Below are 57,490 nucleotides of genomic sequence, written 5' to 3'. Positions count from 1 at the left end.
CTTCTGCACAGCCACTCCCACCGAGTTTTGCGCCAGCGAGCAGGCCGGCGCCAGCCACAGCCGTTCACCCAGACGCTCATGGGCATCGTGCAGCAGGTCAAGCGTTCTTCCCAGGTCGCAAGGCGCGGCATCGCCGCCACCGATCACGCCCAGCGACAGCACCTTGTAGGCCGGCAGGCGGTCGAGAATGGCCTGGTACTGCTCAGGCGCCTGGACCAGATCGATATGCAGGCCATCGACCGGCAAGTTGGCGGCCAGGCCGAGGTTGCCATCGAGGCCACCGGCGTAGGTGGCAATCAACTTCTTCAGCGGAGCACGTTGAAGGATGTTGTAGACGCGCTCGTAGGCGTTTTTCCAGTCCTGCGGCAGCCCGTGGGCGAGGATCGGTTCGTCGATCTGCACCCATTCAACGCCCAGCGCAGCCAAGCGATTGAGGACGTGGTCATACAGGGGCAACAGGCGGTCGAGCAGTTCCAGCTTGTCGACGTCGGCGTTACAGGCCTGGCCCTGCCACAGGTAGGTCAATGGGCCGATCAAGACTGGCTTGACTGCATGGCCCAGCGCGTTGGCTTGCTCTACTTCTTCGAACAGGGGTTCCCAGTTGAGGGCAAACGGCTGGTCATCGGTGCTCAGCGCGTACCCATGCCGGGCAAAGTCGCCAACTGGCAGGAGTTCGATACCGGCGTCTTTCTGCACTTGCCAGTGGCGGGCCCGCAGTTCGCGGTCGCCGCCAATGTGTGGAAAGCCCAGATTATGTGCCAGTGCCATGTCTCGTCCCTTCAGCGTGCTCAAATTGATGAAGGGATTTTCAGGTGGGTGGGGGTATTGAGACAAACTCATTATATTTGAGATGAACTCAAGATTTTTTCATGATCACGATGATGTCTCATTCAGAGCACCACTCTGCGCATCCGGACATGACCCCGCCCGCCTTCTGCCGCACAATGCCACCCTGACCACACCAGGTGCCCGGCCTCATGAGCCTGCTGAAATACGCGCTGCGCGAACAGAACTTCGTCTGCGTCATGGAGTTCGTCCCCAAGCCTTCTGCAGAACGCTTCGCCGCCATGGAGGCGATCATGGCCCGCGCGCACCTGTGCGGCTGGCCAATGACCGTGGCCATCGGCGACCGCGTCGGCAGCCCACTGGACATGTCGCCACTGGACGCGCTCGCTTCATTCAACAGCCCGGTACCTGCCCTGCCACATTTTTCCGGCAAGGATCGCGAACGTCACCACCTGCTCAGCCAGCTGCAGCGTATGGACGCCGCCGGCCTCGACCAGCTGTTGCTGCTGACCGGCGACCGCCTGCCCGGCCATGAACCTGGCCAGCGCCCGGTGCGCTACCTGGAGTCGGTCGCCGCCCTGCAGATCGCCCGCCAGGCCTGCCCGCACTGGCTGCTGGGCGCGGCGCTGAACCCGTTCAAGTACCACGAAGAAGAAGGCGGCGCGCAGTATTTCAAGGCCGAGAAAAAGCTAGCGGCAGGGGCCGACTTCCTCACCCTGCAACTGGGCTTCGATGCCGCCAAGCATCAGGAAACCATGCACTGGATGAGCCGCCAGCCCACGCCCAAGCCCATGCTGGCCTGCCTGATGAGCCTCACCCACGGGCGCGCGACAATGCTCGACCACGTGGCCGGCGTCACCGTCACCCCGTCGATGCGTGACATGCTCGAAGCGGAGACCACGCAGTCCAAGGCATTTGCCCAGGCGCGCAGTGTTGACCGCCTGGCCTTGCAGATCATCGGTGTGAAGTTGATGGGCTATGCCGGTGTGCACCTGTCGGGGGTTCACGAGCTCAAGCAGCTGCTGGCTCTGGAAGCCCGTATCGAGCACTGGCAAACCCTGATCCACACGTTGGAGCAGTGGGCACCCGCCTGGCAGGCCAGTTGGCAGATGCCCGGCCTGCCGGCAGTGATCTTCCACCCGCCACAGGCGGGCTGGCGCCAGGGCGAGTCACGGGTCGATGCCTCGCTCAAGGAAAAAGCCCGTTATCACCTGATGCATGGCATGCACTCACTGCTGTTCAGCCGCCGCAACAGCTTGAGCAAGGCCTTCGGTTGGGCGGTGCGCCAGCCACTCTGGGCGACGCGCATTGGCGCACAAGTGCTGCACACACTGGAACGCGGTGTGAAGCGCCCGCTGGTGGGTTGCGATACCTGTGGCCGTTGCCGACTGGAAGACACCCTGTATATCTGCCCTGAAACCTGCCCCAAGGGCCTGGCCAACGGCCCCTGCGGCGGCACCGCGCTGAACCGCTGCGAGTTCGGCGACCGCGAGTGCATTCACAGCGTCAAGTACCGCACCGCAAAGGCAGTGCGGCAAACCGCCGTGCTAACCGAGCGCCTGATCCCGTGCATCGAGGTCGAAACACGCCACCGCAGCTCATGGCCGCAATGGTTCCAGGCCGCTACACCGCGCCTGCTCAGCCCGCAGCCAGCGCCTCGAAGCCAGACCGAATCGTAGCCTCGGGGAGTTCATCGGCGATGAACACCATCACGCTCTCGCGGGTTTCACCTTCGGCCCACTCAGCGTCCCAGTCAAAGCCGTACAGCTTGAGCACGCCCTGAAACACCAGCTTGCGGTCTTCCCCGGCAATGCTCAGCACGCCCTTGTAGCGCAGCAGCTGTTTGCCGTGGGTTTCCAGCAAGTCGTTCATGAAGCCGCTGAGGCGGTCGATATCCAGCGCGGTTTCCGTGCGCAGCACCAGCGTGGAGATGCGATCCGGGGTAACGGGCTTGAGCACCGGGCGCAACGTCGGCTTCAAGTCCGCGCCCAAGTCGGGGTTGAGGTTGAAACCCCGCACATCCAGTAGCTCAGCCAAGTCGATGCGGCCGTGTTCGACCACACGGATGGCGGCCCGGCCATTAATGCGGGCCAAGCGTTCGCTCAGGGCCTCTACCGCAGCCGGCTCGATCAGGTCCGTCTTGCTCAGTAGCAGCCGATCGGCAAAGCCGACCTGGGCCTGGGCGATGGTCTGGGTCAGGTGCAGTTCGGCGTGAACAGCATCGACCAGGGTGATGATGCCGTCGAGGATATAGCGCTCACGCAGTTCTTCGTCGATGAAAAAGGTTTGCGCCACTGGCGCCGGGTCGGCCAGGCCGGTGCATTCGATGACCAGGCGCTCGAAGGCGATTTCGCCGGCGTCCAGGCGTTCTAGCAGCAGATACAAGGCGCGGGTGAGGTCGCCGTGGATGCTGCAGCACACGCAGCCATTGGCCAGGGTCATCACCTGCACCGGCTCGTCGCCCAGGAGCTGGCTGTCGATGCCCGCCTCGCTGAATTCGTTTTCGATCACGGCAATTTTCAGGCCGTGCTCGGCCTTGAGCATGTGCTTGAGCAAGGTGGTCTTGCCAGCACCGAGGAAGCCTGTAAGTACGGTTACGGGAATGGGCGTCTGCACGCAGAAATGCTCCTGAAGCTGAAAATGACTGTGGGAGCCGGTTACCCAGGCTCCCACAGGTTCACACGTGTCGCAGACTCAACAGCACTTGGGCCCGGACTTGCCACCGTATCGAGCTTCCTGGCGTTCCCGGAAGAACGCCTCGTAGCTCATCACCGGCTTGTCCGGGTGCGTCTTCTGCATGTGTTCGACATAGTTGTCGTAGTCGGGCATGCCGACCATCAGGCGGGCTGCCTGCCCCAGGTATTTTCCCAGTCGACCCAAGTCGTTGAACATAACTGCAGTCCTCTCGGTTACGCGTCAGGCAGCGCCTGGAACGGGGTTTCCTTGTCGGTGCGCTCCTTGCGACCCCAAGCGGCGTAGCCAACCTTGATGGCGAAGAACAAGATGCTGAACACCACCAGCAGGAACAGGATGGTCAGGCCGGCGTTGGTGTAGGCGTTGAAAATCACATGTTGCATCTGGCCGATGTCCTTGGCCGGGGCCAATACCTGCCCCGCATCCAGCGCAGTGCTGTATTTCTTGGCCAGGGCCAGGAAGCCCACTGCCGGGTTCGGGTCGAACAGCTTGATCAGGCCCGCAGCGGTGGTGCAGATCAGCAGCCACACCGCTGGCAACAAGGTGACCCAGATGTAGCGCTGGCGCTTCATCTTGATCAGCACCACGGTGCCGAGCATCAGGGCGATACCGGCCAGCATCTGGTTGGAGATGCCGAACAGCGGCCACAGGGTGTTGATGCCACCCAACGGGTCGATCACGCCTTGGTACAACAGGTAGCCCCACATCGCCACGCAGCCGGCAGTGGCGAGCAGGTTGGCGCCCCACGACTCGGTGCGTTTGAGCGCAGGCACGAAGCTGCCCAGCAGGTCTTGCAGCATGAAGCGCCCGGCACGGGTACCGGCGTCTACTGCGGTGAGGATGAACAGCGCCTCGAACAGGATCGCGAAGTGGTACCAGAAGGCCATGGTGTTTTCACCTGGCAACACCTGGTGCAGGATCTGCGCAATACCTACGGCGAGGGTTGGCGCACCGCCTGCACGGGCCAGGATGGTGTGCTCGCCGATATCGCGGGCAACGGCTTCCAGTTGCTCCGGCGTAATCAGGAAACCCCAGCTACTGACAGTCTGCGCTACCGACGCAACATCGGCGCCGACCACGGCGGCCGGGCTGTTCATCGCGAAGTACACACCCGGCTCGATCACCGAGGCGGCGACCATGGCCATGATGGCGACGAACGACTCCATCAGCATCCCGCCGTAACCGATGTAGCGGGCGTTGGTTTCGTTGTCCAGCAGCTTGGGCGTGGTGCCCGAAGAGATCAGCGCGTGGAAACCGGACACCGCACCACAGGCAATGGTGATGAACAGGAACGGGAACAGGGTGCCCTTCCACACCGGGCCGGTGCCGTCGGTGAACTGGGTCAGCGCCGGCATTTTCAGCTCGGGCGCAATGATCAGGATACCGATGGCCAGACCAACGATGGTGCCGATCTTGAGGAAGGTCGACAGGTAGTCACGCGGCGCCAGCACCAGCCACACCGGCAGCACGGCAGCGACGAAACCGTAGCCCACCAGCATCCAGGTGATCTGCACACCGGTGAAGGTGAACGCCGGGCCCCAGACCGGATCCGCAGCGATCACGCCGCCCAGCCAGATCGAGGCCAGCAGCAATACCACGCCAACCACCGAGATCTCACCAATGCGGCCCGGGCGGATGTAGCGCATGTAGATGCCCATGAACATCGCGATCGGAATCGTCGCCATGACCGTGAACATGCCCCACGGGCTCTCGGCCAGGGCCTTGACCACGATCAGTGCCAGCACCGCGAGGATGATGATCATGATCAGGAAGCAGCCGAACAGGGCAATGGTGCCCGGAATACGGCCCATCTCCTCGCGCACCATGTCGCCCAGCGAGCGGCCGTTGCGGCGGGTGGACAGGAACAGGACCATGAAGTCCTGTACCGCACCGGCCAGCACCACGCCGGCGATCAGCCACAGCGTGCCGGGCAAATAGCCCATTTGCGCGGCGAGCACCGGGCCGACCAGGGGACCTGCGCCGGCGATCGCCGCGAAGTGGTGGCCGAAGAGAATGTGTTTGTTGGTCGGGACGTAGTCCAGGCCGTCGTTGTTGAGCACCGCCGGCGTGGCACGGCGCGGGTCGAGTTGCATCACCTTGGTGGCGATGAACAGGCTGTAGTAGCGATAGGCAACCAGGTAGATGGCCACTGCCGCGACCACGATCCACAAGGCGTTGATCGCCTCACCGCGACGCAGGGCAACCACACCCAGCGCGCAGGCCCCTATGACTGCCAGCGCCAGCCACGGAATGTGGCGTAGCAGGCTATTATTGTTGTTCATGGTTTGCTTCCAGCTGGTGGATTGGAAAGACCGCCCACCGAGTCTAGGGCGAGTCAAGCGGCATTGCCACACTTGCTTTGGTCTAGAGCCTCTGCGGCCAGATTGCGGTACCTGATGTATATAACTTTCTAACTATAGTCAGGATGTCATCTTAGGACCTACCCGAGGATCTACCCATGAGCGATCACGACGAACGCCGCCGTTTCCAGCGTATCCCGTTCGACGCCCCGACCAGGTTGTGCCAGGGCGAACGTTGCTGGGAAGTGAAACTGCTCGACCTGTCACTCAAAGGTCTGCTGGTCGAATGCCCGAAACCTTGGGATGCAGACCTGACTCAGGACTTCGAAGCCTACATCGTGCTCAACGATGGAGAGACCGAGGTGCAGATGCAGGTGGAACTGCGACACGAAGAACCGGAGTGCCTGGGCTTCATCTGCCTGTACATCGACATCGACTCCATGAGCCATTTGCACCGTCTTGTGGAGTTGAACGTGGCCGACAGCACCGAAATGATGCGTGAGCTGCGCGAACTCATCGAATAATGAAATCTTTTAGCTAGCTAATAGCCTTCCCGCATTGTGTTTCCTGTCTACCCAGACAGCTTTAAGCCTGGGTAGCAACCTTTTGTACACACCCCTCTAATACAGCATTTGATGAGTTGGTACGCCTTCTGCATTGGGTTTTCGCACATCCTGCGATCGCCACTGCGCGCGCTCCGATCAAAATATTGTATACAATTCCACTGGCAATCATTTACAGGAACTGTCTACAGTAGCGACACAAAAATAAACAGAGAGCCTGCTCCATGACTACGTCCCCTAGCACGTCTCCCGCCAAGCGCCCCGAGGATGAAAACCTCGGCCTTGGTGCCAACCTGGCCTATGGTCTGCAGCATGTCTTGACCATGTACGGAGGGATCGTCGCGGTACCCCTGATTCTGGGGCAGGCCGCAGGCCTCAACGGTGCCGAAATCGGCATGCTGATCGCCGCCTCGCTGTTTGCCGGTGGCCTGGCCACCCTGCTGCAAACCCTCGGCCTGCCGTTCTTCGGCTGCCAGTTGCCGCTGGTGCAGGGCGTGTCGTTCGCCGGTGTGGCGACCATGGGTGCAATCCTCAGCAGCGAGGGCGGCGGTGGCCTGCCGGGCGTGTTCGGTGCGGTGATGGCGGCATCGCTTCTCGGTTTCCTGATCACCCCGGTGTTCTCGCGCATCACCAAGTATTTCCCGCCATTGGTGACCGGTATCGTCATCACGACCATCGGCCTGACCCTGATGCCCGTGGCTGCACGCTGGGTGATGGGCGGCAACAGCGCCTCGCCTGAGTTCGGCAGCATGGCCAACATCGGCCTGGCAGGGCTGACCTTTGCCATCGTGCTGCTGCTGAGCAAGCTGGGCAGCGCGACCATCTCGCGCCTGTCGATCCTGCTGGCCATGGTGATCGGTACGCTGATTGCCTGGGCGCTGGGCATGACCGACTTCAGCAAGGTCACCGAAGGCCCGATGTTCGCCTTCCCCACGCCGTTCCACTTCGGCATGCCGGAGTTCCACATCGCCGCAATCCTGTCGATGTGCATCGTGATCATGGTGACCCTGGTGGAAACCTCGGCCGACATCCTTGCAGTAGGTGAGATCATCGACACCAAGGTCGATTCCAAGCGCTTGGGCAACGGCCTGCGCGCCGACATGGCATCGAGTATCCTGGCGCCGATCTTCGGCTCGTTTACCCAAAGTGCATTCGCCCAGAACGTTGGCCTGGTAGCCGTGACCGGGGTCAAGAGCCGCTACGTGGTGGCCACCGGTGGCGTGATCCTGGTGGTGCTTGGCCTGCTGCCAGTCATGGGCCGGGTGATCGCCGCAGTACCGACCCCGGTACTGGGCGGCGCGGGCATCGTGCTGTTCGGCACGGTGGCGGCCAGCGGCATCCGCACCCTGTCCAAGGTCAGCTACAAGAACAACGTCAACCTGATCATCGTCGCCGCCTCGCTGGGCTTTGGCATGATCCCGATTGCCGCACCGACCTTCTACCACCACTTCCCGAACTGGTTCGAGACCATCTTCCACTCGGGCATCAGCTCGGCAGCGATCATGGCCATCCTGCTGAACCTGATCTTCAACCACTTCACCACCGGCAACTCGGAAAACCAGTCGGTGTTTGCCGCAGCGTATGAGCGCACCATCCAGTATTCGGATATTTCGGCGCTGCGTGATGGCGACTACTTCAAGGATGGCAAGCTGTTCGATTCAGAAGGCAACGAAGTGCCGATGCTGGAGCTGGACGAGCATGGCAATGAAACAGCCAGGCGCACGGCGGTTGCCGAGCATTGACCGCTGACTGAGCGGTGAGGTGGAGGGGCCGACGCGCATCGTCGGCCCCTTTTTCGTTTGCCTGTACTGGCTCTATCGCCGGCAAGCCAGCTCCCACAGGATCACCACAGTTTCCGAATCCTGTGCAGTGTACCTGTGGGAGCTGGCTTGCCGGCGATAGGGCCGGGCCTGGATACGAACTACTCGAACAATGCATCCAGGGCCTGCTCCAGGCGAGTGACGGCAATCACCTGTAACCCCGCCGGCGACTCTTTCGGCGCATTGCCCTTGGGCACAATGGCCCGCTTGAAGCCATGCTTGGCCGCCTCTTTCAACCGCTCCTGCCCACTGGGCACCGGCCGTACCTCGCCCGACAGGCCGATCTCGCCAAACACCAGCAGGCCATGAGCCAGTGGCCGGTTGCGCAAGCTGGACATCACCGCCGCCAGCAATGCCAGGTCCGAGGCCGTTTCCAGCACCTTCACCCCGCCCACCACGTTGAGGAACACGTCCTGGTCATGGGTGGGAATACCGCCGTGGCGGTGCAGCACCGCCAGCAACATGGCCAGGCGATTCTGGTCCAGGCCCAATGTTACGCGGCGCGGGTTGGCCAGGTGGCTGTCGTCGACCAGCGCCTGCACCTCGACCAACATCGGCCGGGTGCCTTCCCAGGTTGCCATCACCACACTGCCCGGAACTTCTTCCTGGGTACGGTTGAGGAAGATCGCCGAGGGGTTGGAGACCTCTTTGAGGCCCCGGTCGGTCATGCCGAACACGCCCAGCTCGTTGACTGCGCCAAAGCGGTTCTTCACCGCCCGCAACAGGCGCAGGCGGCCGTCGGACTCGCCTTCGAAATACAGCACAGTGTCGACCATGTGCTCCAGTACCCGCGGGCCGGCCAGCGAGCCTTCCTTGGTTACGTGGCCAACCAGGAAGATTGCCGTGCCGCTCTGCTTGGCGTAGCGCACCAGCAACGCCGCGCTCTCGCGCACCTGGGCCACGCCGCCGGGGGCCGATTGCAGTTGCTCGGTGAAAATGGTCTGGATCGAGTCGATCACCATCACCTTCGGTTTTTCGAGACGTGCCGTGGCAATGATGGTCTCGATGCAGGTCTCGGTCATCACCTTGAGCTGGTCCTGGGGCAAGCCCAGGCGCCGCGAGCGCATGGCCACCTGCTGCTGCGACTCCTCACCCGTGACATACAGCGCCGGCATGCCCACGGCGATATTGCACAAAGTCTGCAGCAGGATGGTCGACTTGCCGATGCCAGGGTCGCCGCCAATCAGCACCACCGAGCCATCCACCAGGCCGCCGCCCAACACGCGGTCAAGTTCGGTGCTGCTGGTGGTGAACCGCGGGATTTCCTCGATGCTGACTTCGGCCAGGGTCTTGATCTGGGCTTGCTGCCCGGTCCAACCGGCGCGGCCGCTACTGGGCGCAGCAGCACCACCGCTCTCGATCATGGTTTCGACCAGGGTGTTCCAGGCCCCGCATTCGCCGCACTGGCCGGCCCATTTGGGAAAGGTCGCGCCGCACTCGGTGCAGCCATACAAGCGCTTGGCCTTGGCCATGGGTGGGGTCTCCAGGAAAAAACCGCCATGATAGCCGAGCGGGACGTGTCTCGACCGCTTCGGGGTGCGACAAAACTATTCGTTCTAACCGCAGTCACTACCCCTGAACGCGACGCATGAAGCGTTTAAGTGGCTTACACTGCGTTAACCTTACCTTTTGTTACAAGGAACCAAACATGGGCATGATCAGTGAGTTCAAGGCCTTCGCGGTCAAAGGCAATGTCGTCGACATGGCGGTCGGTATCATCATCGGCGCGGCCTTCGGCAAGATCGTCTCGTCCTTCGTCGGAGACGTGGTCATGCCGCCACTGGGCCTGTTGATAGGTGGGGTGGACTTCAGCGACCTGGCGGTAACCTTGAAGGCTGCCGAAGGTGACGTTCCGGCGGTAGTGTTGGCCTACGGTAAGTTTATCCAGACCGTCATCGACTTCGTGATCGTCGCCTTTGCCATCTTCATGGGGGTGAAAGCAATCAACCGCCTGAAGCGTGAAGAAGCCGTGGCACCGACTGTACCGCCAGTGCCTTCTGCCGAAGAGACCTTGCTGACCGAGATCCGCGACTTGCTCAAGACGCAAAACCAGAACCGCTTGCCTTGAGATTGCCGGGGCTGCTTTGCAGCCCCAATGGTCTTACCAGTAGTTTTCCACAGCAACCTGCCCTGGTCGCTTGCTCAGGCTCAGCTGCAGATCGCGTGCTTTCAGCACCTTGCGCGTCTCGTCGATCATCTCCGGGTTGCCGCACAGCATCACCCGTGAATGCTCCGGCGACAGTTCCAGCCCGGCAGCTTTCTCCAGCTCGCCATTCTCGATCAGCGTGGTAATACGCTGGTTCAACGCACCCGGGTGCTGCTCGCGGGTCACCACCGGAATGAACTGCAATTTACCGGCGTACTCAGCCAGGTAATCGCGCTGCTCCAGCCCGGCGATTTCATCCATGTAGGCCAGCTCTTTCGCTTCACGCACCGAATACACCAGCTTGATACTTTCAAAACGCTCCCAAGCCTCGAAGTCCTGCAGGATCGACATGAACGGCGCAATACCGGTGCCGGTCGCCAGCAGCCACAGGTCGCGCCCACCTACGAAGCGGTCAAGGGTAAGGAAACCGAAGGCCTGGCGGTCGATCAGCAAGGTATCCCCCGCCCCCAGCCGGCTGAGCTCACTGGTGAACTCCCCCCCTGGCACCACGATGGAGAAGAAATCGAGGTGCTCGTCATGCGGTGCGCTGACCATGGAATAGGCGCGCCACACCACGCTGCCATCGGCCTTGCTCACGCCAAGGCGGGCGAACTGGCCGGAACGGAAGCGGAACCCTGCATCGCGCGTAACCCGCAGGCTGAAGAGGTTCGGCGTGAGCGGCTGAACATCGAGCAGGGTCTGGCGGGTGAACTTTTCGGCGCTAGCGGTCATATCGGGCTCCAGGTTTGACGTGCGCACAGTGTCGCGCAAAGTGGCCCGGATAAAAACCACTGCTTTGTAGGGCCTCATCAAGGGCGATCGTGCCGAAGTTGCAGAAAAACCTGATCGCTATAACAAAAAAATCCCAACGCCATGGTAGGTCTTTTCCTACAATGATCCCGGTACCCAAATGGATTGGATCCGTCGCCACCAGGAGTGTTTCAGATGCTTCACTGGAATCCCGAACATCTTCAGGCGTTCGTCGACGAGCGCAGCCCACGGAAGCTGTTCGACATCGCGGTACATCTGGCACAAGATCTGGGCATGGATTACCTAGGGCTGAAACTACGCATCCAGATCGCCACCCAGACACCCAGGGTGTACCTCTACAGCAACTACCCGGATGAGTGGATCGAGCGCTACCAGCGCGATGAGTTCTACAAGCAGGACCCGGCTGCCAACGTCAGCCACAGCTCGACCATGCCGGTGCTGTGGACCGACGAACTGTATCGTGAAGCCCCGCAGTTTCGTGAAGCGGCCTGCCAGCACGGCTTGCGTCATGGCTGGACGCAATCGCTGCACGACCTGCAGCACAACGAAAGCCAGATCAGCGTGGCCAGGCCAGCCGAGAAAATCGACATCGTCGAGCTTTATGACAAGGCCGGCAGCGTTCAGTGGTTGTGCCATACCCTGCATGCGGTTCTCGGCGAACACCACCTGAACGCACTGTGCCCGCCGCAACCTAAAATGAGCGAGCGTGAACTGGAAGTGCTGAAATGGTCGGCCGCCGGCAAGACCGCAGCCGACGTGGCTTGCATCCTGTCGCTGTCGCAGAGCACGGTGAACTTCCACATTCGCAGCGTAATCACCAAGACCAACGCCGCCAACAAGGCCGGCGCCATCGCCATCGCGGCCCTGCGTGGCTGGATCTGACCTTCAAACCTGCGACCTTGGGCAAAGCCCTGTAGAATTGCCCGGCAAAGCCCGGGGCGAACCGCAACGGGCTGTTTCATACCCGAGCCAGACGCCATGCCCCTGTTGACCACCTCCTTCGCCGAACTCGACCTGATCCGCCAGCCGGAACAGGCCAACGACCCGCTGCAGGCTTTCGATGCCGCCGACGAGTACCTGCTTGCGCAGCTACACGAACAGGCACCCGACGCCAACTGCCGGGTGCTGGTGCTCAATGACAGCTTCGGTGCCCTGGCCGCCAGCCTGGCAGGCCGGCTGCAGGTGGTCAGCAGCGGCGATTCGCACCTGGCGCATCTGGCCCTGGAAAAGAACCTTGCGCGCAACGGTTTGCCGTTCGACAGCGTGCCCTTCGTACCGGCGAGCGAACACTGGCAAGGCCCGTTCGACCGGGTGCTGGTGCGCGTGCCCAAGACCCTGGCCCTGCTTGAAGAGCAGCTGATCCGCCTGCAGGGTCACCTGGCGCCCGGTGCTCAGGTGATTGCCGGGGCGATGATCAAGCATTTGCCACACGCAGCCGGCGACCTGATGGAAAAATACATCGGCCCGGTGCAGGCCTCGCTGGCGCAGAAAAAGGCCCGCCTGCTGACGGCCACACTGGCCGAACGGCCGGTTGCCCGCTCGCCCTACCCTACCCGTTACCGCCTCGACGCCCCGGCACTGGAACTGGTCAACCACGCCAACGTGTTCTGCCGTGAAGCACTGGATATCGGCACCCGTGCATTCCTGCCGCATTTGCCACGCGGCCTGGGCAACGCCCGGGTCGCGGACCTGGGTTGTGGCAACGGCGTGCTTGCAGTTGCCAGCGCCCTGGCCAACCCGGATGCCCAGTACACGCTGGTCGACGAATCGTACATGGCGGTGCAATCGGCGCAGGAAAACTGGCAAGCCGCGCTGGGCGAGCGCCCGGCAACCTTCATCGCAGCCGATGGGCTGGCGGGGGTGGAGAAGCAGTCGCTGGACGTGGTGCTGTGCAACCCACCGTTCCACCAGCAGCAGGTGGTAGGTGATTTTCTCGCCTGGCGCATGTTCCAACAGGCGCGTGAGGCGCTGGTGGTGGGCGGGGCGCTGTATATCGTGGGCAACCGCCACCTGGGCTATCACAGCAAGCTGGCGCGGTTGTTCCGCGGGGTTGAGCAAGTGGCGGCTACGCCCAAGTTCGTTATCCTGAAAGCCCGCAAGTAAACCTGTACCGGCCCTATCGCCGGCAAGCCAGCTCCCACAGGTTAATCACAATCCTGAAGGCTGTGCTGTACTTGTGGGAGCTGGCTTGCCGGCGATAGGGCCAGAGCAGGCTTAGCTTAATGTGTGGTCAGGCCCGCAGCCCCCATGAACAGCCGCATCACCCAAGCCGCAACACCCAGGGCCGCAACACTCATCGCCCAGATCAGCAACAGCCAACCCAGTCGCTGCCACAGCGGTTTCTTCTCTTCAAAGCCATGTTTGCCGGTCATCATGCGGCCCTCCTAGTGATAGCCGTCTTCATGGGTCACCTTGCCGCGGAACACGTAGTAGCTCCAGAAGGTGTACATGAGGATGAACGGCAGGATGAACAGTGTGCCCACCAACATGAAGCCCTGACTTTGCGGTGGTGCTGCAGCATCCCAGATCGAAATCGACGGCGGGATGATGTTCGGCCACAGGCTGATGCCCAGGCCGCTGTAACCCAAAAAGATCAGCACCAGGGTGAGCAGGAACGGCGTGTAGTGCGCATTGCGCGCCACCGCCTTGAGCAACCCGTAGAACGTCACCAGTACCAGCAACGGCACCGGCATGAACCAGATCAGGTTAGGCATGCTGAACCAGCGGTCGGCAATCTGTGGATAAGCGATGGGTGTCCACAGGCTGACAATACCGATCACTACCAGCAGTACCAGCGCCAGTGGCCGGGCCATGTCGTGCATCTTCTTTTGCAGCGGCCCTTCGGTCTTCATGATCAGCCAGGTGCACCCCAGCAGGGTGTAGGCCACGATCAGCCCCAGACCACAGAACAGGCTGAACGGGGTCAGCCAGTCGAGGGTGCCACCGGCAAAATGCCGGTCGACCACCTTGAAGCCCTCCAGGAAAGCGCCCAGCGCCACGCCCTGGAAGAAGGTGGCGATCAGCGAGCCCCAGATGAACGCCTTGTTCCAGATATGCCGCTTTTCGGTGGTGGCCTTGAAGCGGAACTCGAAGGCCACACCGCGGAAGATCAGGCCGATCAGCATCAGCATCAGCGGCAGGTAGAGTGCCTCCAGCACCACCGCATAGGCCATCGGGAACGCCCCGAACAGCCCTGCACCGCCCAGCACCAGCCAGGTTTCGTTGCCGTCCCACACAGGGGCGACGGTGTTCATCATCACATCGCGGTCATGCTCGTCCTTGACGAACGGGAAGAGCATGCCGATCCCCAGGTCGAAACCGTCCATCACCACGTACATCATGACGCCGAAGATGATGATCACGGCCCAGATCAGCGGAAGGTCGATACCCATGGCTCAGTTCCCCTTGGTCAGGCTGACGGACTTGGCCTCATGGCCATCATCGGCGGCGGACAGCGGCCGCGCCGGCGTGCGTGTAGTGCCAGGGCCACCAGGGTTGGCCTCGTCGCCCTCACCGGTCTGCGGGCCTTTGCGCACCAGGCGCATCATGTAGCCAAGGCCAGTGCCGAACAGGGCAAAGTACACAACCACAAAGGCCACCAGGGTGAAACCGAGCTGGGCGTAGCTGTGGTTGGACACACCTTCCGCGGTGCGCATCAGGCCGTACACCACCCAAGGCTGGCGACCGATTTCGGTGGTGAACCAGCCCGCCAGCAGCGCGACCAGCCCGGATGGGCCCATCCACAGTGCCACGTACAGGAAGGGGCGTGAGGTGTAGAGGGTGCCGCGCTTACGCAGCCAAAGGCTCCATAGGCCGACGAAGATCATCAGCATGCCCAGCCCGACCATGACCCGGAACGACCAGAAGACGATGGTCGAATTTGGCCGGTCTTCAGGCGGGAACTCCTTCATCGCCGGCACCTGCTTGTCCAGGCTATGGGTCAGGATCAGGCTGCCGAGCGCCGGGATCTCCAGCTTGAAGTGGGTGGTTTCAGCCTTCATGTCGGGGATGCCGAACAGGATCAGCGGTGTCGGCTCGCCTGGCACGTTTTCCCAGTGGCCTTCGATCGCGGCAATTTTTACCGGTTGGTGCTTGAGCGTATTGATGCCATGGAAGTCGCCAATCACGGCCTGGATCGGGGCAACGATCAACGCCATCCACATGGCCATCGACAGCATCTTGCGTACCGCCGGGTTGTCACGCCCGCGCAGCAGGTGCCAGGCCGCCGAGGCACCGACGAAGAACGCCGTGGAGACGAACGCGGCGGTGGCCATGTGCATCAGCCGGTAGGGGAACGAGGGGTTGAAGATCACTGCTAGCCAATCCACCGGCACCACCCGGCCATCAATGATCTCGTGGCCTTGGGGGGTTTGCATCCAGCTGTTGGAGGCGAGGATCCAGAACGTGGAAACCAGCGTGCCGAGTGCCACCATACACGTGGAGAAAAAATGCAGGCCGCGGCCCACGCGGTTCCAGCCAAACAGCATGACGCCGAGGAAACCGGCCTCGAGGAAGAAGGCGGTCAGTACCTCGTAGGTGAGCAACGGCCCGGTCACGGCGCCAGCGAACTCGGAGAAGCGGCTCCAGTTGGTACCGAACTGGTAGGCCATGACCAGGCCGGAGACCACGCCCATGCCGAAGTTGACGGCAAAGATCTTTGACCAGAAGTGATAGAGGTCACGGTAGACCTGCTGGTGGGTCCGCAGCCAGAGGCCTTCGAGGACTGCCAGGTAGCTGGCCAGGCCAATGGTGATGGCCGGGAACAGGATGTGGAACGACACGGTAAAGGCAAACTGCATTCGGGCGAGCTCTAAGGCCTCTATTCCGAACATGGTGCTTCCTCTTCAGATAATCCGGCGTCCGGGCTCGTGACCCAGTCGCCCACTGCCCCCACTGGGTCGAGTACGGCGCGTTGGAATTGTTCTGTTCGATCGCAGGGATTCCGGCCCGGAGGGCCAATTCGTTGAATCTGGAACGATTGATCCAGATCAACGATTGCTAGGAAGCATAGTCCCGAATACACCGGCTGACCGTGTGGTTGATTGCCGCGTGACCGGTTGCCCCACCCTCTTTCATAACGCGTGAAAAAGTGCCGATTCGGGCAAACAGTAACCGTTTGTTACAAACAGATGATACGCTGCGCGCCCCCTCTACTGCGCCGAGGCCCCTGGTTTCCGATGTCCGATTCCGCACCGCAGTTGTTGCGTCACCACCGCCCCTTCCTGGCCTTCTGGCTGGCCCGTGTATTCACCGCCAGCGGCTTTCAGATGCTCACCGTGGCCATTGGCTGGCACCTCTATCAGTTGACCGGCAATGTGCTGGACCTGGGCCTGGTCGGCCTGGTCGAGTTCGCCCCGCGTGTGCTGTTCATGCTGCACACCGGGCATGTGGCCGACCGCTATGACCGGCGCAAGGTCGCGGCCCTGTGCCAGAGCCTGCAAGGGTTGATTGCCCTGGCGCTGGCAGTGGGCAGCGCCACCGACCACGTCACCCGCGAGCTGATTTTTGCCCTTGCCTTCCTGCTCGGGGCCACGCGTTCGTTCGAGATGCCTGCGACCCAGGCGTTGCTGCCCAACGTCGTGCCGCCTGGGCTGTTCCCCCGCGCAGTGGCAGCGTCGGCGTCGGCCACGCAGTCGGCGACCATTGTCGCGCCGGCAGTGGGCGGGTTCCTGTATGCCTTCGGCAGCACTTGGGTGTATGGCCCAACGGTGGCGCTGTATGCCATCGCCTGCGTGCTGACGTTGAGCCTCGATGCCCGCCAGCAAGTAGCGCAACGTGGGCGCGCCAGCATCGAATCGCTGCTGGCGGGCATCCGCTTCATCCGCAGCCGACCCGACATCCTCGGTGCAATCTCGCTGGACCTGTTCGCCGTGCTGTTGGGCGGAGCCACCGCCTTGCTGCCGGTGTTCGCCAAGGACATCCTGCTCACCGGCCCGATGGGCCTGGGCCTACTGCGTTCGGCACCTGCGGTGGGCGCGTTGCTGATGTCGCTGTGGCTGGCGCGCTTCCCGCTCGAACGCAAGGTGGGGCGAACCATGTTCACCGCAGTGGGGGTATTCGGCGTGGCAACCATCGCCTTCGGCCTGTCGACCTCGTTCTGGTTCTCGTTGGCGGTGCTGGTGGTGCTGGGCGCGGCGGACATGATCAGCATGGTCATGCGCAGTTCATTCGTGCAGTTGGAGACGCCAGACGAGATGCGCGGGCGGGTCAGTGCGGTGAATGGCTTGTTCATCGGTGCCTCGAACCAGCTCGGCGAGTTCGAATCGGGGGTGACTGCGCACTGGTTTGGCACAGTGCCGGCGGTGGTAATGGGCGGTGTGGGCACACTGGTGGTGACCGGAGTGTGGATAAAAATGTTCCCGACACTGGCCAAGCGGGACCGGTTGCACAATGGTTGAGGGATAGCCTGTACCGGCCCTTTCGCGGGCACGCCCGCTCCCACAGGGACCGCGCCACATCCAGACCCTGCGCTGTACCTGTGGGAGCGGGCGTGCCCGCGAAGAGGCCAGTACAGGCTGCAGAGAGAGCCCATTCCCCAACGGCCATAGGCCCCTGCCAAGCATGCTGGTATGATGCGCGGCTTTTTTCCTCCCCACACAAAACCACGGCAACCGGTACGGTCTGTGCTTTGCTGATGGGGTCGATACAATCATGGCGCCGGGGGCGCCTTGGGGAGCGGGCATGCTGGAAAGGCTGTTTCAACTAAGAGCACACAACACCAACGTGCGCACCGAGATTCTTGCGGGCGTCACCACCTTCCTGGCCATGGCCTATATCCTGTTCGTCAACCCGAGCATCCTCGGCGAGACCGGCATGGACAAGGGCGCGATCTTCGTCGCCACCTGCCTGGCAGCGGCCATCGGCTCCACCACCATGGGCCTGATCGCCAACTACCCGATCGCCCTGGCGCCGGGCATGGGCCTGAACGCATTCTTCACCTACACCGTAGTGCTGCACATGGGCCACACCTGGCAGGTGGCGCTGGGCGCGGTGTTCCTGTCGGCGGTGATGTTCTTCCTGCTGTCGATCTTCCGTATCCGCGAGTGGATCGTGAACAGCATCCCGCTGCCGCTGCGCTCGGCGATTGCCGCCGGTATCGGCCTGTTCCTGGCATTGATCGCCCTGCATAACGCCGGCATCGTCGTCGATAACCCGGCCACCCTGGTGGGTCTTGGCGACCTCAAGCAGCCGGCACCGATCCTCGCCACGCTGGGCTTCTTCCTGATCGTCGGCCTTGAGTCGCTGAAAGTGCGCGGCGCCGTGCTGATCGGTATTCTGGCGGTGACCATCGCCTCGATCGTGATGGGCGTGACGCCGTTCGCCGGCGTTGTCTCCATGCCGCCGTCGCTGGCACCGACCTTCCTGCAACTGGACATCGCCGGCGCGCTGGACGTGGGCCTGGTCAGCGTGATCTTCGCCTTCCTGTTCGTCGACCTGTTCGACAACTCCGGTACCCTGATCGGCGTGGCCAAACGCGCCGGCCTGATGGGCAAGGACGGCCACATGCCGAAGATGGGCCGCGCCCTGATCGCCGACAGCACCGCCGCCATGGCCGGTTCCCTGCTGGGTACTTCGACCACCACCAGCTACATCGAATCCGCTGCGGGCGTGAGCGCCGGTGGCCGCACCGGCCTGACCGCCATCGTGGTTGCCGTATTGTTCCTGCTGGCGTTGTTCTTCGCCCCGCTGGCCGGTAGCGTGCCGGCATTCGCCACCGCTCCGGCGCTGCTGTTCGTCGCTGTGCTGATGGCTTCGGGCCTGGCAGAAATAAACTGGGATGATGTCACCGAAGCCGCGCCGGTGGTGGTGACCGCCCTGGCCATGCCGCTGACCTACTCGATCGCCAACGGTATCGCCTTCGGCTTCATTTCCTGGACCGCCGTCAAGCTGATCTCTGGCCGCCACCGCGACCTGAATCCGGCCCTGGTGATCCTTTCCATCCTGTTCGTCATCAAGCTGGGCTGGTTCAACGCATGAGTGCTGCTTTCGACCCCTCCTCTTACGCCACCCAGCTGGACGCCAAGGTGGCCCGGCTGCGCGAGCTGCTGGCGCCATTCGGCGCGCCGGAACCGGCTGTTTTCGACTCGCCGCGTGAGCACTACCGCCTGCGCGCCGAGTTCCGCCTGTGGCGCGAAGACGGCCAACGCCACTACGCCATGTTCGCCCCGGGCGACAAGCACAAGGCGATCCTGATCGACGATTTCCCCATTGCCAGCCAGCGCATCAATGCGCTGATGCCGCGCCTGAAAGCGGCCTGGCAGGCCAGTGAGGAACTGGGCAACCGCCTGTTCCAGGTGGAGTTCCTCACCACCCTGGCCGGCGACGCGATGATCACGATGTGCTATCACCGGCCGCTGGACGAAGCCTGGGAAGTGGCCGCGCGGCAACTGGCCGAAGAACTGGGCGTGAGCGTTATTGGCCGCTCCAAAGGCAAACGCCTGGTGATCGGCCGCGACTACGCGGTGGAAAAACTCGACGTGGCTGGCCGTGTGTTCAGCTATCGCCAGCCGGAAGGCGCGTTCACCCAACCCAACGGCGCAGTGAACCAGAAGATGCTGAGCTGGGCCTTCGAGGCCATTGGCGAGCGTGAGGACGATTTGCTGGAGCTGTACTGCGGCAACGGCAACTTCACCCTGCCGCTGGCCACGCGCGTGCGCCAAGCGCTGGCTACCGAAATCAGCAAGACCTCGGTCAATGCCGCGCTGAGCAACCTCGACGAGAACGCTGTGGATAACGTGCGTCTGGTGCGGTTGTCGGCCGAAGAGCTGACCCAGGCGCTGAATGAGGTGCGGCCGTTCCGTCGCCTGGAAGGCATCGACCTGAAGAGCTACGACTTCGGCACGGTGTTTGTCGACCCGCCACGGGCAGGCATGGACCCGGACACCTGCGAGCTGACCCGGCGTTTCGAGCGGATTCTGTACATCTCTTGCAACCCCGAGACCCTGGCCCTGAACATCGCCCAACTGCAAGATACCCACCGTATCGAGCGTTGCGCGCTGTTCGACCAGTTCCCGTATACCCATCACATGGAAAGCGGCGTACTGCTGGTCCGGCGCTGATCTGCGTCGCGGCAGGGCCCCACGGGCTCTGCTGCACGCCACCAGGAGCGTTGTGCCGATGGACCAGTTGAACGCCATGCAAACCTTCCGCCGGGTCGTCGAACTTGGCAGCTTCAGCGCCGCCGCCAGCCAGGCAGGCCTGTCCCATACTGTGCTGTCACGCCAGGTCAAGCACCTTGAACGCCACCTCGGCACACAACTGCTCACCCGCACCACTCGCCGCCTGCACGTGACCGAAGCCGGGGCACTGTTCTACCGTCACTGCGTGCAGATCCTCGAACAGATGCAGGCAATGACCCTCGAGCTGTCAGAACATCAGCAGCAACCCACCGGCACCTTGCGCCTGGGCGTGTCCACGGCCTTCGGTGAGCTGGAACTGGGCCGCTGGTTGCCAGACTTCGTCGAGCGCCATGCGCAGCTACAGATCGAACTCAACTGCAGCGACCGCTTCGTCGACCTGCTGGAGGAACAGGTGGATGTCTGTCTGCGGGTCACCCGCCATCTGCCTGATTCAAGCCTGGTGGCACGGAGGCTGGCCAGCAGCGAAGTACTGCTGGTCGCCGCCCCGCGCTACCTTGAGCGCCACGGCACGCCCACCTCGCCCGCCGACCTGGCCCGACACCCTCTGCTCGGTTACAGCCAACTGCCGCACCCCCAGCGCCTGCAAATGGCCAACGACGCGGGCGAGCGACAGGAAATTCTCATGCCCCGGCGCTTGAGCGCCAACTCGCCCATGGCGTTGCGTGCAGCCGCGATCGGTGCGCTGGGCATCGCCAGCTTCGACCGCTTCATCGTGCAGGACGCCCTGCAGGACGGGCGCCTGTTACCCGTTCTGGGCGAATGGCGGCTGCCGGCGCGAACCCTGTACGCCGTTTACCCGCAGAGCCGCTACCTGGCACCCAAGGTCCGTGCGTTGCTGGATTACGTTCAGGCTTACTATGCGCAAGACAGATGGCCGGCGTGATTTGTGCTATTTCTGCACAAGTTATGCGTCAGACAGGCCGTATTTGTGTGTTGAGTGATTGATTAATCTGCGCTGCACCGTCATCCAGCGCAGGAGCTTCATCATGAAATCATTGCCCGCGGCCATTGCGGCCGTCGTCGCCACCACCCTTGCAGTCGGCGCCCATGCCACGGAAAAAACCATTTCGGTTGCCGATAGCGCTGCCCTGAAATGGCAGGACGTGCCCAACACCCATGGCGCCGTCAGCTATGCCAATGTCGAAGGCGATATCTTCGGCAACGGCCCGTACTCCGCGTATGTGAAATTCAGGAAAGGCACTGACAACGGCTTGCACCAGCACAGCCAGACGATGCCTACAGTGATTTTGAGCGGAACATTCTACGCGGTGATCAACGGCAAGCGTGTCGAATACCCGGCCGGTGGCTACTACAAGCTGCCAGCGGATCTGGTGCACGAAAGCGGTTGCACGGCCGCTGCCGATTGCCTGTTGTTCCAATACCAACCTGGCGCCTTTGACCTGAAACCGGTCAAAAGCTGAAAGACGGGGGCTGCCTGGCAGCCCCGGCCCATTCAGAAGTCGAAGAACACCGTCTCGCCTTCACCCTGAATACGGATATCAAAACGATACGCCGTCTTACCGTCCACTTCGCAACGCGTGGCAATCAAGGTTTCACGCCGCTGCGGCTGCTCGATCAGGTTGAGCACCGGGCACTTGGCGTTGGCTTGAGCCTCGTCATCGAAGTACAGGCGTGTGTGCAGGTGGATGTTGATGCCACGGGCAAACAGGCTGATGTTGATGTGCGGTGCCATTGGCACGCCGGCAGCGTTGTTCACCACACCCGGCTTGACCGTGTGCAGCGTCCACTCACCGGCATCGAAGGTGGTCGCAGTGCGGCCGAAGCTGTTGAAGGCGTTTTCCAGGTTGTAGGCATCCTGGTACTCGCCATTGGCGTCGGCCTGCCACACTTCCAGGAACGAGTCGCGCACCAGGTGGCCGTTACCGTCATACACCTGTCCAAGCAACAGAATATGCTCGCCTGGCGCGTCTGGCTTGGCCAGGCGGTTCCAGATTTCCTGATCACGGGTCGGGTTGCCGGCCGCTTCCAGGGCCAGGCCGATGTGCACGTAGGGGCCGGCAGTCTGCGAAGGGGTTTCCGGCAGCAGTTCGATTGGCATGGCGGGTTCCTCAGCAGTTTTCGAAGTGGGTCTTGCGCTGGCCGCGCAGCACGATGTCGAAGCGGTAGGCCAGGCAGTCCATCGGGTTGGCGTTGCTCATGTCGAGCTTGGCGATCAACTGCTGTACGGCTTCAGGGTTGGCGATCGACTTGACGATCGGGCACATCGGGATCAGCGGGTCACCCTCGAAATACAACTGGGTGATCAGCTTGGTGGCGATCGACGGGCCACTGATGCCGAAGTGGATGTGCGCGGGGCGCCAGTCGTTCGGGCCGTTGCGCCATGGGTACGGGCCCGGCTTGATGGTGCGGAAGCTGTAGTAGCCATCGCTGTCGGTCAGGCAGCGGCCGACACCACCAAAATTCGGGTCCAGCGGTGCCAGGTAACGGTCGTTCTTGTGCCGGTAGCGGCCACCGGCGTTGGCTTGCCACATCTCCACCAAGGTGTTCGGCACAGGCTTGCCGTACTGGTCTACGACGCGGCCGGCAACGATGATGCGCTCACCGATTGGCAGGCCACCGTTGTTGAAGTTCAGCAGCAGGTCATGGTCGTGGGCACCGAAGCCCAGATGGGAAAAGTTCGGACCAGTGGTTTCGCTGATCGACTGTGGAATGCTGACCAGTGCCTGGCGCGGCGAGCGAGCAATGGATGTTTTGTAGTCAGGCGTAAGGGCTTTGGGGTGCCAATTGCGATCACGGATCACGAAGCGGCTGTTGTCCTGGGCGGGCATGCCGGTTTCCTCTCTTGGAATTATGTGAACGCCTGGGCGTGGCAGGCGGACTTACAGTTTCCGGCAGGTCGCGCGCATTGAATATTGAAATAGACCACTAGATCCATAACCAAATGGTTATGGGTTAACACTTTGGCCTGACACCTGCCGCTGTCCTGAACTAATCTTTGTCTTCTTGTTTCACGCTCCGGAGAGCATTCATGGAATGGCGAAAAGGCCGACGCAGCGACAACGTGGTCGATGCCCGAGGCGAAGGTGGCAGCGGTGGCGGCGGCGGCATGCGTTTCGGCGGCGGCAAGGGGCTGGGGCTTGGGGCGATTCTGCTGATTGTGGGCATCGGCTGGCTCACCGGGCAGGACCCGTTGCAGATTCTTGGCCAGCTCACCGGCCAGATGGAACAGCAGCAACAGCAAACGGCACCCAGTGGTACGGGCGCCAAGGCGCCACCGGCCAACGACCAGCAGGCCGAGTTCGTTGCCTCGGTGCTGGGCGACACCGAGGATACCTGGAAAGCGCTGTTTGCCGAAGCCGGCAAGCAATACCGCGACCCCAAGCTGGTGCTGTTCAGTGGCCAGGTCAATTCGGCCTGTGGCTTCGCTTCAGCAGCTGTCGGGCCATTCTACTGCCCGGCGGACCAGCGGGTTTACCTCGACATGTCGTTTTTCCGCGAAATGGAAACCCGCTTCGCTGCGGCCGGCGACTTCGCCCAGGCCTACGTGATCGCCCACGAAATCGGCCACCATGTGCAGACCCTGCTGGGCGTTTCGGCCAAAGTCGATGCCGCACGCCGCAACGGCCAGCGCATGGAGGGCGACAACGGCCTGCTGGTGCGCCAGGAACTGCAAGCCGACTGCCTGGCCGGCGTGTGGGCCTACCAGGCACAGAAGCGCCTGAACTGGCTGGAGCCGGGTGACGTCGAGGAAGCGCTGAACGCGGCCAACGCCATTGGCGACGACCGCCTGCAACAGCAAGGCCGCGGGCGCGTGGTGCCAGACTCGTTCACCCATGGCACCTCTGCACAGCGGGTGCGCTGGTTCAAAGCCGGGTTTGCCGAAGGCGAAGTGAACAGCTGCGATACCTTCAGTGCACGTAACCTTTGATACTGATTGGGGCCGCTTTGCGGCCCTTCGCGGGCACGCCCGCTCCCACAGAGACTGCGCTAACTTCAAGGGCAACGATCAACCTGTGGGAGCGGGCAAGCCAGCGAAGGGCTGCAAAGCAGCCCCAATAATCCAGTTACAAATCTGCTGAAAAAGCGTTTCAGCTTCCCAAATCATTGCCGATAACCCCTGCACGAGTCAGCGGGCATCCAGAACAACAACGCCTTGCGATCGAAGATCAAGCGAGCGAAAACTACTTCTGGAGAGCGTGCATGAACAGCTGGTTCGCCAACATCAGCGTCAACCTGAAACTCGGCCTGGGCTTCGGCCTGGTGCTGGTCCTCACCGGCCTGCTGGCCTTGACCGGCTGGACCAGCCTGGGCAGCCTGATCGACCGCAGCAACTGGATGGGTGACATCGGCCAGCTCAACAAAGACCTGACCGACCTGCGCATCGCGCGCCTGCAATACATGATTGCCAACGGCGACGATGCCGCCGCCGCCAACACCCAGACCAAGCTGGATGCTTTCAGCAAGCAGCAGGCCTACCTGGCCAGCACCTTCAAAAGCCCGGACAACGTCAAACTGCTCAATGAACTGGGCGCAACCATCAGCGCCTACAAGGTGTCGCTGAACAAGATGCGCCAAGGCTACGACGCCACCCGTGCTGCGCGCGTTGCCATGGACGGTTCGGCCACCCGTGCCGACCAGGCCATGGACGTCCTCAGCCAGGAAGTCATGGCGCGTCCGGAGGCCGACAGCGTACGCCTGGCCCAGTACCTGCTGATCAGCAAGGCCCGCCAGCAATTACTGCAGGTGCGCATCGACGTGCGCGGCTACATTGCCGACAACAGTGCTGCCAACGAACAGGCCGCCCTGCGCCAGCTGGACGCTGCCCTGGTCGAAATCGACAACCTCAAACGCCAGCTGCCAAGCGAAGATACCCGCCTGCAACAGTTCGAGCGCTCGGTACTGGCCTACCGCGACGCTGTACGCCAATTCCGCGACGCGGTAGCCGACATCACCACCTCCCGCGCCGAAATGACCGTACAGGGCGCCGACATCGTCAAGCGCAGTGATGCGCTGTACCAGATACAACTGCAGCGCCGCGACATCGAAAGCACCCAGGCTCGCAGCCTGCAGGCCATCGCTACCCTGCTGGCACTGCTGGTTGGCGTACTGGCAGCCGTGCTGATCACCCGCCAGATCACCGGCCCGCTGCGTGAAACCCTGGTAGCGGTGGAAAAGATCGCCAGCGGCGACCTCACCCAGCACGTGCGGGTCACCCGCCGCGACGAACTGGGTGTGCTGCAGCAGGGCATTGCACGCATGGGTACGACCCTGCGCGAGCTGATCAGCGGCATCCGCGATGGCGTCACCCAGATCGCCAGCGCCGCCGAAGAGTTGTCGGCAGTGACCGAGCAGACCAGTGCCGGCGCCAACAGCCAGAAGGTCGAGACCGACCAGGTGGCCACTGCCATGCACGAAATGGCCGCCACCGTTCAGGAAGTGGCGCGCAATGCCGAGCAGGCCTCGCATGCCGCCACTGGTGCCGACGAAGAAGCCCGCGCCGGCGACCGGGTAGTAGGCGAGGCGATTGGCCAGATCGAGCGCCTGGCGGAGGACATGCACCGCTCTACCGAGGCGATGAACCTGTTGCAGCAGGAAAGCAAGAAGATCGGTAGCGTGATGGATGTGATCAAATCGGTAGCCGAACAGACCAACCTGTTGGCGCTAAACGCGGCGATCGAGGCGGCGCGTGCCGGCGAGGCCGGGCGTGGTTTTGCCGTGGTCGCCGACGAAGTGCGCGGCCTGGCCCAGCGCACGCAGAAGTCCACCGAAGAAATCGAAGCGCTGATTGCCAGCCTGCAGGATGGTACCCAGCAAGTGGCGAACGCCATGCAGGGCAGCCGTAGCTTGACCGACAGCAGCGTCGATCTGGCGCGCAAGGCTGGGGCCTCGCTGGAGAGCATCACCACTACGGTGTCGAGCATCCAGTCGATGAACCAGCAGATTGCGGCGGCGGCAGAACAGCAGAGTGCCGTGGCCGAAGAGATCAGCCGCAGTATCCTGAATGTGCGTGATGTGTCGGAACAGACGGCGGCGGCCAGTGACGAGACGGCGTCTGCAAGCGTTGAGCTGGCACGCCTTGGCGGGCAGTTGCAGACCTTGGTCAGCCAGTTCCGCGTCTGACCGGAACATTCCTGGGGCCGCTTTGCGGCCCATCGCCGGCAAGCCAGGCTCCCACAGAAACAGCACAAGCCTCGAAGGAAGCGCCGAACCTGTGGGAGCTGGCTTGCCGGCGATGAGGCCGGCACAGGCGGCCGCTTACTTGACGATCATCCCCACCCCACGCCCACGCGGATCGGAAGCAGTCTCAAGCTTCGCCCCATCCACCCGGATCGCCTGAATATCGCCCATCTCCCAGCCCTGGTCCTCCAGCACATAGCCCATCTTCTTCAAATCATCAGCCACCGGCCCGGTCAACGGCGCATAGGCGTCAAAGTAGATGGTGTCCTTGGGCAGCAACTGATGGTGCACCCGCTGCGCCGCCACCGCCTTGGCCAGCGGCATATCGTAGTCGTACAGGTTGTTCATCACCTGGAAGATCGAGGTGAAAATCCGCGAGCCACCCGGGGTACCAATGACCAACTCGACCTTGCCATCACGGGTCATCAGGCTGGGGCTCATCGATGACAGCATGCGCTTGCCCGGTTCGATCGCGTTGGCATCCCCGCCCACGACACCAAAGGCATTCGCCGCCCCTGGCTTGGCGCTGAAGTCGTCCATCTCGTCGTTGAGCAGGAAGCCTGCGCCCTTCACCACTACGCCACTGCCGTAGTCGAGGTTGAGGGTGTAGGTGTTGCTGACCGCGTTGCCTTGCTTGTCCACGATCGAGAAGTGCGTGGTCTGGTGCGGCTCAAGGCCCGGCTTGACCTTGTCGGTGTCGGAGATGGCCTTAGGGTTGACCTGCGCGGCGCGCTTGGCCAGGTAGTCCTTGGCCACCAGCTTATCCACAGGCACCTTGGTGAAGGCCGGGTCGCCGAGGTAATCGGCGCGGTCGGCGAACACCCGCTTCTCGATCTCGGCCAACAGGTGGATGTACTGCGCAGAGTTGTGCGCCACCCCCTTGAAGTCCGCCGCGCGGTCTTCCTTGATGCCCAACAGCTGGGCCAGGGCAACACCGCCAGAGCTCGGTGGTGGCGCGGTGTAGACCACGTTGCCGCGCCAGCTTACGGCCATCGGCTCACGCCATACGGCTTTGTAATCCTTCAAGTCTTCTTTGGTGATCAGGCCCTTGTCTGCCTGCATCTGCGCCACCAGCAAGTCGGCGGTCTTGCCCTGGTAGAACTCGCTCACGCCCTTGTCGGCGATGCGCTCCAGGGTCTGGGCCATTTCTGGCTGTTTGAACAGCTCGCCGACCTTCATATTGCCGAAGTAGTCGTTGAAGTTGGTCGCCGTCTTGAACATGCCTTGGGCATCGTTGCGGTACTGGTACTGTTTTTCAGCCACCTTGAAGCCGTTTTTCGCATAGCCGATGGCCGGGGTCAGCAGCTCGCTCCAGGGCAGCTTGCCGAACTTCTGGTGCGCCTCCCACAGGCCCATCACCGTACCGGGCACACCCGCGGCGCGTACCCCGACCAGGCTGAGGTTTTCAATGACTTCGCCCTTGTCGTCCAGGTACATGTTGCGTGTAGCGGCCTTCGGCGCGACTTCGCGGTAGTCGAGGAAGTAGGGCTTGCCGTCGACGAACAGGGTCATGAACCCGCCACCGCCGATGTTGCCGGCCTCCGGGTAGGTCACCGCCAGGGTGAAGGCAGTCGCCACTGCGGCGTCAACCGCGTTGCCGCCCTTTTTCAGAATGTCGGCGGCTACCTGTGCACCATATTGATCGGGTGCAGCCACCGCGCCGCCCTCCAGCGTGGCGGCATAAACCGAGGAACAGCTCAGGATCGCGGCGGCGAGAGCAAGGTACTGGAACGGGACAATACGCATGACACTTCCTTGGTGTTGTTTTTGTTGAGCAGTCAGTAAGGCCGAAGCGTTTCGACTGTGCAATCAACCGTAGGAAATTTCGCCGCCTGTGGACAGGATCTGTCGCGTTCAGGCAACTCAGCAGGCGTACATCGCCAGCTTGCGCTGGATGAAATCGAGGAAGCACTGAATACGCAGGGCCAACTGGGTGTTGCGGTAGTACACCGCGTGGATCGGCTGGCGATAGCCGTTGTTCGCCTCTGCCAGCAGCACCTGCAAACGCCCGGTGCGAATATCCTCGTGGGTCATGAAGTGCGACAGGCTGACGATGCCCTCGCCGGCCAATGCCAGCTGACGCAGGGTTTCACCGCTGGAAGCGATCAGCGCCGGGCGGATGTTGAAGCGGTCACCCTGGGCGTGGCGCAGTGGCCAATGGTTGAGCGATTCGGGCTGACTGAAACCGAGCAGACAGTGGTTGGCCAGGTCTTCGACCCGCTGCGGCGTGCCATGCTGCTCAAGGTAGGCCGGGCTGGCCAGCACCTGCACCGGGCTGCAACCCAGGTTGCGGGCGTGCAGGCTGGAATCGGCCAGTTCGCCAATGCGGATCGCCACATCGGTGCTTTGCTCCAGCAGGTCGATGATCAGATCATCGGTGTTCAGTTCCAGCTCGATGCCCGGGTACTCGCGACGGAACTCACCGATCCACGGCAGGATGGCATGCAGCATGAACGGCGCAGCGGCGTTGATGCGCAAGCGCCCGGTGGGCGTCTGTTGGTTTATCGACAGACGCTCTTCCATCTCCTCCATCTGTTGCAGAACCTGCCGCGAGCGCTCAAGGAAATAGCGGCCTTCTTCCGTGAGGTCCATGCGCCGGGTGGTGCGGTTGACCAGGGTGGTACCCAGCTTGCCCTCCAGGCGCGACAAGGTGCGGCTGACGGCGGACGGGGTCTGGCCCATCTGCTCGGCGGCGGCAGAGATCGAGCCGCAGTCGATGACGGCGACGAATACCTGAAGTTCTTCGGATCGGGTTTTCACATTCGGGCCTGTGATGAGTATCTGCCAGAATTAGATCGCCTTGCCGAACACCTTGTCCAGATGTGCTTCATAAGCTGCCAACGCCGCCGGCACATCCGGGCGCTTCATCACATCCGTTGCCAGGAAAGTCGGCAGACCGGTCATGCCAAGGAACTGGTTGGCCTTGTGGAACGGGAAGTACACCGCATCCACGCCCTTGCCTTCGAAGAAGTCGCTCGGGTCATCGAACGCCTGCTGCGGCGCATTCCAGGTCAGCGACAGCATGTACTGCTTACCGTGGACCAAGCCACCGCTGCCGTACTTCTGCGAGGCATCCGAACGGGTACGACCGTCGCTGGCATACAGGCTGCCATGACCCGCAGTGAACACGTCGTCGACGTACTTCTTCACGGTCCACGGCGCGCCCATCCACCAGCCCGGCATCTGATAAATGATCACATCGGCCCATAGGAATTTCTGCACTTCTTCCTCAGCATCGTAGCCGCCATCAATAAAGGTCTGGCGCACATCGAAACCGGCGCGGTCCAGGTGAGCGATGGCCGCTTCGTGCAAGGTCGCGTTGAGACGGCCTTCGGAGTGAGCGAACTGTTTACCACCATTAAGCAGAAGGATCTTTTTCATGCTGGCCTCCCCGGCCGAGTCAAAATTTGATGTCGGCAGGTTAGAGGCTCGCAGGGGCGGGATACAGCAGTGACCGGGCAAAATACAATTGACCAGAAGTCACGAATCAGCATCACATTATTGCCGTAGAATCGGTTCACCACCCATCACCGAGTAGCGCCCCATGAGTGAGCAGTTCGCCTTCATCCTCAAAGCCAAGACCCGCCCGGAAATGGCTGATGCGTTCGAAAACCTGTTCCGCCCTTACGTCGAACCAAGCCGCCAGGAGCCAGGTTGCATCGAGTACCACATGCTGCGCGACCAGCAGGACCCGAGCCTGTTCGTGTTCTTCGAAGTGTGGGCCGACCAGGCCGCGCTGGATGTGCACTCGGCCCTGCCGCACATGGCCGCCTTCTTTGAGAAGCGCATGGACTACCTGGAGCGCGATTTCGATATCCAGCGGGTCGACATGCTCAGCGCATCAAGCGCTAGCCGTTGATCAGCAAGTGGCCGCCGAGTGCGGCCAGGCCGATGAAGAAGCAACGCTTGAACAGCAGCGCGCTGATGCGCTGACGCAACCACTGCCCGGCCAGCATGCCGATCAAGGCGGGCGCCAGCATCAGCAGCGAAGCACCCAACGCCTGGCCACCCAGGGCATCCTGCCCGGCCAGGCCAACGGCCAGCGCCAGGGTCGAAACCGTGAACGACAGGCCCAGGGCCTGGATCATCTGTTCACGGCTCAGGCCCAGGCTCTGCAGGTAGGGCACCGCAGGTATCACGAATACCCCGGTTGCCGCCGTGACCACACCCGTCACCAGCCCGCAGACCGGCCCCAGCCAACGCTCGTGCGCCGGTGCCAGGTGCAAGCCCGGGCCGACCAGCCCGTACAACGCATACACCAGCAAGGCCGCACCCAGCGCGTGCACGGCCCATGGGCCACTGTTGATGCCCAGCCAGGCACTGCCCAGCAAGGTGCCAATGAAGATCAGCGCCAGCATCGGCCCCAGCCGCGTCAGCAACGCCCGCAGGTGCCCGCCGCTGGCCAGCTGCCAGAGGTTGGTGAGGGTTGAAGGCACGATCAATAGCGCAGCAGCCTGCGCCGGTGACATAGCCAGCCCCAACAGGCCCATGGCGATGGTCGGCATACCGAGGCCGATCACCCCCTTCACCGCGCCCGCCAGCAGGAAGGTCAGCACCACCAGCAGCGACAGGGCCGGGCCAATGTTCTGGTAAAAAGCGAGCAAGGTAGTCATGGGCTGTTGGCACTAAACCTGTGGGGGCGGGTTTACCTGCGAAGCATGCTGACACACAATGGCGCCTTGTCGCTCCCCGAAAAAGGATTTTTCAGTGGCATCGATCTACCAGCTCAAACCGCGCTTCCAGGCCCTGCTGCGCCCGGCAGTCGAGCGCCTTTACGACCGCGGTGTCACCGCCAACCAGGTCACCGTCGCCGCCGCAGCGGTGTCGATATTGCTAGGCCTGCTGCTTGCCACCCTGCCCCACGTTACCTGGCTGTTCATCCTGATACCGGTGTGGATGCTGCTGCGCATGGCGCTGAACGCCGTCGACGGCATGCTGGCCCGGGAATTCGGCCAGCAATCCACCCTCGGCGCCTACCTCAACGAACTTTGCGACGTGATCGCCGACGCCGCGCTCTACCTGCCCTTTGCCCTGCTGGCCGGGGTTTCGCCAACGCTTGTGGTGCTGGTAGTGCTGTGTGCCACCTTCAGTGAATACGCCGGTGTCATGGGCCCGCTGGCTGGCGCCTCGCGGCGTTATGACGGCCCCATGGGCAAAAGCGACCGGGCCTTTGCCTTTGGCGTGCTGGGTACCGGGGTCGCCTTTGGCCTGCTGAACGGCAGCTGGATCAATGGTTTGCTGCTGGTCATCCTCGCGCTCTCGCTCTATACCCTCTACAACCGGGTTCGCCAAGGGCTGGCTGAAACCCGCTGAGCCCAAAGTCGTCGCATAAAGGACGTTGATCATGCGCCAAGCGCAAGCACTGCACTTCTCCACCCATGACGGTGTCGAGTTGCACTACCGTCATTGGCCTGCCACCCGCAACGAACACCAGCCGCGCCGGGCCGTGGTGATGTTCCACCGTGGGCATGAACACGGCGGGCGCATGGCCCACCTGGCCGAAGAACTGGACATGCCGGGCTACGACTTCTTCGCCTGGGATGCCCGCGGCCACGGCCAGTCACCAGGCGCACGCGGGGACAGCCCGGGGTTCGCCACCAGTGTGCGTGACGTGCAAACCTTTATCGAACATATCCAGGCGCTTCACGGTATCGCCGAGCACGACCTGGTGGTGCTGGCACAAAGCGTCGGTGCGGTGCTGATTGCCACTTGGGCCCACGACTACGCGCCCAAGGTACGCTGCCTGGTGCTGGCCTCCCCGGCGTTCAAGGTGAAGCTGTACGTGCCCTTCGCCCGCCCTGGCCTGAAGCTGCTCAAGGCGTTGCGCGGTAACTTCTTCGTCAACAGCTACGTCAAGCCCCGCTTGCTGACTCACGACCCCGAGCGGGTGATGTCGTACGTGGCCGACCCGCTGATCAGCCGGCCTATTTCGGTGACCATGCTGCTGGGCCTGTACGAAGCCGCCGACCGAGTGGTGGCAGATGCCCAGGCCATTCACGTACCGACCCAGTTACTGGTGTCAGGGGCCGACTTCGTGGTCGAGCGCCAGCCGCAGGAGCGCTTTTTCGAGCGGCTGGGCAGCACCCGCAAGGAAATGCACATCCTGCCGGGCTTCTTCCACGACACCCTCGGCGAGCGTGACCGGGCCCATGCCCTGAAGCGCATCGAGCGGTTTGTGGAGCATTGCTTCGCCAGCCCCGCCGCCCCGCCCTCACTGCTCGATGCCGACAAGACTGGCGCCAGCTGCGCGGAAGCCGAAAGCCTGGCCGCACCGTTGCCACGCCACTCGCCGCGGGACCTTTACTGGCGCGCCACCCGCGCCGGGCTAAGCCTGGGCAAGGGGCTGTCTGCGGGAGTGAAACTGGGCTTTGACACCGGCTTCGATTCAGGCAGCACCCTCGACTACGTTTACCGCAACCAACCGACCGGCAAGGGCAAGCTGGGGCGCCTGGTCGACCAGAACTACCTCGACTCCATCGGCTGGCGTGGCATTCGCCAGCGCAAGCTGCATGTCGAAGAACTGCTGCGCCTGGCCATCGCCCGCCTGCGCGAACAACAACGGCCGGTGCACATCGTCGATATCGCCGCCGGCCATGGCCGCTACATCCTCGAAGCCCTGCAAGACCTTGAGCAGTTGCCGGATTCGATCCTGCTGCGCGACTACAGCGAGCTGAACGTGCAGCAAGGCAGCGCACTGATCACCGAAAAGGGCCTGGCCGACGTCGCCCGCTTCGTGCAAGGCGATGCCTTCGACCGGCAGAGCCTGGCCACACTGGAGCAGCCGCCCACACTGGCCGTGGTCTCGGGCCTCTACGAACTGTTCCCCGGCAACCAACTGGTAGGCAATTCGCTCGCTGGCCTGGCCGATGCCGTGGAGGATGGCGGTTATCTGGTCTACACCGGCCAGCCGTGGCACCCGCAACTGGAGATGATCGCCCGCGCCCTCACCAGCCACCGTGGTGGCGAGGCCTGGGTGATGCGGCGCCGCAGCCAGGCGGAAATGGACCAGTTGGTCGAGGCGGCCGGTTTCCGCAAGCTGGCCCAGCGCATCGATGAATGGGGCATTTTCAGCGTCAGCCTGGCACAGCGGGTGCGCTGAATGAGCCCACCACGCGAGCCAGGGCTGATCCGCCGGGGCGTGTTCTGGCTTCTGCTGCTGGGGCCGTTTTTTTTCCTCAGCTACGGGCTGGTGAACAACCATACCGCCGGGCGCAGTGACGTCGGCAGCCTGGTGTTCGGCTGGGAGCGCGGCATGCCGCTGTGGCCCTGGACGATCATCCCGTACTGGTCGATCGATTTGCTCTACGGGCTGTCCTTCCTGCTGCCGCGTACGCGGCAGGAAATAGACCGGCACGCGCTGGCACTGCTCAGCGCACAAGTGATCAGCGTCACGTGCTTCCTGCTGTGGCCGCTGCGCTTCACCTTCGAGCGGCCAGAACTGGGTGGGTTGTTCGGCTGGCTGTTCGATGTGCTGATGGGCTTCGACAAGCCGTTCAACCAGGCGCCTTCGCTGCACATTGCGCTGCTGGTGATCATCTGGACGATGTTTGCCCGGCATGTGCAGCGCCAGCCCTGGCGATGGCTGATGCATGGCTGGATGGCATTGATCGGGGTGTCGGTGCTGACCACCTGGCAGCATCATTTTATCGATGTACCCACGGGGGCACTGGCGGGGTTTGCCTGCCTCTGGCTCTGGCCGTATCAGGGGCAGCTGCCCTGGCAACAGGCGCGCCTTGCACGCGATGCCAAGCGTTGGAAGGTAGCATTGTGTTATGCCGTGGGCGCCTTGTTGTGCGCAGTGCCCGCTGTTGTGACGGGCGGTGGCTGGTTGTGGTTGGCCTGGCCGGCCGTGTCGCTGGCGCTGGTTGCGCTCAACTACGGAGTGTTCGGTGCGGGCGGGTTCCAGAAAGGTGCCGATGGGCGCTTGTCGAATGCAACCTGGTGGCTGCTGGCGCCCTATCTGGCTGGCGGATGGCTCAACTCGCGGCTGTGGACGAGACACCATCCGCAAGCGGATGAAGTCTGCGACGGCGTGTACCTTGGGCGGATTCCAGGGCGCGGCGAAGGGGAGAAATTTGCTGCGATTGTCGATTTGTGTGCGGAGCTGCCAAACGCTGGCGCTCCCACAGAGGTCGTGTCAGTTCTCGGCTATCAGTGTTTCCCTACACTGGACTTGATAGCGCCAGACGTTGCCCTGCTACGCCAAGCTGCCAACGCCATAGAACGTATGCGCGTCCAAGGCCCCGTACTGGTCTGCTGCGCCCTGGGCTATTCACGCAGCGCCAGCGCCGTGGCCGCCTGGCTGCTGCTCTCCGGCCGCAGCAGCGATGCCCAGCAGGCAGAAGCACTGATCCGCAAAGCCCGCCCCGGCATCGTCCTGCATCCGGCACATCGCCGGGCCCTGCAACAGCTTGGGGCACAGCCATGAACCTGCGCGTGGTGGCCAGCCTGCTGGGGCGTGGCAAACAGCTGGAACGCATGTCCGACGGCCTCACCCTGCTGGCCCTGGCCTACGGCCTTGCACCGTTGCTGGGTGCGCCACTTCAGCCACGGGCCAGCCTATTGTGTGGCGTGCTGGTGGCGCTTGGCCTGCTGCACAAGTACTGGGCTATCCGCGTGGCGATAGATGCCGAACTGTTCACCCACCTCGCCATCAGCAACGACCTGGCGTCAGACACCCAGGCCCTGGACCGCGCCCTGTTCAAGCTGAAACTGAAACCGCAGGCCAAAGACGCCCGCACCTGGCCTGAACGCAGCCAGGCCGCGTTGAGCCTGCTGCGGCGCCAGGCAGTGTGCCTTGGCCTGCAGCTGTCGCTGGCCTTGGCTACCCTGCTGATACTGCCTTTGAAGGGATGATCACCGATCCATGCTCGCCAACCTGACCGCCTACCTCATCACCTCTGCTGCCCGCCTGATCACGGGCGCCCGCGCCCTGTGGCTGGGCTGCACACCGCTGCCGGTGCAGCGCCTGTACTTCGCCAACCACAGCAGCCACGGCGACTTCGTGCTGCTATGGGCTTCACTGCCGCAGCCGCTGCGCAAGCGTACCCGCCCGGTGGCCGGCGCGGACTACTGGGCCAAACCGGGGGTCCGCGATTTCCTCATTCGCAAGGTGTTCAACGGCGTATTGATCGACCGCCAACGCAGCGAAGGCCAAGGCAGCCCGCTACAGCCGATCCTTGAAGCCGTGGCCCAAGGCGACTCGCTGATCTTCTTCCCGGAAGGCACGCGCAACCTGGGCGACGAGCCGCTGATGCCGTTCAGGAGCGGGCTGTACCACCTGGCTACGGCCAACCCCGACGTCGAGCTGGTACCCGTATGGATTGCCAACCTCAACAGGGTGATGCCCAAGGGCCGCGCCCTGCCCCTGCCGTTGCTGTGCACACTGAGCTTTGGCGAACCCCTGCACCTGCACGCTGATGAAAGCAAACAGGCCTTTCTCGAGCGGGCCAACCAGGCCTTGCTGAACCTGGCCCCGAAGGATGCCTGACATGGACGACAACACCTTTTCCCTGTTCGCCGGCATTGGCGCCCTGCTGCTGCTCGCCAGCATGACAGGCCGCCTGCTCAAGTGGCGTGCCGGCCCCGCGCCGCACGCGGTGATCGACAACCTCAACGCCCGCATCAATGCCTGGTGGGTAATGGTGCTGGTGATCGGCATCGCCTTCCTGTTCGGCAAATACGGCGTGATCGTGCTGTTCTATGGCGTGTCGTTCTACGCCCTGCGCGAGTTCATGACCCTTACCCCGACCCGGCGCAGCGACTACCCGGCGCTGGTGGCAGCGTTCTATGTGGCGCTGCCGGTGCAGTACGTGCTGATCGCCATGGACTGGTACGGCCTGTTCAGCATCTTCATCCCGGTGTACCTGTTCCTGCTGCTGCCAATCCTGGCCAGCCTCGGCGGCGATACCACGCGCTTTCTCGAACGTGCGTCAAAAGTGCAGTGGGGATTGATGATCGCGGTGTACTGCGTGTCGTCGGTGCCAGCCTTGATGACCCTGGACATCCCCGGCTACGAGGGGCGCAACCTGCTGCTGATCGCCTGGCTGATCCTGGTGGTGCAGATCAGCGACGTGCTGCAGTACGTGTGTGGCAAGTTGTTTGGCAAGCACAAGGTCGCCCCCAACCTGTCACCGTCCAAGACCGTCGAAGGGCTGGCCGGCGGCGTGGCACTGGCCACCCTGATCGGCGCCCTGCTGTGCTGGATCACCCCGTTCACCTTCTGGCAGGCCGCGCTGATGGCGCTGGCGGTCAACGCCATGGGCTTCTTCGGCGGCCTGGTGATGTCGGCGATCAAGCGCGACCGTGGGGTGAAAGACTGGGGGCACATGATCGAAGGGCATGGCGGCATGCTCGACCGCATGGATTCGGTGTGCTTTGCAGCGCCGGTGTTCTTCCACTTCGTGCGGTATTGGTGGGCGTAAGAAGAACGTAGCATCGTTGATCAGTGTGTAAGCGCCAGCTCTCGCAGTGCAGCAGAAGCAAGAAACCCGGAGCGGGAAGCGTACCGATGATCACGCTTCACCTTCTCATCGATCCGCTGCAGCAGGTTTTCGGGCAGGGTCGCATTGAAGCGAACCGCCTTGCCCAGATACGGCGTGACATCAAAATCCACCACGGCCCAGACCCCGCCGTCATAGTCGGGGTTGGCCACATGGACATCTACTTCCTGTGGCTGCGGCAGTGCCTCTTTATCTGCGACCAATCCTTCAAAATGAAGCGCCAGCGCCTCATGGACATTGTCCAGAGCTTGAGCAACGGTAGCCCCGGCGGAGAAACAGCCGGGGACATCGGGAACGGTCACGCCGTAATCCGAACCGGGATCCTTGTGCAATACGACCGGAAACTTCATTGGCTGCCTCCTTTAACGCCCATTCTGGTAACGCCACCGGCCGGTGCTAAACCGGCCTGTTTCAAGATGCTGTGCACTGTGCCTTTGGGGAGATCACTCTTGGGATGAGGAACCGTTACTCTCCCCTTTTTGCTCGGGTGCCTGAACTGGTGATGACTCCCTTTCACCTCCACCTCATACCAACCGTCAGCCTCTATAAGCTGGATGACTTCACGACTGCGCATACGCCTCTTCCTTGGGCAGTCGATGTGTATCATACACACCGAATTGACCGAAACAAAGCGTACTACACACTATGCACACATGTGGCGACTAGCGGAAAGATCTGATGGTCAAGTAAGAAGCTACCTGCCACGACATCGGCGCCCAAGCCGGACTGCCGCACATTGCCGTCGGAGTAAACCGCCGGGCATAGCGCGACCAGACAGCTGGACGTCGAGCCCAGGCAACTGCGGCTCGGCCGATGGCCCTATGGTGACGAGTCATCCAACCAGTCACCAGGAGTTGCCCCATGTCCGATTTCATTACCGTCCTGCGCGAAACCTGCCCGACGCCGGTCGTGGACGCCACCAAGTGGAAGCGCATCGGCGGCGATCCGCACACCGTCAACCTCAATGCCTACCTGTCGGCCGACGGCAGCAAGATCATGGGCACCTGGATCTGCACCCCGGGCAAGTTCGAGGTCAACTACGACAAGTGGGAGTTCTGCCACTTTCTTGATGGTTACTGCATCATCACCCCGGAAGGCGAAGAGCCGAAGCACCTGAAAGCCGGCGATGTGTTCGTGATCGAACCGGGGATGAAAGGCACCTGGGAAGTGGTCGAGACCGTGCGCAAGTATTTCGTCTTCGCCTGACAAAAAAATCGCGGAGCAGGTGCCCTCCCCTCTGGTGCGCAGTTACAGAGGAAAGGCCACCTGGCCCGCGATGAAGCCCACCTCTCGCATCAATCTTTCTTGCGATACCCCTCGACGATGGCCGAGAAGTCTTTGCCACCTTCGCCACGCAGGCTCATGGCCTGATACAGCTGCTGTGCCACGGCGCCCAGGATCACCGGTTGGTGTGCCTGGCGTGCCGCTTCAGTGGCCAGCCCCAAGTCCTTGAGCATCAGCTCGGCGCCAAAGCCGCCGGTATAGCCACGCGACGCCGGCGCCGTTTCAATAATGCCTGGCCACGGATTGTAGGTGTCCGAACTCCAGCAACGCCCGGTCGAGCTGTTGATGATGCCGGCCAGCACTTGGGTGTCGATGCCCAGTGCGTTACCCAGGGCCATGGCCTCGGACACACCGATCATCGAGATGCCCAACAGCAGGTTGTTGCAGATTTTTGCGATCTGCCCCGTGCCCACTTCACCGCAATGCACGATGTTGCGACCCATCTGCTCCAGTACCGGCTTGAGGGTAGCGAACAGCTCGGCGCTGGCGCCAACCATGAAGGTCAGTGTGCCCGCCGCCGCGCCACCGGTGCCACCGGACACCGGTGCATCGCCCAGGTCCACGCCCTTGGCCGCTGCGGCCTTGGACACGTCGCGGGCGGTCTGCGGGTCGATGGTGCTGCAGTCCACGGTCGGCGTACCGGCACGAATACCCGCCAGCACGCCATCTTCGTTCAGGTAAACGCTGCGCACATGGGCAGCGGCAGGCAGCATGGTGATCACCAGCTCGCTGTTGGCCGCCGCGTCCTTGGGCGACGGGCTGATCTGCCCACCCAGTTCTGCCAGCTCGGCCAGCACAGCCTTGTTGAGGTCGAACAGGTTCAGCTGGTGCCCGGCCTTGATCAGGTTGCGGGCCATGGGTGCGCCCATGTTGCCCAGACCGATGAATGCAATACGCATGACGTGCTCCTTTAGCGCAGGCTGATGGTGGTGTTCACACCGTCATTGACGCTGTCGTCATCGAACCAGCGGGCGGTGACGGTCTTGGTCTGCGTGTAGAACTGCACCACTTGCTTGCCGTAGGGGCCGAGGTCGCCGAGCTTGGAACCACGGGAACCGGTGAAGCTGAAGTACGGGACCGGAACCGGGATCGGGATGTTGATGCCGACCTGGCCGATATCGATTTCGCTCTGGAACTTGCGCGCTGCCGCGCCGCTCTGGGTGAACAGGCCGGTGCCGTTGCCGAACGGGTTGGCGTTGACCAGGGCGATGGCCTCGTCGAGGGTATCGACCTCCAGGGTCACCAGCACCGGGCCGAAGATTTCCTGGGTATACACCTGCATGTCGGTCTTCACGCCAGAGAACAGGGTTGGGCCGACGAAGTTACCTTGCTCGTAACCCGGCACCGTCACCACGCGGCCGTCGAGTTCCAGCTTGGCGCCTTCCTTGATACCGCTTTCGATCAGCCCCAGCACACGCTCCTTGGCGCGCCTGGAAACCACCGGGCCGACATCGGTGCCAGGTTCGCAGCCGGCATTGACCTTGAGCTTGCTCGCCGCCTCCTTGATGTCAGGCAGCCATTCGCGAGCCTTGCCCACCAGCACCGCCACCGAGGTGGCCATGCAGCGCTGGCCCGCCGCACCGAAGGCGGCACCGACCAGGGCGTTGACGGTTTGCGTGCGGTTGGCATCGGGCAGCACCACCGCGTGGTTCTTGGCGCCCATCATCGACTGCACGCGCTTGCCGTGCTGGCTACCGAGGTTGTACACGTGGGTGCCAACTTCGGTGGAGCCGACGAAGGAAATCGCCTTGATGTCCTGGTGCGTACAGATCGCATCCACCACTTGCTTGCCACCGTGCACCACGTTCAACACGCCCGCCGGTACGCCGGCTTCCAACGCCAGTTCGACCAGTAGCAGGGTCGACAGCGGATCCTGCTCGGACGGTTTGAGCACGAAGGTGTTGCCGCAAACGATGGCCATGGGGAACATCCACAGCGGGATCATGGCCGGGAAGTTGAACGGGGTGATACCGGCGCATACGCCGATCGGCTGGCGCAGGGTGTAGGTATCGACACCGCCAGCGACGTTCTCGGCGAACTCGCCCATCTGCAGGGTGCCAATGGACGCCGCGTGCTCGACCACTTCCAGGCCGCGGAAGATATCGCCTTCAGCGTCGGCCAGGGTTTTACCCTGTTCGGCGCTAAGCACCTGGGCGATACGCTTGGTGTGTTCGCGGATCAGCGCCTGCAGCTTGAGCATGATGCGCATGCGCGCGCCAATCGGGGTGTCGCGCCAGGTCTTAAAGGCGCGGTGGGCAGCGGCCACGGCAGCGTCGACTTCCTCGACGGTGGCGAACGGTACGCGTGCCAGCACCTCTTGGGTAGCCGGGTTGACAATGTCGCGCCACTCGGTAGTTTTCGACTCGACCCATTGGCCGTCGATCAGCAGCTTCACCTGCTCGACCTTGGTGCTGTTCGGGGACTGCGGTGCGTTCATCTGCGTTCTCCTTGGAATTATTGTCGGGACGAGATCGCCAGCGCCAAGCAAACGCGAGGTGGCGTCCTGAGGCTTGTTTCGAGTATAGATGTGCAAACATCCAACAAGAACGCACAAAAAAACCGGATCATCATGCAAAAAGACCTCACATCCCTGAGCGCGCTCAACTGGGACGACCTGAAGTTTTTCCTTGAAGTGGCCCGCACCCGCAAGGCCAGCAGCGCCGCCAAACGCCTGAGCGTGGACTACACCACGGTGTCGCGGCGCATCAGTTCGCTGGAAGGGGCGCTGGGCACATTGCTGTTCGAAAAATCGCGGACCAACGGCTTTGTCCTCACCGCTGAGGGCCAGCGCTTGCTCGGTTATGCCGAGTCGATCGAAAGCACGCTGCACATGGCGTGCGAGCAGGTGTCCGGGTCGGGCGTGGCGTTGTCGGGGCATGTGCGCATGGGCTGCACCGAGGGCTTCGGCAGCTTTTTCATTACCCCGCAGCTAAGCCACTTCGTCGATGCCTATCCGGCGATCTCGGTGGATATCCTGCCGCTGCCGCACTTCATCAGCCTGTCCAAGCGTGAAGCAGACATCGTGATTGCCCTGGAGCGGCCGGAGCATGGGCCTTATGTGTGCTGCAAGCTGTGCGATTACCGTTTGCGGCTGTACACGACCCAGGATTACCTGAACAACCACGCGCCGATACGCCAAGTCGCGGATCTGGCCAGACACCCGTTCATCAGTTACGTGGATGATCTGGCGTTCAGTTCGGAGCTCTTGTACCTGGCCAATCTGATTCCCGGTGCCAGCGCGCACTTACGCAGTACCAGTGTGATTGCTCAGTACACCGCCGCGTTGCAAGGGCGTGGGTTGGCGATACTGCCGTGCTTCCTGGCGGCGCAGGACCCGCGTCTGGTGACAGTGCTGCCGGAAGAGATCGAGGTGACGCGGCAGTTCTGGATGTATTGCCGGGAGGATTTGAGGAAGTTGAAGCGGATTACCCTGTTGTGGGATTACATCCGCGGGGTAACCGAGGCGAATGCGCCGTTGTTGATGGGGGAAACGCGGGAAATGCGATTTGCTCAGGAATGATGGGGCTACTGTGCAGCCCCAAAAATCCACTCAGTAAGACGCCACCACGATAGAAACGCGCCGGTTCTCGGTGCGCCCCGCACTGGTGCGGTTGTCTGCAACCGGCTGGGTACTGCCCAGGCCACGGCTCTGGATATTTTGCGCCTGCATGCCAACCCCGACCAGCGCCTGGGTCACGCTCTGCGCACGGCGTTCGGACAGCTGCTGGTTATATGCCGCCTTGCCCGACGCATCGGCATGCCCGTCCACCCGCACGCCCTGGATGCCAACGCCAAGCAGCGCCTTGCCAATGCGCTCGACAATGGCCTGGCTTTGGCCGTTGAGGCTATCCAGGTCGCTGCCGAACAGCACTTTGCCGGAAAGGTCGTAGGCCCAGCCTTCATCGGTCGGGGTAAAGCCTTCGCGCTTGAGCACGGCAATCTGTTCGGGGGTCAGGCCTTTGGGGGGGGCCGTCTGGCAACCGGTCAGCGCCAGCACGGCGAGCAACAAGGTCCAAAGGGGGAAACGTAAAGCGTGCATCACGGGTTCAACTCCTGTTCTTGATTTCACTGGCGGACCGTTCCGTCTGCGCCACTTGCCAATGGCCAGGGCGTTTGCGCTTGGCCTGGTACATCGCCGCATCGGCGGCATTGAGAAGACTGGCGGGGTCAGCGCCGTCATCAGGGTAATAGGCAATACCGACGCTCAGAGAAGTGGCGATACTGCGGCCACTGTCCAGTTGCACCGGCAGTTTCATGCTGGCGACAATCTTTTCGGCAATGTGCTCGGCGTCTTCGCGCGACTGCAAAGGTGTCAGCAGCACTGCGAACTCATCACCGCCCAAGCGTGCAACCAGGTCGTGCTCACGCAGCTGGGCGCGCACGCGCTCAGCCACGCTGATCAGGACTTCGTCGCCCACGGCATGGCCGAGGGTGTCGTTGATCTGCTTGAAGTGGTCGCTGTCGAGGAACAACAGCGCCAGGTTGTCCTGCTGCCGCGCAGCATTGCGCACACTGCGGTTCAGGCGCCCCTCGAAGAATGCGCGGTTGGGCAGGCCGGTCAGGCTGTCGTGGCTGGCCTGGTGGGCCAGGGTCTGGTTTTCGTTCTGCAGGTGGCTGTGCCATACCTCCAGTTCGTCGAGCAGGGCATTGAAGTCGTTGCCCAGCTCGTTGAGTTCGGCAATCGGCGCTTCCGGCACGCGCCGGTCGAAACTGCGCTCGCGGCGGGCGGCGTGGGCCACGCTGGCCAGGCCACGCAGCGGGCGGACAATATCGCTGAGCAGGCGCCGCGACAGGTATTGCGCAGCCAAGGCACTGAGTAGCGTGCAGAACAGGATTCCTGCCAGCCCGCTGAGCAGGAACAGCAACAGGCTACGGCCCTGGCCGACCAGTTCAATGTGCCCCACCTGCTGTTGCTGGTGCAGTATGGGCAAGTTGATCGGCTCATCCAGCAAGGCGGTGGCAACCTGCACTTCAAGTTTGGCGAGCACGCCGGTATCGCCACGCTGCCAATGCGCCAGCAACTCGCCTTCGTCGTTGAACACCTTTGCCTCGGCCACCTCCTCGTTACTGGCGATCAGCGCCAGCGATTCATTGGCCGCGGCACTGTCATCGAATACCACCGCCGCTTCCACGGTGTAGTTGATCGACCGGGCGATCAGGTGCAGGTTGTGATTGGCGTAGACACGCAGGGCGAGCACGCCCAGCAGGGTGAGGGAAATACCGGCCAGGCCCACGGCGAGCAAAGCCACACTGAGGTGCCCACGGCCCAGCACCGAGCGCAATGTCGGGCGCACGCCATGCTTGCGGGTCGGCTTCATGGCTGCACCGCCCGGCGCCGCGACAATTGCAGCACACTGGGGTGGATGCGCACGCCGGACCGCGCCACCGAGTCGAGGTTGACTTCAAAGGCCACCTGCTGGTCACTTACCCGCAGGCAGAACAGGCTGCCAACCGTGCACGGGTCGTTCGCTTCGCTGATGCTCAGTACCGGGTGGCCGCTGACGCGCTCGAACAGCCGATCGCGCTGACCCTGGTCGAGTTTGCCGATGTAGATGGCATCGCAGGCCTGGGCGATCTGGGTATCCTCTGCCAGCAGCCGCCGCACTTGCAGCGGGCGCCCGGACTCCTGCACATGGCCTTTGATCAGGTCATCGGCGTATTCGGTCGGGCCGACCAGGCACAAACGTAAGGGTGAGGGTTCGGCGGGCCAGCGGGCATAACTGAAGATGCCCAGTACCACCTGGGTGACAGTCTTGGCGCGTTGCTGCGCCTGGGCGGCAGTTGTGCCGGAGTCTGCCCGGGCGAGGCCTGTGGAGATGAACAGGGCGGCCAGCAATAGCGAAAGTGCACAGCTTGGCGCTCGCCTTGCGGCCACGTTCATGTGGGAAATCTCTTAAAGTCCCTTCCAATATCGGCGCAACGATAGCACATGGCCGCATCAATGTAGGAAAGACACTGATCTCGGAGGCACATGCGCTCCCACAGGGGATCTCCAATTGATTTTCGGCAGGGTCAGACCTGCTCCAGCATCAACCCGGAAATACGCCGTACCTTTCGCGCCACCGCTTCTTCGAAAATGCCCTGCCGTGGCTCGACCAGGCTGAAGCAGTGCTTGGCACGGGTAATGCCGGTGTACACCAGTTCCTTGGTCAGCACCGGGTTGAGCGCATCCGGCAGTACCAGCGCGGTGTGGCTGAACTCCGAGCCCTGGGACTTGTGCACGGTCATGGCGAACACCGTTTCCACCTCGTTGAGCCGGCTGGGCAAGACGAAACGCACACCACCGCTGCCGTCGTTACGCGGGAAGGCCACCCGCAGCAGCGGCTCACCGCGTTCATCCGGCAGGCGCAGGGCGATGCCGATGTCACCGTTCATCAGGCCCAGGCCGTAGTCGTTGCGGGTCACCAGCACCGGGCGCCCTTCGTACCAGGGCTGCTGGCTGTCGATCAGCCCGGCATTGTGCAGCACCCGTGCCACCCGTTCGTTGAGGCCTTCGACACCCCAGGCGCCACGACGTACCGCACACAGCAACTGGAAGTCCTCGAAACTGTGCAGCACCTTGGCCGCCCATTGCTCCCACACGGGGTCGTCAAATACGGTTTCAAGTGCCGGCCGGTGGCGGCCAAGTGTGCGCAGGTAGCTGCGATAGCCCTGCGGGCCCTCGACACCGCGGTTCAGGCCATCGAGTAGAAGGCGGTCGAAAGCACGGTCCTGCTCGTGTTTGAGGCCAAGGCTGTGCACGTCGGCCGGCGGCGCGGCCAGCAGGTTACGCGCTGCATGGGAGTCCTGGCGGTTGACCAGCCGCGCCAGCTGACCGATGCCGCTGCCTTCCCCGAAGCGCCGAGAGAAGCGCAGCATCACCAATTGCTGGGCCAAAGGGTTGCGCTGCTCGTCACCAGGCTTGAGGCCGCTGGCGGCCAGCGACTCGCCACTGATCTGTTCCAGCCACGCGGCGGTCGCAGGCGAGTAATAGCCCTCTTCGGCATCCCGGCACAGGTCGCCCAGCACCGCACCGGCCTCCACCGAGGCCAGCTGGTCCTTGTCGCCCAGCAGCACCAGTCGCGCGCGGGGTGGCAGGGCGTCGAGCAGGTTGGCCATCATTTCCAGGTCGATCATCGACGCTTCGTCGACCACCAGCACATCCAACGGCAGCGGGTTGCCGGCATGGTGGCGGAAATGCCGCGAGCCGGGCCGGCTGCCTAGCAGGCGGTGCACGGTACTCACTTCAGTGGGGATTTGCCCGCGTACTTCGGCGCTGACCTGCAAGCGCTCGACTTGCTGGCCAATGGATTCGGTGAGGCGCGCTGCAGCCTTGCCGGTCGGCGCGGCCAGGCGAATGCGCAGCGGCCTGCCCTGCTCCACCGCCGGCCCCTGCAGCAAGGCCAGCAGGCGCACCACGGTCGTGGTTTTACCCGTGCCGGGGCCACCCGTGATGATGCTGAAACCTGCACGGGTGGCCAGTGCACAGGCGAGCTTCTGCCAGTCCAGCTGGCCAACCGGCGCACCGCCCTCGAACAGTTGTGCCAGACGACCTGACAGGTCGGGCAGCGGCGCTTCGGCCTGGGTCAGGCGCTGGCGCAGGGTATGGTCGATGCGCCGCTCGTAACTCCAGTAACGGCGCAGGTACAGGCGCTCACCGCTGAGTACCAGTGGCCGCGCTTGGTGGCCTGGGGTATCACCGGCGGCTACCAGCGCACTGGCTGCAATGCGCTGGCGCCAGGCATTCAGGTCGAGATTGGCCAGCAATTGCGATGGCAATAGCAAGGGGCCGGTCAGGGCATCGCCTTCCGGCGGCAGCGACAAGGCGAAATCGGGCTCGGCCAGGGTTTGTTGCAGGTCCAGGCAGACATGCCCGTGGCCCAGTTGGTGGCTGGCCAGCGCCGCCGCCAGCAGTAGCAAGGGGTCGCTGCCGGGCGCGCGCTCTTCGAGGAACGAGACGAACGCGCGGTCCAGGGCCCGCAGCCATCCCCGCTCTACCCAGCGGTCGAGCAATTGCAGCAGGTCACCGCTGTCATGCTGCGGCGCCAGCGCCAGCAGGTGTTCGGCGTGCAACGGGGTGGGTAACAGGTCGACGAGGCTTCGGCTCATGTCACGGCTCCGGCAAACAGGTCCTGTTGTGACGGCGGGCGCTCACCACGGAACAGCGCATCCAGGCTTTCGATCAGCTCGCGCGGTGGCCTGGTGTGGTACACGCCGTGGCCGCTGCTGCTGGCGCCACGCAGGAAGATGAACAGGGCACCGCCAACATGGCGGTCGTAATCGTAGTCCGGCAGGCGAGCGCGCAACTGGCGGTGCAGGGCCAGCAGGTACAGCACGTACTGCAGGTCGTAACGGTGCTCGATAATGGCCTTTTCCATGGCCATGGCGTCGTAGGCCTGGATATCCGGGCCCAGCCAGTTGGATTTGTAGTCGGTCACGTAATAACGCCCGTCCAGCTCGAACGCCAGGTCGATGAAGCCTTTGAACATGCCATTGAGTACGGTCGGCTGCGCCGCCGGGCGCGCCAGGCCGGGGTGGGTGTAGCGTGCAACAAGGCGGTCGAGTTGTTCGGCGTCGACCCGGTGGCTGGCAAACCAGAACTCCATTTCGATCTGGTAATGACGCAACTGCCCCAACATCACGCCCTGGTCGCTGCCCGGCAACGGCAATACCTCGCCCAGCAGGCGTTGCATCCAGTGGCTCAAGGTGGGGATCCAGCCAGTCCAGTCGCGGCGGCTGCAGCGCTGGCCAACGGTGCGCTCAATCAGTTGTGGGTTGCCGCTGACCTGGCTGAAGCCCTCGCGGCCCGCCCATTCCAGCAAGCCATGCAGGAAGGTGCCGGGGTTCGGCCCCCGCGGGAAGCGGTGGATATCGCCGCTGTCGGCCGGGACCTCGCGCAGCAGCTGGGCATCGACTCCTTCGTCATCCAGTAGCTGCTGAGCCTGCGAACTGTCAGCAACCAGCGCCTGATCGCCGATACGCAGGGCGCTGTACGAAGCGATCCACCAATGCTCGGCCGCTGCGCGACGCGGCTTGCGTGCGGGCAGCAGCTCACGGTCGGCATGGGGCATGCGATACACCTGCTCATCTGCCAGCGGCAGGCCCGGGCAAGCAATATGCGGGCATGTGGCCGCCAACGCCTGCAGCCACTGTGTAAGCTGCTGCGAACCTGCCAGGGCAAGGCCGCCACCCAGCAGATAGCCAAATGCCGAGCAGTGCAGCTGTGAACTCTTCTGGTTGCCGCGCTTGAGGTCGGCGACACCCAGCCAGCAAGCATGCTGGGCGCGGGTCAGGGCCACGTAGAGCAGGCGCAGGTCTTCTGCCAGGCGCTCATCGTCGGCGCGCTCGATCTGCGCCTGGTCCGGGGTAAGGGTGAGGTGGGCATTGCCGTGGCTGTCATGCCAGGCCAACGGCAAGCGGCTACCGTCCACCGGTTTGCTGGTGCAGATGAACGGCAAGTAAACGAGGGGGTACTCCAGGCCCTTGGACTTGTGGATCGTCACCACCTTGACCAGCTGTTCGTCGCTCTCCAGGCGCAGGATCTGCTCTTCACCGGCCTGCCCGGAACTGGCCAGATGCTCGGTCAGATGGCGGATCAGCGCCTGTTCACCGTCCAGCTCCCCCGCTGCCTGCTGCAACAGTTCGGCAAGGTGCAGCAGGTTGGTCAGCACGCGTTCGCCGTCACTGCGGCGGATCAGCGTGCGCGGCAGCTGGAAGTCGTGCAGCAGGTGCCGCAGCATGGGCAGCACGCCTTGGCGTTGCCAGGTATTGCGATAATCGCGAAAACGCATGACCCAGCCTTCCCAGACCCGTTCATCCTGGTTCAGCCGGTCCAGCGCAGCCAGTGACAGCCCCAGTGTAAGGCTGGCCAGTGCGGCCTTTAACAGGCGCTCCGAGTCCGGCTCGGCGCAGGCCTTGAGCCAGGCCAGCAGGTCGTGGGCCTCTTGAGCGGCGAACACCGAGTCCTTGTCGGACAGGTAAACGCTGCGCACATCGCGTGCGGCCAACTCGGTGCGGACCATCTGCGCTTCATGGCCGTCACGCACCAGGATGGCGATGTCCGAGGGCAGGCATGGGCGCAGTTCGCCTTCGCCATTCTGGAAGCCCGCCGTGCCCTGCTGACCGCCATTGAGCAACGCAACGATATGGCTGGCGCAACTGGCCGCCAGCTGCTGGCGATAGACACTGCTGGAGACTGGTTCCTCGCTTTCCAACTGCCAGCATTGCAGGGCTGCACTGGCTTGCCCGTCAATCAGCAGCTGCTCGCCACGGCCTTTGGCGCGGACCTCGATGAATGGCAGCGGGTTGTCATCGGCCTCGCGGAACAGGAATGCACCCCGCCCCGTTTCACGCGCCTCGGCCTGCAGGAATACCTGGTTGACCGCCGCGACCATGGCTTGGCTGGACCGGTAGTTGGTGTCCAGGCTGTGCAGGCGGCCGCTGGTGGCGCGCCGTGCAGCGAGGTAGGTGTAGATGTCGGCACCCCGGAAGGCGTAGATCGCCTGCTTGGGGTCACCGATCATGAACAGGCCGGTTTCCGCACGGTTTTCGCTGATCTGGTAGATGCGCTCGAAAATGCCGTACTGAACCGGGTCGGTATCCTGGAACTCGTCGATCAGCGCTACCGGGAACTGCTCACGGATCAGGCCGGCCAGGCGCTCGCCGGCCTCGCTGGCCAAGGCGTGTTGCAGGCGCACGAGCATGTCGTCGAAGCCCATTTCCGCACGCCGGCGCTTCTCAACTTCGAACCGTGCCGATACCCAGTTGGCCGCATGCTCGAGCAAGGGCGCATCCGGGCTGTGCAGGGCCTGGAGTTGTTGCTGCAGTGCCTGCATCGCGTTGAGGGCCGGGTGCTCGGGGGGCTCGCCTTTCCAGGCTTCGGCCATGCCCTCTGGTGTCAGGCGGGTGAAGCCGGTACCCAGGTCGAGCTCCACGAGTTGCTCGTCGCCGGCCCAGACACTGAGCTTGTCGAACCAAGGTTCGAAATAACGGGCTTGCATCTTGCGGCCATCGACCTGCTTGGCGGCCAGCGCATCGCGACAGATTTGCCGCAGCTCCTCGGCCCACTGCACCCACGGCGCCTTGAGCCGGGCCAACTGTTCGCCTCGTTGCTGCAGCGATGCCTGGATCAGTGCTGCAGGCTCTGGGCCGTCCTGCTGGGCGCGCACGCGGCCGAACAGCGGGCGGATCCGTGGCAGCAAGGCATCAGGGCTGCCCCAGTGACTGCGCACCCAGACCAGTGCGTCACCTTGCATGCCATAGCAGAAGCGCCGCCAGTAATCGCGCATGACCTGGCCAAGCAGCTCGCTGTGGTCAGTTTCAAGGGTCTGGGTGAACAGGCTGCCGCTGTCGAAGGCATGCTCGCGCAGCATGCGCTGGCACCAACCGTGGATGGTCGACACCGCCGCCTCGTCCATCCACTGCACGGCGACTTCCAGCCGGCCGGCACAACGCGGCCAGGCCTCTTGTGGATAATCGCCACGTAGCTGGTGCAGCAGCGGGTCGGCGCCCTCCAGTTCACCTCGGAAGAACCGTGCAGCTTCTGCCAGGCGGGCGCGGATACGTTCACGCAGCTCCTTGGTGGCGGCGTCGGTGAAGGTCACCACAAGGATCTGCGGTGGCAGCAACTCGCGGTCGAAGCCCTGTTCGCCGCCATGACCGAGGATCAGGCGCAGGTACAGCGCGGAAATGGTAAAGGTCTTGCCCGTGCCGGCACTGGCCTCGATGAGCTGGCTGCCATGCAGGGGAAAACTCAGTGCCAGGGGACGGTCCTGGGTCATGCGCCTTTCTCCGGGTTGCCCAGGGTTTGCCAAGGGGCGTTGAACAATGGGCGGTACAGGGACTCGCACCAGCCTTCAAAGGTTTCGTCTGCAGTGAGCGCGGCGAAGTCGCGGAACTGGCGGGCCAGGGCGATGCTTTCACTGCGCTCGCCGAAGCTGGTGCGCTCGTCGCCTTCATAGGCACGGGCAGCCGCTGCCAGTGCTTTGTCTTCATCGTCCTGGGCCAGCCAGGCGAACGCGGTTTTCGCTGCAACCGGCAGCGGCGCGTTCATCGCCGCCTGGCGGGCCACCAGCAAATCGCCCAACAGTTGTGCAGCCTGGTCTTGCGGCAACGGTGCAAGCAGCAGCGTCAGGTCACTGGCGACCAACGCACTGTTGTAGCGGTAGCCTGCCGCGCAGGCCGCCAGGTGCGTGACCCAAGGGGCAATCAGGCGGTGCCACTTGAGGTTGTTACGCCCGGCGCTGATGGTGTTGGGTACGGTGGTGATGCTGAGCAGGCTCTGGTCATCTGCCTGGAACACCCGGCCCAGCCAGCCCTCAAGCCGATGCTGTCCATGCTCGAAATGCAACGGTAACGCGCCCTCGACCAGCTGTGGCCAGCGTTGCAGCAACTGGCGGTGACGTTGCAGCAGGTCTGGCAGAGGCTCGATCAGTTCGCTTTGTAGCAGTTCGCCGAAGCCAGCCAGCGGCAGCACGCCACAGGCCTGCAAACGCCGGGCCTGCACCTGCAAGGCTTGTTCTGGATTTTCCGGTTCGGACAGTGCCGCACCGAGCAGGCTCTCGCTGGCACCGTAGCGTTGCAGGGTATCGAGCACGAAGGGTTCTTCGTCCGGGGTTGGCGCCTCCAGCGCTTCGAAGTACACCTTTAAACGCTGACTGAAGAAATGTCGCACCGGGTGGCGCAGGAAATCATTCAGCTGGGTCAGGCTCAAGGCTTCATCGTCGTGGTATGGCGGCAGGTCGGCGTCACCCTGCTCGTCCTCCTGGCGCTGCTGGTGGGGGACCTGCCATTCGTGGGCAAAGCTGAACAGCGGGCTGCCCTTCTCGAAGTAACGCGAGCTGAACGGTTGCAGCGGGTGCTCCTGGGTCAGGGCGTGTAAAAACCGCTCGTCGGGTTGGCCGGGCTGACCCTGCTCTGCGCCGGCCAGCTGCCAGCCGGCGGCAAGGTGATCGCGCAACTGGCCGATCAGTACCGAGGCTGGGCGTTCGCTGTTGTCGCGAATACTGCGCCCTACCCAGCTGATATACAGTTGGTCACGTGCCGACAGCAGCGCTTCGAGCAACAGGTAGCGGTCATCCTCGCGGCGCGAACGGTCCCCGGGGCGATAGTCGCTGGCCATCAGGTCGAAGTCCAGCGGTTGCTGCGCGCGGGGGTAGTCGCCATCGTTCATCCCCAGCAGGCAGACCACGCGGAACGGGATGGCACGCATGGGCATGAGGGTGCAGAAATTCACCGAACCGGCGAGAAAGCGTTGCGACAGCTTGCCCTGATCGAGGCCCGACAGCCAGGCTTCGCGCACTACGGTCAGCGGCAGTGGGTCTTGCAGGCCAACGGTTTCGCACACTTCAAGCCAGCTATCACGCAACTCCTGCAACTGCATCAACAGGAATTCGTCGCGCTCGCCTTCGGCGAGGAAGAACACCTGCAGCAAGGCATTCAGGCGCTCGCCCCACTGGCTGACGGTGGCAGGCTCGGACAAAGCCTGATAGGCCACTTCGAGCGCGTCGAGCAGCGCGGCCAGCGGGCCGATCAGTGCCGCGTCCAGGCCGCCGATTTCATCGTAGGGTTCGATGCCATCACAGGCTTCACCCACCCCCACCGCGTAGCCCAGCAGCATGCGCCGCAAGCCGAAACGCCAGCTGTTCTGTTCAAGCCCTGCGGGCAAGCCCAGGCTGGCCCGCTGCTCGGCATTGAGGCCCCAGCGAATGCCGGCCCCTTCGATCCAGCGGTGTAGCGTGGGCAGGTCATTTTCGCGAATACCAAAACGTGCGCGCACGGCCGGCACATCCAGCAGGTCAAGTACTTCGCTGACCGCGAAGCGGCTGTCCGGCAACTTGAGCAGGTGTTCGAGGGCGATCAGCAAAGGCTCTCGCCCGCGCTGGCCCTGGTCGGTGAGGGTGAACGGAATGTAGCGCGGGTCATTGCGTTGCAACTGGCCGAACACCGCGCGGATATGCGGCGCGTAGGTGTCTACGGCTGGCAGCATGACGATCACGTCACGCGGGCGCAACGTAGGGTCGGCGCTGAAGCGGGCCAGCAGCTGGTCGTGGAGGATCTCCACTTCGCGTTGCGGGCTGTGGGCAATGTGGAAACGAACCGAACGGTCTTTCGCCGTGTCGACAGGCGGCCACAGCTCGCGGGTTTCGGCCAGCGGGCGCAATTCGAGGATGTCGTCCTGCAGTTGGCTGAGCAGCGTTGTGGGCGAGCCGTCACTGAACAGGTCGATGCGACCATCGCTGAACACACCCTGGTAGCTGCCCGGGTCGTCATAACTGTCGAGCAGGTTGATGTAGTCGCGCCCTTGTTTGCCCCAGGCTGCCAGCAACGGGTGGGCATGTTGATGCAGCGACTGGTCGTCCAGTTGCAGGGGCATGCCCTGCTTGCGCTGCTGGCGCTTGTACTGATGGCGCAGCAAGTCCTTGTCGGCAACGATATCGGCCCAGTGGTGCCGGCAGGGGTTGTGTACGCATAACAGCACCTGGCTGAAGCGCGCCAGGCCGGCCAAGGCCTCCAGCGCTTGGGCAGGCAGCGAGGAGATACCGAACACGATCACCCGCGGTGGAAGCCCTGCAGGAGCCTGCTGCAGGCTGTTGATACGCTCGATAAAGCGCTGGTGCACCCCGGCGCGGCTCTGCGCCATGCCTTCTGCGCCGACATCCTCCAGCAGCGCACGCCACAGTTCGGCTTGCCAGCGGTTGCCCGGGGGCAGCGCTTTGCGCTCGCTACGGGCGGTGTTAAGGATGTGCTCGCCCGCTGCCCAGTCCCTGAGCCAATCGGCGCGGTAGACCTGATATTGGTCGAACAGGTCAGCCAGCCGCTCGGCAAGCTGGTAACGCTTGCGCAGGTCGCTGTCGTCGGTGAGGAACCGCCGCAGCGGCTCGAAATGCGGGCGTTCGATCAAGGCCGGCAGCAAGCGCATCAGGCGCCAGGTCAGCGGGGCCTTGTCGAGCAGGGAAACTTCAGGAATTTCGTCGCGCCCCAGCACACTTCGATACAACTGCCACATGAAGCTGCCAGGCAGCTGAACATCGATTGCCGCGGCGATGCCGCAGCCGCCCAGGTCGTCTTCCAGCGGGTCTTCGGCCAGGGCCAGCTTGAGCCATTGGGCGATGCCGTTGCTTTGCACCAGGGCGATTTCATTTTCCAGCGGCGCCAAGGGGTAGCGGCGCATCCAGCTCACCACCAGGCTGCGCAAGTCGTCGAGGCGGTTGCCGTGGACGATCATGAAGCCGGGCTGGAGAGTGGTAGTAGCCATTGAGCATTCCCTGGAAGGCGGTTGATTCCGATGCGGAACCATATCACGAGGCCTGCCTTGGACCATGGCAGGCATGGAGACAAATCTTTTCCTGAGCGGAAAAGACAAAACCCCTACCTGCGTGCGCAGATAGGGGTTTTGCGAAATGAATCTTGACGATGACCTACTCTCACATGGGGAAACCCCACACTACCATCGGCGATGCATCGTTTCACTACTGAGTTCGGGATGGGATCAGGTGGTTCCAATGCTCTATGGTCGTCAAGAAATTCTGTAGCCAGAATGTCCAGATGGACAGCCCAGCGAATCCGGATATGTGATATTTGTGGGTACGTTCGAACTTTCGGTTCTTTCGTCTTCACCACCACAATTTGGCGCTTCTTGTTCAGAGGCCTGCACAAATTGCTTGGGTGTTATATGGTCAAGCCTCACGGGCAATTAGTATTGGTTAGCTCAACGCCTCACAGCGCTTACACACCCAACCTATCAACGTCGTAGTCTTCGACGGCCCTTCAGGGGATTCTAGATCCCAGTGAGATCTCATCTTGAGGCAAGTTTCCCGCTTAGATGCTTTCAGCGGTTATCTCTTCCGAACATAGCTACCCGGCAATGCCACTGGCGTGACAACCGGAACACCAGAGGTTCGTCCACTCCGGTCCTCTCGTACTAGGAGCAGCCCCTCTCAAATCTCAAACGTCCACGGCAGATAGGGACCGAACTGTCTCACGACGTTCTAAACCCAGCTCGCGTACCACTTTAAATGGCGAACAGCCATACCCTTGGGACCGGCTTCAGCCCCAGGATGTGATGAGCCGACATCGAGGTGCCAAACACCGCCGTCGATATGAACTCTTGGGCGGTATCAGCCTGTTATCCCCGGAGTACCTTTTATCCGTTGAGCGATGGCCCTTCCATACAGAACCACCGGATCACTAAGACCTACTTTCGTACCTGCTCGACGTGTGTGTCTCGCAGTCAAGCGCGCTTTTGCCTTTATACTCTACGACCGATTTCCGACCGGTCTGAGCGCACCTTCGTACTCCTCCGTTACTCTTTGGGAGGAGACCGCCCCAGTCAAACTACCCACCATACACTGTCCTCGATCCGGATAACGGACCTGAGTTAGAACCTCAAAGTTGCCAGGGTGGTATTTCAAGGATGGCTCCATGAGAACTGGCGTCCCCACTTCAAAGCCTCCCACCTATCCTACACAAGCAAATTCAAAGTCCAGTGCAAAGCTATAGTAAAGGTTCACGGGGTCTTTCCGTCTAGCCGCGGATACACTGCATCTTCACAGCGATTTCAATTTCACTGAGTCTCGGGTGGAGACAGCGCCGCCATCGTTACGCCATTCGTGCAGGTCGGAACTTACCCGACAAGGAATTTCGCTACCTTAGGACCGTTATAGTTACGGCCGCCGTTTACCGGGGCTTCGATCAAGAGCTTCGCTTGCGCTAACCCCATCAATTAACCTTCCGGCACCGGGCAGGCGTCACACCCTATACGTCCACTTTCGTGTTTGCAGAGTGCTGTGTTTTTAATAAACAGTCGCAGCGGCCTGGTATCTTCGACCGGCATAAGCTTACGGAGCAAGTCCTTCACCTTCGCCGGCGCACCTTCTCCCGAAGTTACGGTGCCATTTTGCCTAGTTCCTTCACCCGAGTTCTCTCAAGCGCCTTGGTATTCTCTACCTAACCACCTGTGTCGGTTTGGGGTACGGTTCCCAGTTATCTGAAGCTTAGGAGCTTTTCTTGGAAGCATGGTATCAACCACTTCGTCGCCTAAAGGCAACTCGTCATCAGCTCTCGGCCTTGAAATCCCGGATTTGCCTAAGATTCCAGCCTACCACCTTAAACCTGGACAACCAACGCCAGGCTGGCCTAACCTTCTCCGTCCCTCCATCGCAATAACTGGAAGTACAGGAATATTAACCTGTTTTCCATCGACTACGCTTTTCAGCCTCGCCTTAGGGACCGACTAACCCTGCGTCGATTAACGTTGCGCAGGAAACCTTGGTCTTTCGGCGTGGGAGTTTTTCACTCCCATTGTCGTTACTCATGTCAGCATTCGCACTTCTGATACCTCCAGCAAGCTTCTCAACTCACCTTCACAGGCTTACAGAACGCTCCTCTACCGCATCATCATAAGATGATACCCGTAGCTTCGGTGCATGGTTTGAGCCCCGTTACATCTTCCGCGCAGGCCGACTCGACTAGTGAGCTATTACGCTTTCTTTAAAGGGTGGCTGCTTCTAAGCCAACCTCCTAGCTGTCTAAGCCTTCCCACATCGTTTCCCACTTAACCATGACTTTGGGACCTTAGCTGACGGTCTGGGTTGTTTCCCTTTTCACGACGGACGTTAGCACCCGCCGTGTGTCTCCCATGCTCGGCACTTGTAGGTATTCGGAGTTTGCATCGGTTTGGTAAGTCGGGATGACCCCCTAGCCGAAACAGTGCTCTACCCCCTACAGTGATACATGAGGCGCTACCTAAATAGCTTTCGAGGAGAACCAGCTATCTCCGAGCTTGATTAGCCTTTCACTCCGATCCACAGGTCATCCGCTAACTTTTCAACGGTAGTCGGTTCGGTCCTCCAGTTAGTGTTACCCAACCTTCAACCTGCCCATGGATAGATCGCCCGGTTTCGGGTCTATACCCAGCGACTAAACGCGCTATTAACACTCGCTTTCGCTACGCCTCCCCTATTCGGTTAAGCTCGCCACTGAATATAAGTCGCTGACCCATTATACAAAAGGTACGCAGTCACCTAACAAAGTAGGCTCCCACTGCTTGTACGCATACGGTTTCAGGATCTATTTCACTCCCCTCTCCGGGGTTCTTTTCGCCTTTCCCTCACGGTACTAGTTCACTATCGGTCAGTCAGTAGTATTTAGCCTTGGAGGATGGTCCCCCCATATTCAGACAAAGTTTCTCGTGCTCCGTCCTACTCGATTTCATTGACAAGAGATTTTCGTGTACGGGGCTATCACCCACTATGGCGGCACTTTCCAGAGCCTTCCACTAATCTCAAACCAACTTAAGGGCTGGTCCCCGTTCGCTCGCCACTACTAAGGGAATCTCGGTTGATTTCTTTTCCTCAGGGTACTTAGATGTTTCAGTTCCCCTGGTTCGCCTCTTGCACCTATGTATTCAGTACAAGATAACCAGCTTATGCTGGCTGGGTTCCCCCATTCAGAGATCTCTGGATCACAGTCTGTTTGCCGACTCCCCAAAGCTTATCGCAGGCTACCACGTCTTTCATCGCCTCTGACTGCCAAGGCATCCACCGTATGCGCTTCTTCACTTGACCATATAACCCCAAGCAATCTGGTTATACTGTGAAGACGACATTCGCCGAAAATTCGCACGTTGCTCTTTCGAGCAGAACTCACAAATTTTACCTTAGCCTGATCACACACCAGTGAAAGTGCATGTCAGTCTATTTCTATCACATATCCGAATTTTTAAAGAACGATCTGACAAAAGTCAGAAATCAACATTCATCAACGAATGTTCATTTCTAAGTTCTGACAAGTTACTGTGTACCGCGAAAGTGGTGGAGCCAAGCGGGATCGAACCGCTGACCTCCTGCGTGCAAGGCAGGCGCTCTCCCAGCTGAGCTATGGCCCCGTATTCTACGGCTAATACCAAGTAATGGTAGGTCTGGGCAGATTTGAACTGCCGACCTCACCCTTATCAGGGGTGCGCTCTAACCAACTGAGCTACAGACCTATAACAGGGTCGCGTTACAGCATCGTCTTTTACAAAGAATCAAGCAATTCGTGTGGGTGCTCATCAGCAGGCTGATGTCGTCGATTAAGGAGGTGATCCAGCCGCAGGTTCCCCTACGGCTACCTTGTTACGACTTCACCCCAGTCATGAATCACACCGTGGTAACCGTCCTCCCGAAGGTTAGACTAGCTACTTCTGGTGCAACCCACTCCCATGGTGTGACGGGCGGTGTGTACAAGGCCCGGGAACGTATTCACCGCGACATTCTGATTCGCGATTACTAGCGATTCCGACTTCACGCAGTCGAGTTGCAGACTGCGATCCGGACTACGATCGGTTTTGTGAGATTAGCTCCACCTCGCGGCTTGGCAACCCTCTG

At 62.2% G+C, this 57,490-nt stretch carries 47 protein-coding genes, 2 tRNA genes and 3 rRNA genes (2 of these 52 only partly in view); 22 read left to right on the top strand and 30 right to left on the bottom strand.

Annotation, left to right across the window (positions count from 1 at the left end; genetic code table 11):
• Positions 1-768: the 5' portion of a 5-methyltetrahydropteroyltriglutamate--homocysteine methyltransferase gene (locus P0Y58_06385; GenBank protein ID WEK31820.1), read on the bottom strand. Its footprint begins 57 nt before the window's first position; 768 of the gene's 825 nt are visible here — the first part of the coding sequence; the start codon lies at positions 766-768; its stop codon lies beyond the left edge, outside the window.
• Positions 769-977: 209 nt separating this feature from the next.
• On the opposite strand from P0Y58_06385, the gene P0Y58_06380 reads away from it, so the two are divergent.
• Positions 978-2,465 carry a methylenetetrahydrofolate reductase C-terminal domain-containing protein gene (locus tag P0Y58_06380; GenBank protein ID WEK31819.1) on the top strand — a complete coding sequence of 496 codons (1,488 nt, stop codon included), beginning with the start codon at positions 978-980 and terminating at the stop codon, positions 2,463-2,465.
• On the opposite strand, the gene yjiA is transcribed toward P0Y58_06380, so the two are convergent.
• The 3 genes from yjiA to P0Y58_06365 form a co-directional block, all read right to left on the bottom strand.
• Positions 2,425-3,402, bottom strand: coding sequence for a GTPase (yjiA, locus tag P0Y58_06375; protein WEK31818.1), 978 nt, complete (start codon positions 3,400-3,402; stop codon positions 2,425-2,427). The two genes, P0Y58_06380 and yjiA, sit on opposite strands and share 41 nt — an antisense overlap.
• Before the next feature lie 78 nt (positions 3,403-3,480).
• Entirely contained in the window at positions 3,481-3,678 is a 198-nt protein-coding gene (locus tag P0Y58_06370; GenBank protein WEK31817.1) for a YbdD/YjiX family protein, read from the bottom strand.
• Positions 3,679-3,695: 17 nt separating this feature from the next.
• A complete protein-coding gene (locus tag P0Y58_06365; GenBank protein WEK31816.1) occupies positions 3,696-5,762 on the bottom strand; it encodes a carbon starvation CstA family protein in 2,067 nt (688 codons plus the stop codon).
• Between the two features lie 176 nt (positions 5,763-5,938).
• Between P0Y58_06365 and P0Y58_06360 the strand changes: the two genes are divergently transcribed.
• Together P0Y58_06360 and P0Y58_06355 are read left to right on the top strand one after the other, a co-directional pair.
• Entirely contained in the window at positions 5,939-6,304 is a 366-nt protein-coding gene (locus P0Y58_06360; GenBank protein WEK31815.1) for a PilZ domain-containing protein, read from the top strand.
• A gap of 263 nt (positions 6,305-6,567) precedes the next feature.
• Entirely contained in the window at positions 6,568-8,085 is a 1,518-nt protein-coding gene (locus P0Y58_06355; GenBank protein WEK31814.1) for a nucleobase:cation symporter-2 family protein, read from the top strand.
• Between the two features lie 179 nt (positions 8,086-8,264).
• On the opposite strand, the gene radA is transcribed toward P0Y58_06355, so the two are convergent.
• Entirely contained in the window at positions 8,265-9,635 is a 1,371-nt protein-coding gene (radA, locus tag P0Y58_06350) for a DNA repair protein RadA (protein WEK31813.1), read from the bottom strand.
• Positions 9,636-9,811: 176 nt separating this feature from the next.
• Between radA and mscL the strand changes: the two genes are divergently transcribed.
• Complete coding sequence (gene mscL, locus P0Y58_06345; protein ID WEK31812.1) at positions 9,812-10,231, top strand: large-conductance mechanosensitive channel protein MscL; 420 nt, start codon at positions 9,812-9,814, stop codon at positions 10,229-10,231.
• 33 nt (positions 10,232-10,264) lie between these two features.
• On the opposite strand, the gene P0Y58_06340 is transcribed toward mscL, so the two are convergent.
• Entirely contained in the window at positions 10,265-11,041 is a 777-nt protein-coding gene (locus P0Y58_06340) for a ferredoxin--NADP reductase (protein ID WEK31811.1), read from the bottom strand.
• 213 nt (positions 11,042-11,254) lie between these two features.
• Here P0Y58_06340 and P0Y58_06335 point away from each other — a divergent pair, with 213 nt between their 5' ends.
• Entirely contained in the window at positions 11,255-11,962 is a 708-nt protein-coding gene (locus P0Y58_06335) for an autoinducer binding domain-containing protein (GenBank protein ID WEK31810.1), read from the top strand.
• Between the two features lie 96 nt (positions 11,963-12,058).
• The gene (locus P0Y58_06330) at positions 12,059-13,183 is read left to right on the top strand and encodes a methyltransferase (protein WEK31809.1); all 1,125 of its coding nucleotides are present in this window, start codon (positions 12,059-12,061) and stop codon (positions 13,181-13,183) included.
• A gap of 116 nt (positions 13,184-13,299) precedes the next feature.
• On the opposite strand, the gene P0Y58_06325 is transcribed toward P0Y58_06330, so the two are convergent.
• From P0Y58_06325 to P0Y58_06315, 3 genes are read right to left on the bottom strand one after another with little or no spacing between them, the layout of a single operon-like run.
• Positions 13,300-13,455 carry a DUF2474 domain-containing protein gene (locus P0Y58_06325; protein WEK31808.1) on the bottom strand — a complete coding sequence of 52 codons (156 nt, stop codon included), beginning with the start codon at positions 13,453-13,455 and terminating at the stop codon, positions 13,300-13,302.
• Positions 13,456-13,464: 9 nt separating this feature from the next.
• On the bottom strand, positions 13,465-14,472 hold the full coding sequence (cydB, locus tag P0Y58_06320) for a cytochrome d ubiquinol oxidase subunit II (protein WEK31807.1): 1,008 nt from the start codon (positions 14,470-14,472) through the stop codon (positions 13,465-13,467).
• Positions 14,473-14,475: 3 nt separating this feature from the next.
• Positions 14,476-15,912, bottom strand: a complete 1,437-nt coding sequence (locus P0Y58_06315) for a cytochrome ubiquinol oxidase subunit I (protein WEK31806.1) — start codon at positions 15,910-15,912, stop codon at positions 14,476-14,478.
• Positions 15,913-16,257: 345 nt separating this feature from the next.
• Here P0Y58_06315 and P0Y58_06310 point away from each other — a divergent pair, with 345 nt between their 5' ends.
• The 5 genes from P0Y58_06310 (at position 16,258) to P0Y58_06290 (ending at position 21,641) form a co-directional block, all read left to right on the top strand.
• Entirely contained in the window at positions 16,258-17,478 is a 1,221-nt protein-coding gene (locus P0Y58_06310; protein ID WEK31805.1) for an MFS transporter, read from the top strand.
• 283 nt (positions 17,479-17,761) lie between these two features.
• Positions 17,762-19,057 (top strand): NCS2 family permease, encoded by a 1,296-nt coding sequence (locus tag P0Y58_06305; protein WEK31804.1) that lies wholly within the window; start codon positions 17,762-17,764, stop codon positions 19,055-19,057.
• Positions 19,054-20,139 carry a tRNA (uridine(54)-C5)-methyltransferase TrmA gene (gene trmA, locus P0Y58_06300; protein WEK31803.1) on the top strand — a complete coding sequence of 362 codons (1,086 nt, stop codon included), beginning with the start codon at positions 19,054-19,056 and terminating at the stop codon, positions 20,137-20,139. The genes P0Y58_06305 and trmA overlap by 4 nt, the downstream gene beginning before the upstream one ends.
• Before the next feature lie 58 nt (positions 20,140-20,197).
• Positions 20,198-21,103, top strand: coding sequence for a LysR family transcriptional regulator (locus tag P0Y58_06295; protein WEK31802.1), 906 nt, complete (start codon positions 20,198-20,200; stop codon positions 21,101-21,103).
• Between the two features lie 103 nt (positions 21,104-21,206).
• A complete protein-coding gene (locus P0Y58_06290; GenBank protein ID WEK31801.1) occupies positions 21,207-21,641 on the top strand; it encodes a cupin in 435 nt (144 codons plus the stop codon).
• Positions 21,642-21,673: 32 nt separating this feature from the next.
• Here the strand turns inward: P0Y58_06290 and pcaG are convergent, their stop codons facing one another.
• Both pcaG and pcaH read right to left on the bottom strand, forming a co-directional pair.
• Entirely contained in the window at positions 21,674-22,279 is a 606-nt protein-coding gene (gene pcaG / locus P0Y58_06285) for a protocatechuate 3,4-dioxygenase subunit alpha (protein ID WEK31800.1), read from the bottom strand.
• A 10-nt stretch (positions 22,280-22,289) separates the two neighbouring features.
• Positions 22,290-23,009: a protocatechuate 3,4-dioxygenase subunit beta gene (pcaH, locus tag P0Y58_06280; GenBank protein WEK31799.1), complete on the bottom strand. Its 720-nt coding sequence runs from the start codon at positions 23,007-23,009 to the stop codon at positions 22,290-22,292.
• A 200-nt stretch (positions 23,010-23,209) separates the two neighbouring features.
• On the opposite strand from pcaH, the gene P0Y58_06275 reads away from it, so the two are divergent.
• Positions 23,210-24,109, top strand: coding sequence for a neutral zinc metallopeptidase (locus tag P0Y58_06275; protein WEK31798.1), 900 nt, complete (start codon positions 23,210-23,212; stop codon positions 24,107-24,109).
• A gap of 272 nt (positions 24,110-24,381) precedes the next feature.
• The gene (locus P0Y58_06270) at positions 24,382-26,301 is read left to right on the top strand and encodes a methyl-accepting chemotaxis protein (protein ID WEK31797.1); all 1,920 of its coding nucleotides are present in this window, start codon (positions 24,382-24,384) and stop codon (positions 26,299-26,301) included.
• 135 nt (positions 26,302-26,436) lie between these two features.
• On the opposite strand, the gene ggt is transcribed toward P0Y58_06270, so the two are convergent.
• The 3 genes from ggt to P0Y58_06255 all read right to left on the bottom strand — a co-directional run bounded on the left by ggt (position 26,437) and on the right by P0Y58_06255 (position 29,739).
• Positions 26,437-28,104 (bottom strand): gamma-glutamyltransferase, encoded by a 1,668-nt coding sequence (gene ggt / locus P0Y58_06265; protein ID WEK31796.1) that lies wholly within the window; start codon positions 28,102-28,104, stop codon positions 26,437-26,439.
• A gap of 117 nt (positions 28,105-28,221) precedes the next feature.
• Positions 28,222-29,118 carry a LysR family transcriptional regulator gene (locus P0Y58_06260; GenBank protein WEK31795.1) on the bottom strand — a complete coding sequence of 299 codons (897 nt, stop codon included), beginning with the start codon at positions 29,116-29,118 and terminating at the stop codon, positions 28,222-28,224.
• A gap of 30 nt (positions 29,119-29,148) precedes the next feature.
• Positions 29,149-29,739, bottom strand: a complete 591-nt coding sequence (locus P0Y58_06255) for an NAD(P)H-dependent oxidoreductase (GenBank protein ID WEK31794.1) — start codon at positions 29,737-29,739, stop codon at positions 29,149-29,151.
• Positions 29,740-29,902: 163 nt separating this feature from the next.
• Here P0Y58_06255 and P0Y58_06250 point away from each other — a divergent pair, with 163 nt between their 5' ends.
• Positions 29,903-30,217 (top strand): putative quinol monooxygenase, encoded by a 315-nt coding sequence (locus tag P0Y58_06250; protein WEK31793.1) that lies wholly within the window; start codon positions 29,903-29,905, stop codon positions 30,215-30,217.
• On the opposite strand, the gene P0Y58_06245 is transcribed toward P0Y58_06250, so the two are convergent.
• Complete coding sequence (locus tag P0Y58_06245; protein WEK31792.1) at positions 30,207-30,971, bottom strand: sulfite exporter TauE/SafE family protein; 765 nt, start codon at positions 30,969-30,971, stop codon at positions 30,207-30,209. The genes P0Y58_06250 and P0Y58_06245 overlap by 11 nt on opposite strands.
• Positions 30,972-31,065: 94 nt before the next feature.
• Here P0Y58_06245 and P0Y58_06240 point away from each other — a divergent pair, with 94 nt between their 5' ends.
• Genes P0Y58_06240 through P0Y58_06215 form a run of 6 tightly spaced genes read left to right on the top strand, consistent with a single transcriptional unit; the run spans position 31,066 to position 36,782 of the window.
• Positions 31,066-31,671, top strand: a complete 606-nt coding sequence (locus P0Y58_06240; protein WEK31791.1) for a CDP-alcohol phosphatidyltransferase family protein — start codon at positions 31,066-31,068, stop codon at positions 31,669-31,671.
• Between the two features lie 31 nt (positions 31,672-31,702).
• The gene (locus P0Y58_06235) at positions 31,703-33,457 is read left to right on the top strand and encodes a bifunctional alpha/beta hydrolase/class I SAM-dependent methyltransferase (GenBank protein ID WEK31790.1); all 1,755 of its coding nucleotides are present in this window, start codon (positions 31,703-31,705) and stop codon (positions 33,455-33,457) included.
• Entirely contained in the window at positions 33,458-34,786 is a 1,329-nt protein-coding gene (locus P0Y58_06230) for a phosphatase PAP2/dual specificity phosphatase family protein (protein WEK31789.1), read from the top strand.
• Positions 34,783-35,214 (top strand): hypothetical protein, encoded by a 432-nt coding sequence (locus P0Y58_06225; protein WEK31788.1) that lies wholly within the window; start codon positions 34,783-34,785, stop codon positions 35,212-35,214. The genes P0Y58_06230 and P0Y58_06225 overlap by 4 nt, the downstream gene beginning before the upstream one ends.
• A 10-nt stretch (positions 35,215-35,224) precedes the next feature.
• Positions 35,225-35,848: a lysophospholipid acyltransferase family protein gene (locus P0Y58_06220; protein WEK31787.1), complete on the top strand. Its 624-nt coding sequence runs from the start codon at positions 35,225-35,227 to the stop codon at positions 35,846-35,848.
• Between the two features lies 1 nt (position 35,849).
• Entirely contained in the window at positions 35,850-36,782 is a 933-nt protein-coding gene (locus P0Y58_06215; GenBank protein ID WEK31786.1) for a phosphatidate cytidylyltransferase, read from the top strand.
• Positions 36,783-36,802: 20 nt separating this feature from the next.
• Here P0Y58_06215 and P0Y58_06210 read toward each other — a convergent pair whose 3' ends face one another.
• Both P0Y58_06210 and P0Y58_06205 read right to left on the bottom strand, forming a co-directional pair.
• Positions 36,803-37,210, bottom strand: a complete 408-nt coding sequence (locus P0Y58_06210; protein ID WEK31785.1) for a type II toxin-antitoxin system HicB family antitoxin — start codon at positions 37,208-37,210, stop codon at positions 36,803-36,805.
• Positions 37,207-37,434 (bottom strand): type II toxin-antitoxin system HicA family toxin, encoded by a 228-nt coding sequence (locus tag P0Y58_06205; GenBank protein WEK31784.1) that lies wholly within the window; start codon positions 37,432-37,434, stop codon positions 37,207-37,209. The genes P0Y58_06210 and P0Y58_06205 overlap by 4 nt, the downstream gene beginning before the upstream one ends.
• 287 nt (positions 37,435-37,721) lie before the next feature.
• On the opposite strand from P0Y58_06205, the gene P0Y58_06200 reads away from it, so the two are divergent.
• Positions 37,722-38,066 (top strand): cupin domain-containing protein, encoded by a 345-nt coding sequence (locus P0Y58_06200; protein WEK31783.1) that lies wholly within the window; start codon positions 37,722-37,724, stop codon positions 38,064-38,066.
• Between the two features lie 89 nt (positions 38,067-38,155).
• Here the strand turns inward: P0Y58_06200 and mmsB are convergent, their stop codons facing one another.
• Both mmsB and P0Y58_06190 read right to left on the bottom strand, forming a co-directional pair.
• Positions 38,156-39,043, bottom strand: a complete 888-nt coding sequence (gene mmsB, locus P0Y58_06195) for a 3-hydroxyisobutyrate dehydrogenase (GenBank protein WEK31782.1) — start codon at positions 39,041-39,043, stop codon at positions 38,156-38,158.
• An 11-nt stretch (positions 39,044-39,054) separates the two neighbouring features.
• Positions 39,055-40,581, bottom strand: a complete 1,527-nt coding sequence (locus P0Y58_06190) for a CoA-acylating methylmalonate-semialdehyde dehydrogenase (protein WEK31781.1) — start codon at positions 40,579-40,581, stop codon at positions 39,055-39,057.
• 132 nt (positions 40,582-40,713) lie between these two features.
• Here P0Y58_06190 and P0Y58_06185 point away from each other — a divergent pair, with 132 nt between their 5' ends.
• Complete coding sequence (locus P0Y58_06185; protein ID WEK31780.1) at positions 40,714-41,664, top strand: LysR family transcriptional regulator; 951 nt, start codon at positions 40,714-40,716, stop codon at positions 41,662-41,664.
• A 30-nt stretch (positions 41,665-41,694) separates the two neighbouring features.
• Here the strand turns inward: P0Y58_06185 and P0Y58_06180 are convergent, their stop codons facing one another.
• The 11 genes from P0Y58_06180 to P0Y58_06130 form a co-directional block, all read right to left on the bottom strand.
• The gene (locus P0Y58_06180) at positions 41,695-42,186 is read right to left on the bottom strand and encodes an OmpA family protein (protein WEK31779.1); all 492 of its coding nucleotides are present in this window, start codon (positions 42,184-42,186) and stop codon (positions 41,695-41,697) included.
• Between the two features lie 4 nt (positions 42,187-42,190).
• Positions 42,191-43,462, bottom strand: coding sequence for a diguanylate cyclase (locus tag P0Y58_06175; GenBank protein WEK31778.1), 1,272 nt, complete (start codon positions 43,460-43,462; stop codon positions 42,191-42,193).
• The gene (locus P0Y58_06170) at positions 43,459-44,025 is read right to left on the bottom strand and encodes a YfiR family protein (GenBank protein WEK31777.1); all 567 of its coding nucleotides are present in this window, start codon (positions 44,023-44,025) and stop codon (positions 43,459-43,461) included. Before P0Y58_06170 ends, P0Y58_06175 begins: the two co-directional genes overlap by 4 nt.
• 131 nt (positions 44,026-44,156) lie before the next feature.
• Entirely contained in the window at positions 44,157-46,232 is a 2,076-nt protein-coding gene (gene recD / locus P0Y58_06165) for an exodeoxyribonuclease V subunit alpha (GenBank protein ID WEK31776.1), read from the bottom strand.
• Positions 46,229-49,903, bottom strand: a complete 3,675-nt coding sequence (gene recB, locus P0Y58_06160; GenBank protein WEK31775.1) for an exodeoxyribonuclease V subunit beta — start codon at positions 49,901-49,903, stop codon at positions 46,229-46,231. The genes recD and recB overlap by 4 nt, the downstream gene beginning before the upstream one ends.
• A complete protein-coding gene (gene recC, locus P0Y58_06155; protein ID WEK31774.1) occupies positions 49,900-53,379 on the bottom strand; it encodes an exodeoxyribonuclease V subunit gamma in 3,480 nt (1,159 codons plus the stop codon). The genes recB and recC overlap by 4 nt, the downstream gene beginning before the upstream one ends.
• Positions 53,380-53,529: 150 nt before the next feature.
• Positions 53,530-53,645: ribosomal RNA gene (gene rrf, locus P0Y58_06150) — 5S ribosomal RNA — on the bottom strand.
• Between the two features lie 151 nt (positions 53,646-53,796).
• A 23S ribosomal RNA gene (locus tag P0Y58_06145) occupies positions 53,797-56,689 on the bottom strand.
• A gap of 244 nt (positions 56,690-56,933) precedes the next feature.
• Positions 56,934-57,009: transfer RNA gene (locus tag P0Y58_06140), tRNA-Ala, on the bottom strand.
• A gap of 25 nt (positions 57,010-57,034) precedes the next feature.
• A tRNA-Ile gene (locus P0Y58_06135) sits at positions 57,035-57,111 on the bottom strand.
• A gap of 85 nt (positions 57,112-57,196) precedes the next feature.
• Positions 57,197-57,490 (bottom strand): 16S ribosomal RNA (locus P0Y58_06130) (it continues 1,243 nt past the right edge of the window).
• The 16S, 23S and 5S rRNA genes sit together here with 2 tRNA genes alongside, the layout of an rRNA operon.

Origin of the sequence: Candidatus Pseudomonas phytovorans (genome assembly GCA_029202525.1) — a bacterium.
In the GTDB taxonomy this organism is placed as follows: domain Bacteria; phylum Pseudomonadota; class Gammaproteobacteria; order Pseudomonadales; family Pseudomonadaceae; genus Aquipseudomonas; species Aquipseudomonas phytovorans.
This window is presented reverse-complemented; position numbering and strand designations above follow the sequence as displayed.

Excerpts from the sequence above, each read along its gene's own strand:
- P0Y58_06380 (WEK31819.1), top strand. The coding sequence starts at position 978 with ATGAGCCTGCTGAAATACGCGCTGCGCGAACAGAACTTCGTCTGCGTC.
- P0Y58_06370 (WEK31817.1), bottom strand. The coding sequence starts at position 3,678 with ATGTTCAACGACTTGGGTCGACTGGGAAAATACCTGGGGCAGGCAGCC.
- P0Y58_06365 (WEK31816.1), bottom strand. The coding sequence starts at position 5,762 with ATGAACAACAATAATAGCCTGCTACGCCACATTCCGTGGCTGGCGCTG.
- P0Y58_06360 (WEK31815.1), top strand. The coding sequence starts at position 5,939 with ATGAGCGATCACGACGAACGCCGCCGTTTCCAGCGTATCCCGTTCGAC.
- P0Y58_06355 (WEK31814.1), top strand. The coding sequence starts at position 6,568 with ATGACTACGTCCCCTAGCACGTCTCCCGCCAAGCGCCCCGAGGATGAA.
- radA (WEK31813.1), bottom strand. The coding sequence starts at position 9,635 with ATGGCCAAGGCCAAGCGCTTGTATGGCTGCACCGAGTGCGGCGCGACC.
- mscL (WEK31812.1), top strand. The coding sequence starts at position 9,812 with ATGGGCATGATCAGTGAGTTCAAGGCCTTCGCGGTCAAAGGCAATGTC.
- P0Y58_06340 (WEK31811.1), bottom strand. The coding sequence starts at position 11,041 with ATGACCGCTAGCGCCGAAAAGTTCACCCGCCAGACCCTGCTCGATGTT.
- P0Y58_06335 (WEK31810.1), top strand. The coding sequence starts at position 11,255 with ATGCTTCACTGGAATCCCGAACATCTTCAGGCGTTCGTCGACGAGCGC.
- P0Y58_06330 (WEK31809.1), top strand. The coding sequence starts at position 12,059 with ATGCCCCTGTTGACCACCTCCTTCGCCGAACTCGACCTGATCCGCCAG.
- P0Y58_06325 (WEK31808.1), bottom strand. The coding sequence starts at position 13,455 with ATGATGACCGGCAAACATGGCTTTGAAGAGAAGAAACCGCTGTGGCAG.
- cydB (WEK31807.1), bottom strand. The coding sequence starts at position 14,472 with ATGGGTATCGACCTTCCGCTGATCTGGGCCGTGATCATCATCTTCGGC.
- P0Y58_06315 (WEK31806.1), bottom strand. The coding sequence starts at position 15,912 with ATGTTCGGAATAGAGGCCTTAGAGCTCGCCCGAATGCAGTTTGCCTTT.
- P0Y58_06310 (WEK31805.1), top strand. The coding sequence starts at position 16,258 with ATGTCCGATTCCGCACCGCAGTTGTTGCGTCACCACCGCCCCTTCCTG.
- P0Y58_06305 (WEK31804.1), top strand. The coding sequence starts at position 17,762 with ATGCTGGAAAGGCTGTTTCAACTAAGAGCACACAACACCAACGTGCGC.
- trmA (WEK31803.1), top strand. The coding sequence starts at position 19,054 with ATGAGTGCTGCTTTCGACCCCTCCTCTTACGCCACCCAGCTGGACGCC.
- P0Y58_06295 (WEK31802.1), top strand. The coding sequence starts at position 20,198 with ATGGACCAGTTGAACGCCATGCAAACCTTCCGCCGGGTCGTCGAACTT.
- P0Y58_06290 (WEK31801.1), top strand. The coding sequence starts at position 21,207 with ATGAAATCATTGCCCGCGGCCATTGCGGCCGTCGTCGCCACCACCCTT.
- pcaG (WEK31800.1), bottom strand. The coding sequence starts at position 22,279 with ATGCCAATCGAACTGCTGCCGGAAACCCCTTCGCAGACTGCCGGCCCC.
- pcaH (WEK31799.1), bottom strand. The coding sequence starts at position 23,009 with ATGCCCGCCCAGGACAACAGCCGCTTCGTGATCCGTGATCGCAATTGG.
- P0Y58_06275 (WEK31798.1), top strand. The coding sequence starts at position 23,210 with ATGGAATGGCGAAAAGGCCGACGCAGCGACAACGTGGTCGATGCCCGA.
- P0Y58_06270 (WEK31797.1), top strand. The coding sequence starts at position 24,382 with ATGAACAGCTGGTTCGCCAACATCAGCGTCAACCTGAAACTCGGCCTG.
- ggt (WEK31796.1), bottom strand. The coding sequence starts at position 28,104 with ATGCGTATTGTCCCGTTCCAGTACCTTGCTCTCGCCGCCGCGATCCTG.
- P0Y58_06255 (WEK31794.1), bottom strand. The coding sequence starts at position 29,739 with ATGAAAAAGATCCTTCTGCTTAATGGTGGTAAACAGTTCGCTCACTCC.
- P0Y58_06250 (WEK31793.1), top strand. The coding sequence starts at position 29,903 with ATGAGTGAGCAGTTCGCCTTCATCCTCAAAGCCAAGACCCGCCCGGAA.
- P0Y58_06245 (WEK31792.1), bottom strand. The coding sequence starts at position 30,971 with ATGACTACCTTGCTCGCTTTTTACCAGAACATTGGCCCGGCCCTGTCG.
- P0Y58_06235 (WEK31790.1), top strand. The coding sequence starts at position 31,703 with ATGCGCCAAGCGCAAGCACTGCACTTCTCCACCCATGACGGTGTCGAG.
- P0Y58_06230 (WEK31789.1), top strand. The coding sequence starts at position 33,458 with ATGAGCCCACCACGCGAGCCAGGGCTGATCCGCCGGGGCGTGTTCTGG.
- P0Y58_06225 (WEK31788.1), top strand. The coding sequence starts at position 34,783 with ATGAACCTGCGCGTGGTGGCCAGCCTGCTGGGGCGTGGCAAACAGCTG.
- P0Y58_06220 (WEK31787.1), top strand. The coding sequence starts at position 35,225 with ATGCTCGCCAACCTGACCGCCTACCTCATCACCTCTGCTGCCCGCCTG.
- P0Y58_06215 (WEK31786.1), top strand. The coding sequence starts at position 35,850 with ATGGACGACAACACCTTTTCCCTGTTCGCCGGCATTGGCGCCCTGCTG.
- P0Y58_06210 (WEK31785.1), bottom strand. The coding sequence starts at position 37,210 with ATGAAGTTTCCGGTCGTATTGCACAAGGATCCCGGTTCGGATTACGGC.
- P0Y58_06205 (WEK31784.1), bottom strand. The coding sequence starts at position 37,434 with ATGCGCAGTCGTGAAGTCATCCAGCTTATAGAGGCTGACGGTTGGTAT.
- P0Y58_06200 (WEK31783.1), top strand. The coding sequence starts at position 37,722 with ATGTCCGATTTCATTACCGTCCTGCGCGAAACCTGCCCGACGCCGGTC.
- mmsB (WEK31782.1), bottom strand. The coding sequence starts at position 39,043 with ATGCGTATTGCATTCATCGGTCTGGGCAACATGGGCGCACCCATGGCC.
- P0Y58_06190 (WEK31781.1), bottom strand. The coding sequence starts at position 40,581 with ATGAACGCACCGCAGTCCCCGAACAGCACCAAGGTCGAGCAGGTGAAG.
- P0Y58_06185 (WEK31780.1), top strand. The coding sequence starts at position 40,714 with ATGCAAAAAGACCTCACATCCCTGAGCGCGCTCAACTGGGACGACCTG.
- P0Y58_06175 (WEK31778.1), bottom strand. The coding sequence starts at position 43,462 with ATGAAGCCGACCCGCAAGCATGGCGTGCGCCCGACATTGCGCTCGGTG.
- P0Y58_06170 (WEK31777.1), bottom strand. The coding sequence starts at position 44,025 with ATGAACGTGGCCGCAAGGCGAGCGCCAAGCTGTGCACTTTCGCTATTG.
- recD (WEK31776.1), bottom strand. The coding sequence starts at position 46,232 with ATGAGCCGAAGCCTCGTCGACCTGTTACCCACCCCGTTGCACGCCGAA.
- recB (WEK31775.1), bottom strand. The coding sequence starts at position 49,903 with ATGACCCAGGACCGTCCCCTGGCACTGAGTTTTCCCCTGCATGGCAGC.
- recC (WEK31774.1), bottom strand. The coding sequence starts at position 53,379 with ATGGCTACTACCACTCTCCAGCCCGGCTTCATGATCGTCCACGGCAAC.